The sequence below is a fragment of the Undibacterium sp. FW305-107 genome (assembly GCF_058788535.1).
Genome location: NZ_JBYTAV010000010.1, coordinates 1 through 57,671 on the forward strand (window position 1 = coordinate 1; position 57,671 = coordinate 57,671).

At 52.2% G+C, this 57,671-nt stretch carries 35 protein-coding genes and 1 pseudogene; 23 read left to right on the forward strand and 13 right to left on the reverse strand.

Annotation, left to right across the window (positions count from 1 at the left end):
• Both AC3WQT_RS21235 and AC3WQT_RS21240 read right to left on the reverse strand, forming a co-directional pair.
• Window positions 1-189, reverse strand: a pseudogene (locus AC3WQT_RS21235) (peptidase M20); the annotation flags it as partial.
• A 43-nt stretch (window positions 190-232) separates the two neighbouring features.
• On the reverse strand, window positions 233-1,492 hold the full coding sequence (locus AC3WQT_RS21240; protein ID WP_492706842.1) for an allantoate amidohydrolase: 1,260 nt from the start codon (window positions 1,490-1,492) through the stop codon (window positions 233-235).
• Between the two features lie 322 nt (window positions 1,493-1,814).
• On the opposite strand from AC3WQT_RS21240, the gene AC3WQT_RS21245 reads away from it, so the two are divergent.
• The 4 genes from AC3WQT_RS21245 (at window position 1,815) to AC3WQT_RS21260 (ending at window position 4,976) form a co-directional block, all read left to right on the forward strand.
• Window positions 1,815-3,131 (forward strand): C4-dicarboxylate transporter DctA, encoded by a 1,317-nt coding sequence (locus AC3WQT_RS21245; RefSeq protein ID WP_492706843.1) that lies wholly within the window; start codon window positions 1,815-1,817, stop codon window positions 3,129-3,131.
• 313 nt (window positions 3,132-3,444) lie between these two features.
• Window positions 3,445-4,140 carry a GntR family transcriptional regulator gene (locus AC3WQT_RS21250; RefSeq protein WP_492706845.1) on the forward strand — a complete coding sequence of 232 codons (696 nt, stop codon included), beginning with the start codon at window positions 3,445-3,447 and terminating at the stop codon, window positions 4,138-4,140.
• Between the two features lie 212 nt (window positions 4,141-4,352).
• Entirely contained in the window at window positions 4,353-4,520 is a 168-nt protein-coding gene (locus AC3WQT_RS21255; RefSeq protein WP_492706847.1) for an SMI1/KNR4 family protein, read from the forward strand.
• A gap of 69 nt (window positions 4,521-4,589) precedes the next feature.
• On the forward strand, window positions 4,590-4,976 hold the full coding sequence (locus tag AC3WQT_RS21260) for a hypothetical protein (protein ID WP_492706849.1): 387 nt from the start codon (window positions 4,590-4,592) through the stop codon (window positions 4,974-4,976).
• A gap of 348 nt (window positions 4,977-5,324) precedes the next feature.
• Here AC3WQT_RS21260 and AC3WQT_RS21265 read toward each other — a convergent pair whose 3' ends face one another.
• Complete coding sequence (locus AC3WQT_RS21265; RefSeq protein WP_492706851.1) at window positions 5,325-7,028, reverse strand: tetratricopeptide repeat protein; 1,704 nt, start codon at window positions 7,026-7,028, stop codon at window positions 5,325-5,327.
• Window positions 7,029-7,358: 330 nt separating this feature from the next.
• On the opposite strand from AC3WQT_RS21265, the gene AC3WQT_RS21270 reads away from it, so the two are divergent.
• Window positions 7,359-9,389, forward strand: a complete 2,031-nt coding sequence (locus AC3WQT_RS21270; RefSeq protein WP_492706853.1) for an ATP-binding protein — start codon at window positions 7,359-7,361, stop codon at window positions 9,387-9,389.
• Between the two features lie 90 nt (window positions 9,390-9,479).
• Here AC3WQT_RS21270 and AC3WQT_RS21275 read toward each other — a convergent pair whose 3' ends face one another.
• Window positions 9,480-11,462 (reverse strand): alkyl/aryl-sulfatase, encoded by a 1,983-nt coding sequence (locus AC3WQT_RS21275; RefSeq protein ID WP_492706855.1) that lies wholly within the window; start codon window positions 11,460-11,462, stop codon window positions 9,480-9,482.
• Between the two features lie 178 nt (window positions 11,463-11,640).
• Here AC3WQT_RS21275 and AC3WQT_RS21280 point away from each other — a divergent pair, with 178 nt between their 5' ends.
• The 4 genes from AC3WQT_RS21280 (at window position 11,641) to AC3WQT_RS21295 (ending at window position 16,212) form a co-directional block, all read left to right on the forward strand.
• The gene (locus tag AC3WQT_RS21280; RefSeq protein WP_492706857.1) at window positions 11,641-12,552 is read left to right on the forward strand and encodes a LysR family transcriptional regulator; all 912 of its coding nucleotides are present in this window, start codon (window positions 11,641-11,643) and stop codon (window positions 12,550-12,552) included.
• 87 nt (window positions 12,553-12,639) lie between these two features.
• A complete protein-coding gene (gene pgeF, locus AC3WQT_RS21285) occupies window positions 12,640-13,320 on the forward strand; it encodes a peptidoglycan editing factor PgeF (RefSeq protein ID WP_492706859.1) in 681 nt (226 codons plus the stop codon).
• Between the two features lie 121 nt (window positions 13,321-13,441).
• Window positions 13,442-13,924 (forward strand): (2Fe-2S)-binding protein, encoded by a 483-nt coding sequence (locus AC3WQT_RS21290; RefSeq protein WP_492706861.1) that lies wholly within the window; start codon window positions 13,442-13,444, stop codon window positions 13,922-13,924.
• Window positions 13,921-16,212 (forward strand): xanthine dehydrogenase family protein molybdopterin-binding subunit, encoded by a 2,292-nt coding sequence (locus AC3WQT_RS21295; protein WP_492706863.1) that lies wholly within the window; start codon window positions 13,921-13,923, stop codon window positions 16,210-16,212. The genes AC3WQT_RS21290 and AC3WQT_RS21295 overlap by 4 nt, the downstream gene beginning before the upstream one ends.
• Window positions 16,213-16,369: 157 nt before the next feature.
• Here AC3WQT_RS21295 and AC3WQT_RS21300 read toward each other — a convergent pair whose 3' ends face one another.
• The 6 genes from AC3WQT_RS21300 to AC3WQT_RS21325 form a co-directional block, all read right to left on the reverse strand.
• Entirely contained in the window at window positions 16,370-17,020 is a 651-nt protein-coding gene (locus AC3WQT_RS21300) for a polar amino acid ABC transporter permease (protein WP_492706865.1), read from the reverse strand.
• On the reverse strand, window positions 17,017-18,585 hold the full coding sequence (locus AC3WQT_RS21305; RefSeq protein WP_492706867.1) for a transporter substrate-binding domain-containing protein: 1,569 nt from the start codon (window positions 18,583-18,585) through the stop codon (window positions 17,017-17,019). The genes AC3WQT_RS21300 and AC3WQT_RS21305 overlap by 4 nt, the downstream gene beginning before the upstream one ends.
• Before the next feature lie 87 nt (window positions 18,586-18,672).
• On the reverse strand, window positions 18,673-19,506 hold the full coding sequence (locus AC3WQT_RS21310) for a class I SAM-dependent methyltransferase (protein WP_492706869.1): 834 nt from the start codon (window positions 19,504-19,506) through the stop codon (window positions 18,673-18,675).
• On the reverse strand, window positions 19,497-20,384 hold the full coding sequence (locus tag AC3WQT_RS21315) for a transporter substrate-binding domain-containing protein (RefSeq protein WP_492706871.1): 888 nt from the start codon (window positions 20,382-20,384) through the stop codon (window positions 19,497-19,499). The genes AC3WQT_RS21310 and AC3WQT_RS21315 overlap by 10 nt, the downstream gene beginning before the upstream one ends.
• Window positions 20,381-22,480, reverse strand: a complete 2,100-nt coding sequence (locus AC3WQT_RS21320; RefSeq protein ID WP_492706873.1) for a SpoIIE family protein phosphatase — start codon at window positions 22,478-22,480, stop codon at window positions 20,381-20,383. The genes AC3WQT_RS21315 and AC3WQT_RS21320 overlap by 4 nt, the downstream gene beginning before the upstream one ends.
• Before the next feature lie 48 nt (window positions 22,481-22,528).
• Window positions 22,529-22,972, reverse strand: a complete 444-nt coding sequence (locus tag AC3WQT_RS21325) for an ATP-binding protein (protein ID WP_492706875.1) — start codon at window positions 22,970-22,972, stop codon at window positions 22,529-22,531.
• A gap of 526 nt (window positions 22,973-23,498) precedes the next feature.
• Here AC3WQT_RS21325 and AC3WQT_RS21330 point away from each other — a divergent pair.
• The 11 genes from AC3WQT_RS21330 to AC3WQT_RS21380 all read left to right on the forward strand — a co-directional run bounded on the left by AC3WQT_RS21330 (window position 23,499) and on the right by AC3WQT_RS21380 (window position 50,668).
• Complete coding sequence (locus AC3WQT_RS21330; RefSeq protein WP_492706877.1) at window positions 23,499-24,185, forward strand: hypothetical protein; 687 nt, start codon at window positions 23,499-23,501, stop codon at window positions 24,183-24,185.
• A gap of 102 nt (window positions 24,186-24,287) precedes the next feature.
• Window positions 24,288-33,128, forward strand: a complete 8,841-nt coding sequence (locus AC3WQT_RS21335) for a type I polyketide synthase (RefSeq protein ID WP_492706879.1) — start codon at window positions 24,288-24,290, stop codon at window positions 33,126-33,128.
• Window positions 33,125-34,174 (forward strand): TauD/TfdA family dioxygenase, encoded by a 1,050-nt coding sequence (locus tag AC3WQT_RS21340; protein ID WP_492706881.1) that lies wholly within the window; start codon window positions 33,125-33,127, stop codon window positions 34,172-34,174. Before AC3WQT_RS21335 ends, AC3WQT_RS21340 begins: the two co-directional genes overlap by 4 nt.
• Window positions 34,175-34,202: 28 nt before the next feature.
• Window positions 34,203-38,129: a non-ribosomal peptide synthetase gene (locus AC3WQT_RS21345; RefSeq protein WP_492706883.1), complete on the forward strand. Its 3,927-nt coding sequence runs from the start codon at window positions 34,203-34,205 to the stop codon at window positions 38,127-38,129.
• A gap of 242 nt (window positions 38,130-38,371) precedes the next feature.
• Complete coding sequence (locus tag AC3WQT_RS21350) at window positions 38,372-42,994, forward strand: amino acid adenylation domain-containing protein (RefSeq protein ID WP_492706885.1); 4,623 nt, start codon at window positions 38,372-38,374, stop codon at window positions 42,992-42,994.
• A 26-nt stretch (window positions 42,995-43,020) separates the two neighbouring features.
• Window positions 43,021-44,214 carry a hypothetical protein gene (locus tag AC3WQT_RS21355; RefSeq protein WP_492706887.1) on the forward strand — a complete coding sequence of 398 codons (1,194 nt, stop codon included), beginning with the start codon at window positions 43,021-43,023 and terminating at the stop codon, window positions 44,212-44,214.
• On the forward strand, window positions 44,211-45,233 hold the full coding sequence (locus tag AC3WQT_RS21360; RefSeq protein ID WP_492706889.1) for a 1-aminocyclopropane-1-carboxylate deaminase/D-cysteine desulfhydrase: 1,023 nt from the start codon (window positions 44,211-44,213) through the stop codon (window positions 45,231-45,233). The genes AC3WQT_RS21355 and AC3WQT_RS21360 overlap by 4 nt, the downstream gene beginning before the upstream one ends.
• Complete coding sequence (locus tag AC3WQT_RS21365) at window positions 45,230-46,171, forward strand: MsnO8 family LLM class oxidoreductase (protein ID WP_492706891.1); 942 nt, start codon at window positions 45,230-45,232, stop codon at window positions 46,169-46,171. Before AC3WQT_RS21360 ends, AC3WQT_RS21365 begins: the two co-directional genes overlap by 4 nt.
• Window positions 46,168-47,943 carry a fatty acyl-AMP ligase gene (locus AC3WQT_RS21370; RefSeq protein ID WP_492706893.1) on the forward strand — a complete coding sequence of 592 codons (1,776 nt, stop codon included), beginning with the start codon at window positions 46,168-46,170 and terminating at the stop codon, window positions 47,941-47,943. Before AC3WQT_RS21365 ends, AC3WQT_RS21370 begins: the two co-directional genes overlap by 4 nt.
• 22 nt (window positions 47,944-47,965) lie before the next feature.
• Window positions 47,966-48,235, forward strand: coding sequence for an acyl carrier protein (locus tag AC3WQT_RS21375; RefSeq protein ID WP_492706894.1), 270 nt, complete (start codon window positions 47,966-47,968; stop codon window positions 48,233-48,235).
• A gap of 141 nt (window positions 48,236-48,376) precedes the next feature.
• Window positions 48,377-50,668 (forward strand): ABC transporter transmembrane domain-containing protein, encoded by a 2,292-nt coding sequence (locus AC3WQT_RS21380; RefSeq protein WP_492706895.1) that lies wholly within the window; start codon window positions 48,377-48,379, stop codon window positions 50,666-50,668.
• A 264-nt stretch (window positions 50,669-50,932) separates the two neighbouring features.
• Here AC3WQT_RS21380 and AC3WQT_RS21385 read toward each other — a convergent pair whose 3' ends face one another.
• Window positions 50,933-51,244, reverse strand: coding sequence for an STAS domain-containing protein (locus tag AC3WQT_RS21385; protein WP_492706897.1), 312 nt, complete (start codon window positions 51,242-51,244; stop codon window positions 50,933-50,935).
• A 270-nt stretch (window positions 51,245-51,514) separates the two neighbouring features.
• On the opposite strand from AC3WQT_RS21385, the gene AC3WQT_RS21390 reads away from it, so the two are divergent.
• On the forward strand, window positions 51,515-51,748 hold the full coding sequence (locus AC3WQT_RS21390) for a hypothetical protein (RefSeq protein ID WP_492706899.1): 234 nt from the start codon (window positions 51,515-51,517) through the stop codon (window positions 51,746-51,748).
• 94 nt (window positions 51,749-51,842) lie between these two features.
• Here the strand turns inward: AC3WQT_RS21390 and AC3WQT_RS21395 are convergent, their stop codons facing one another.
• The gene (locus AC3WQT_RS21395) at window positions 51,843-52,616 is read right to left on the reverse strand and encodes a 4'-phosphopantetheinyl transferase family protein (RefSeq protein ID WP_492706901.1); all 774 of its coding nucleotides are present in this window, start codon (window positions 52,614-52,616) and stop codon (window positions 51,843-51,845) included.
• Between the two features lie 141 nt (window positions 52,617-52,757).
• On the opposite strand from AC3WQT_RS21395, the gene AC3WQT_RS21400 reads away from it, so the two are divergent.
• Window positions 52,758-53,423, forward strand: coding sequence for a thioesterase II family protein (locus tag AC3WQT_RS21400; protein WP_492706903.1), 666 nt, complete (start codon window positions 52,758-52,760; stop codon window positions 53,421-53,423).
• A gap of 59 nt (window positions 53,424-53,482) precedes the next feature.
• On the opposite strand, the gene AC3WQT_RS21405 is transcribed toward AC3WQT_RS21400, so the two are convergent.
• Entirely contained in the window at window positions 53,483-55,936 is a 2,454-nt protein-coding gene (locus AC3WQT_RS21405) for a TonB-dependent receptor (RefSeq protein WP_492706905.1), read from the reverse strand.
• Window positions 55,937-56,523: 587 nt separating this feature from the next.
• On the opposite strand from AC3WQT_RS21405, the gene AC3WQT_RS21410 reads away from it, so the two are divergent.
• Complete coding sequence (locus AC3WQT_RS21410; protein ID WP_492706907.1) at window positions 56,524-57,534, forward strand: LacI family DNA-binding transcriptional regulator; 1,011 nt, start codon at window positions 56,524-56,526, stop codon at window positions 57,532-57,534.
• The last annotated feature ends 137 nt before the right edge of the window (window positions 57,535-57,671 follow it).

Sequence of the window (57,671 nt, forward strand, 5' to 3'; positions counted from 1 at the left end):
GCTATCCGGCACTGCATGTTTTTCTGCTGTGATGCCCATGTCCTGCAGCAGATCAGCGGTGCGTTCTGCATGTGGGGCATTATTGCCGGGTGGGGTATCGGTCGGTACGCGTACCAGTTCTTGCAGGAATTTGACCTGCTCGTCAAAGTGGCTGTCTACCCAGGCGTCGAGTTGTTCGTAGTTATTCATGGTGGAGAGCTTTCATGGTGAGTGTTGAGTATGGTTGGGCGTCTTATGCCTGACGCCTCGATTGAAAGTGTTCAACAAAATGGGCAAAGGCTTGCGCGGCGAGTGCGGCATCTTCTGCCGTCATGATTTCATCCGGGTGGTGGCTGATGCCACCATTGCCGCAACGTACAAACAGCATGGCAACGTCGCAGATGGCAGCCATTGCCATCGCATCATGTCCTGCGCCAGAGGGCAGGTGACGCAGCGGTACATCGCAAGCAATGATGGAGTCAGCCAGTTGCTGTTGCAGCCATGGCGCACAAGGCACGCTGGCCGCTTCATGGGTTCTGCGCAAATTGAAATGCACCTTGCGGCGTGCCGCGATGCGCTCGATTTGTGTCAGCACATCGGCCACTGCCTGCTCGCGCACTGCGTCTTGCTCAGCACGTATGTCGATGGAAAATACGGCCTTGCCGGGCACCACATTGGTCGCACCATTCGGTACGTTGAACTGGCCAACCGTGCCAACCAGGCCGGGTACACCCTGGCAGCGCTGTTCTATATACAGGCCGGTTTCTGCTGCGGCCATGGCTGCATCACGGCGCATGCCCATTGGCGCTGTGCCAGCGTGTCCTGCCAAACCTTCCACCTCGACCGTATAACGGGTGGCACCGGAAATAGCAGTCACCACGCCCAGTGCCAGCCCTTCATTGAGCAAGACCGGCCCTTGTTCTATATGGACTTCGACAAAGCCCAGTACGCTGGCCGGGTCATAGGCCGCCTTGGCCAGCCCGGCTGGATGAAAGCCGGAAGCCGTCATCACTTCGCGCATGCTCGCGCCGCTGTCATCCAGATTATCCAGCACGGCCATGTCGAATGTGCCTGCGGCGGCGCGGCTGCCCAGCAGGGTGGCCTTGAAGCGCACGCCTTCTTCTTCCGCAAAGCCGATGATCTCTATCGCGAACGGAAATCGCTGGCCAGCCGCATGCCATTGTTCCACACAGGCCAGCGGCAGCAAGATGCCCAGGTTGCCGTCATATTTACCGGCATTGCGCACCGTATCAAAATGGGAACCGGTCAACAGGACGGGGGTATCGGGTTCCAGGCCTTCATAGCGACCTATGACATTGCCCGCCATATCGCGCCGCACGTTCATGCCGGCAGCGCACATCCATTCAGCCAGTTGGGCGGCGGCACTGTGGTGCTCAGGGGTCAGGTAAGTGCGCGTCAACATGCCCGGTGTTTCGGTATGTTGCGCCAATACGTCAGCCCTGTTCATGATTTGCGAGCCACAACTCGCGTAGGAATGCATCTTGCTCGACATGCTGGTCTCCTCCTTTTGTTAGGTGTAGGTGTCTCATGCAGGCTTCGTAGTGAGCTGTGGCTGTCCCGGCTTGTCTTGTTATGTATGCCGCAATTACCTGGCTTGGGGAACTGCCATTTTTGCCTGTTTTTTTGGATTCTACTATTGAATTCATTTATTGCATACAATAATTGGATGCAGTATATTTGATTTCAGATCGCTTCCTGAAAAGCTGGCTTGACGGTGAGGTCTGCAAGAATTTTCGTATATGTATCAATAAGTTGGAGTGAAGTTTGAGTTAAGTCACATCAAGTAGTGCTAACCAGTCAATCAGGAGGTAATCGTGCAGCGTATCTACAAATCACTTTTTGGTCAGGTGCTTATTGCCCTGGCAGCCGGGATACTGATAGGGGTCTTGTACCCCAGCTTTGGCGTCAGCCTCAAACCCATAGGCGATGGTTTTATCAAACTGATCAAGATGATCATTCCCATGATCGTTTTTTGTGTTGTTGTACATGGCATTTATGGTGCAGGTGAGCTCAAGAAAGTAGGGCGCGTCGGCCTGAAAGCCCTGATTTACTTTGAAGTGGTGACAACGATAGCCCTTGTATTAGGCCTGGCACTGGCTTTCATCTTCCACCCCGGTGAGGGCATGAACATCGTCCCTGCCTCGCTGGATGCCAGCACTCTCAGCACATATGTCGATAATGCCAACAAGGTCAAAAGCGCAGGCTTTGCCGAATTTGTCATGAAGATCATCCCTACCACCGTGGTCAGTGCATTTACCTCGGGTGATGTGCTGCAAGTCTTGCTGTTTTCGCTGATCTTCGGCTGTGCCCTGTCACTGGTAGGTGAAAAAGCCCGCCCCATTGCCGACTCGATCAGCAGCCTGTCAGAAGTATTTTTCAAGTGCATGTCCTTCATCATCAAGCTCGCGCCTCTGGGCGTGTTTGGTGCAATTGCCTTCACCGTGGGCAAATATGGGGTGGGGTCATTAAAGCAACTGGGCTTTTTGGTGATTTTGTTTTACGCCGCCGTCATCATTTTTGTATTTGTCATCCTGGGTGGGATATTGAAAGTCGCTGGCTTCAATATCTTCAAATTCATCAAATACCTGCGTGAAGAATTGCTGGTAGTGCTGGCGACAGCATCCTCTGACTCTGTCTTGCCGCAGGTGATGAAAAAACTTGAATACATGGGCATCAAGGACACCACAGTTGGCCTCGTGATACCCACCGGCTATTCCTTCAACCTCGACGCCTTTTCAATTTACCTGACGCTGGCCGCCGTATTCATCGCCCAGGCCACCAATACCCCGCTGGCATTTTCTGATTTGCTGGCGATACTGGCGATTGCCCTGGTCACCTCCAAAGGCGCGCATGGCGTACCCGGCTCGGCCATAGTCATCCTGGCAGCAACCTTGTCTGCCATACCCGCCATCCCGGTAGTGGGCCTGGTGCTGGTGTTATCGGTAGACTGGTTCATCGGCATCGCCCGCGCCCTGGGTAACCTGATCGGTAACTGCGTCGCTACCGTCGTCGTCGCAGCATGGGAAAAAGACATAGACAGGAGCCGCGCCCATGCAGTCTTGAATGGTGATACTGCAGCAATTGCCAGTTATGATCTGGCGAATAGCAAGGCAGAGCTGGCGGCGGGATGATACAGTTTTTCATTTGCTGACTGCGCCAGGTCAATATAAGTTGAATAAAAATAACGCCCAAGGATGGAAATCTTTGGGCGTTGTGCTTGTAGTGGACTGTAACAGTGAAAGCGAAGTGCCTGCCATGCGCGCGACGACCATGGCGGTGTTGCAAATACTCGCGATAGCCCCGCTATCGCTGTGTTTTGCGCCTTGCCCTGGTTCGTCGGGCGCATGTCCTTCACTTGCGCTTTCACTGTTACAGTCCACTAGAGGTTACAATTTCGCCTTAGCTCATCATGCAGTACGCTTAGCTCTACAGGTAAATAAGAATATGACCGTCACCACGAATACAGACCAGGCAGACAGCTCAGAAGCCATCGCCCTAGACATCACCACGGCCATCGCCGAGCAAAGGCTGCCGCCAGGCACCAAGCTCAGGGAAGAGGCACTGGCGCGCATGTATTCCGTCAGCCGTACCAAAATCCGCGCCGCCCTGGTCATGCTCGCCAAGGACAAGCTCATCGACCTCGTGCCAGAAAAAGGCGCTTTCGTCAGCAAGCCCAGTGAACAGGAAGCGCACGAGATATTTGCTGTCCGCCGCATACTTGAAGCCGCCCTCGTGCGCGAATTCATCGCCAAGGCCACAGCAGAAGATTACGCCAGGATAGAACAACACCTGCTCCAGGAACGCCAGGCCATCATCGACAACAACGTCCAGGAACGCTCAACCCTGCTCAGCGATTTCCACATCCTGCTCGCCAAGACCGTCGGCAACCAGGTACTGACCGACATCCTCATGAAACTGGCAGGTCGCAGCTCCCTCATCACCATGCTCTACCAATCCAGCCGCGACGCCAGCTGCTCTTCAGACGAACACGTAGAATTTATCAAGGCAGCAAAAGCAGGGGATGTAGAAAAAGCCGTAGACCTGATGGCCCATCACTTGCATCATGTTGAATCAGCACTGCAATTCAAGGAAGTGGCGAAGAGCGACAAGAAGGATTTTATTTCGGCGTTGTTGGCTTGAGTTTAAGTTTGAAAAACAGGGGTAATAAAGAGATGCACAGAATTTGGGTTAACATTTTGTGAAAATGCGAGACTAACGATAAGCAAGCCTTGTAGGTACGATTAGCTTTGCGTAATCGTACGCATGTTGACTCACGCATCATGTTTGAGAGACCTATAGTTGTTTCAACGTTTTGCATGCGTACGATTACGTTTCACTAATCGTACCTACTCTTGCTACCGGAAAAATTTATTCCCATAGCGAGAGATGCCGGAGATTATTTGATTTGTTTGAATTTTAATAAAAGCTCGCCTACAGTTGAGATATTCGATCCAGCGTCGGAACAATCATTTTTCGTAGCCCATAGTTTTAGTGAATTCGTGAGCTTGTGGCATGAATAAGAGTATCTAGGCTGGTTAAATCGATCAATTCTATTAGCAGGTTATTTTGAAATCAGACGGCCGGACAAAATGAAATTTTCAAAAAAAACCTATATCGTGATCGGCATCGCATTGCTGTTTCAATTAACAGCAGCAACTTTATGGTATTTAACTACTCCACATTTATCACAAGAATCCAGATATCTTCCATACACTTGGTTTGTTTTGTGTGGTTTTCTTATTGGTTTATTTGAAAATAAGAATTACATATTGAAATCTGTAATACTTGGTTTTTTGATGGCGGTTTTAAGTTCTGTGATTCATTCTATAGCCTTTTATATGGGAGTTTCGGTTGACCTTGGAAATTTATCGTATGCGCCACTTCTTGCATTAATGGTCTTGCCGTTTTGTGTTGCTGGAAGTTTATTAGGGGCTTTTCTTGGAAACCTGATTTTTCGGTTTTTCATCAAAACTTAAATATGACACCAGCGCAGGTACGATTAGCATCGCGCAATCGTACGCATGTTGACTCACTCAAGATACGTCGAAAAAGATGATGTTCGCTATATTAAAGTGAATCCAGCAAGATAAGTCATCAATCCCTAAAGTGCTCATATCACAAAACGACTCTGGTGTTATGTTTGAGAGACCTGCTGTTTCAATGTCTTACATGCGTCCGATTACGTTTCACTAATCGGACCTACTCTTGCTTGTTGGCTTAGATGGCTTAGATTGCTTGAGTGAATCAGGCTTTTCCGCATAAAAAAACAGAGACCATTTGCTACAAATGGTCTCTGTTTTTTAAGTAAATCGCAAGCAGGCAGATCAGCTTGCTACTGCAGGTGCCGCAGACGGTAACGCTGCCATCATCTTCTGCATTTTCTCCAGATAGGTACTCGCCTCTGCAACTACGCTTGCATCCGGATAGCGTTGCAAGATCACCTTCACGATAGAAATTGCTTGCGCATATTTGCGGAAATGGTCGCCGGACAGGCGGGCGGCCAGCATGTATACGGCAGGGATATCTTCATGCTTGGGATTTTTCTTATCAAAGCCCTGTATCAAATTCATCGCGGCCTTGAAATCATTGGTCGCAAAAGCACTACTGGCAACTTGCAGGATATCGTCAGGCTGCACTTCAAAAGCCGGGTCGCGTTTTTTTAGCTCGCTCAGCATGTGCATGGCTTTTTCGTGATAACCAGCTTTACCCAGGACCAGCATGTAACGCCGCGCCTGTTCGCAGATGCGCTTTTCATCGCCTTTGCGCAATAGCAGTTGATACAGTTTTTCATTCAGGCTCAGATTGCCGCGCTCGTAGCGCATTTCATCTTCCAGTATGCGCAAGGCGGCATCGAGCTCACCCCGCATCAAGAGTGCATCAATGCGCTGTATAAATGGGTCGGATGATGCTGGCGCCGCATTGTCCTGCGCTTTTGCCTTGTCCCTGTGCGTATCAAAATCTACCACAACATGCAAACCGAGTTGCTGATGGTATTGATACAGCACATAGCCCATCATCGAGTAGGTTGCCAGGATCAGGTAAAAATTCAGGAAGGTCATCAGCGGCACGCTCACGAGAGGCGACCAGGTGGGCGGTATCAGATGGCGCAAGCCCTCTATAGCCAGCAAGACCGCACCAAAGATCGCCCACACCACGAAATAGGATGCACCCATGCCACGTATGAAGAACAGCGCCGTTGCTGGGTTGAGTGCGCGCCAGGCATTGTCTTCTATCGCCAGCACCATTACGGCAGCAGGTATCGGCAGGGCGAACAGTATGGCGACCAGATAAAACCATTTGGCGAAATGCACGTCCGGCGCCATGAATTTATCCATCCTGCTGCGCGGCTGATTGCTGTGGCCTTCTTCCATACCAGTATTTTGCGTACCGGTTTGTGTGCCGTTTTGCGTACCATAGGTCAGCTCCGCCTCGCGCATGGCGATGCGTCGGGCAACCTCTTCACTGCCATCGCTGACCTTGGGGCCAGTCATATCATATTGACTGATGGTTTTCTGTTCATCGTGCTCAGCGCTGTCGTCGTCCTCATCCGGTGCAGCAGGCTTGCGGGCAGGGTAGGTGTCATTGCCTGGTGTTGCCGGTAGCGATGCTGCAGCAGGCAGATGCGAACTTGCTGCGGCGGCTTTGCTAGCTGCCGCTGAAACGCTTGCATCCGGTTTGATGGCATAAGCAGAGACCACGATCATCAATACAAAATACAGCAAGAACACCAGGTTTTGCTTGTAGGGCCGCTTGTCCTTATTGCCCCAGATAGTGATGTCATCCCATTTGGGCTCCAGCTTGCCCATGGACGCCATTTCCATGACCGCATATGCATAGCGCAAAAAGAATAGCATCAGCAAGCCACGAAACATGCCAAAGGCAAACACCGTGACGATACTCAGGGCCGACAGCCCCGCAATCATGATCAGCGGCGCAGGCTTGAAAGGGAAGAGAAAAAAAGCAGGCAGGCGCTGCAAAAATGGCGTGATATCGTCTTGGTAAATCTTGATCTGGGGTTCTGCGGACATGGCCACTCTGAATAATTGTCATACGCTCAAAAAAGCGCGCTGCCCGGGCAGGCAACCCAGCAATATAAACGTAGTCAGGGTTGTATGCAAGGTGGTTGCTGGAGGGAATGATTTTGTAGGGGAATGTTAGTTGCCTGGGGGAATTTATAGTTTTTAATTAAAAATAATACTGATTGTATATTCAGTATTATTTGTGTACTCTTAGACTGTCTGACGATATTTCAACGTATTGAAATGAGGAAAAATTATTTACATAAACGACGTTTATGTTCCGAATTGCTATAAATGTAATAAGATGCGTGGATAGTGCGCATCTCAAAGGAGAGCGCAATGTCTACTTTGAGCATTGGTGAGTCTCGTATGAGTAATGTCAATATTAAGCGTGCTGTTGAAAATATACGGTCTAACACAACCGTTTACACTCCAATTGTCGAAACTATCGTTAATGGCATTCAGGCGATTGATGCATCGAAAAAGAATGATGGTTCCGTTGTAGTTACAATGATTCGATCTGCTCAAGCCGAAATTGACGAATCTTTGCCAAAAATAATTAGTATTAGAGTTGTTGATAACGGAATTGGGTTTGATCAAAAAAATCGAGATTCTTTTGACACATTTTATAGCGACTACAAAGCTAATGAAGGTGGCAAAGGATTTGGAAGATTTACTTGCCTGAAGTATTTCGGTGGGATGGATGTTAAAAGTATTTATTTTAATAAAGAATTTTTCTGTAGAACATTTTCACTTGGCACGGGCTACGACATTATCGTTAACGAAGATAATGTCGGTGCTCAAAAGACTGAGACCGGAACTGAGGTTCTCATTCGTGATATGAAAACGATGGCGTCGCTTGATAGTAAATTAGAGACGGTCGCGAGAAACATCGTTGAAATGCTGCTTCCATATTTTATAGTTCCTGACTATATATGTCCAAAAATTTCCATTCAAGAGATTGACGGAAAGAACCCAATAGTTTTGAATGATTATTTGGGAAGTTCTAAAGCAGTAATCCGAGAGGTACATTCGCCTGAGCCCCGATTTATTCTTAAATCGAATAATGGCGATAAAGAATTCTCCGTACGTGTTTTTAAGATTTACTCTCCGAGAAACAAAAAAAGTAAGATTAGTCTTGTCGCTCATAGGCGCGCCGTTACTGAGACAGCTATTTACAAATACGTTCCTGAATTTGAAGATGAATTTTGCGATGAAAATCTGAATGGAGCTGGAAGTGCAGATCGGAATTTCATCGTAAAAGTGTATGTTATTAGTGATTTTTTAGATAAGACGGTTTCTCTTGAACGGGGTGATTTTGAATTTCAACGTGAGAACGATTCTACTTTTGGAATTTCGCAGGAAGATATAGAAAAAAAAGCTGCTGAAATTGCGAAGAATGCGGTGCTCAGTGAAGTTAAATCTCGGCAAGAAAAAAAGGTCGAGCGTATTTCCGATTATGTTACTGAGCGGGCGCCCTGGCATAAGAGCATAATTAAAAATCTCGATAGTTCCACTTTCCCGCTTCATTGTTCCGATGCAGAAATTGAAGCATTACTTCAAAGAGAAAAATTCAAAGCAGAAGTACAGATTCGACGTGAAGTGACGGAGATATTGAGTAGAGAAAGTTCAGATGAAACTTTGACTGCAGTATCAGAAATTGTTGGAAAACTTTCCGATCAAAGCAAAAACGATTTGGTTCATTATGTAGCAATGCGGCGGCAAGTTTTGGAAATATTTAGGAAAAGCCTCGAAATAGGGGCAGACGGTAGATATTCTTCAGAGAAGGCTGTGCATGATATTATTTTCCCTACGAAAACTGATTCAAATAATACGTTCTATGACGATCACAATTTATGGCTGATTGACGAGCGATTGAATTTTAGTAGCTTCATATCGTCTGATAGAGCTATAAATGGTGGAGTGACAGACCGTGCAGATATTTTAATTTATAGCAAAAGAATTGCTTTTCGTTCTGAAAATGAAACTAGCAATCCAGTGACAATATTCGAATTTAAAAAACCGAATCGGGATGATTTTGCAAATCCATCGTCTGACGATGATCCAATTCAACAGATCATTCGTTACACAAACGGTATTCGTGATGGTGAATTCAAAACACCTAAAGGCTTAAAGATCAATATTGGTGAGACCACTCCATTTTATGGATATGTTGTTTGCGAGCTTAGCCCAAAAGTTGAAAAATGGTTGAGCCGTGAGAAAGACTTCAAACCTATGGCTGATCGTAAGGGATGGTTTAAATGGGTTGATAATATCAACTTATATATTGAAGTGTTGAGTTGGGAAAAGTTGTTGCAAGACTCTGAAATGAGAAATAGGATTTTTTTCCATAAACTTGGCATCATTTAGCCGTTGGTTAAGAGTCTCAAAAAATGCATAGCAAGTTATAGTGTGAATCGCACTTTCCAATGAGTTGGGCAGTGCGATATTTATATATGTTTACCTTGTCACAATCCCAAACGCCCCCTGTGCCTTGTCGATCAAGCTGAAAAATCGCACCAGATCTATCTTGCTCCCATCCACCTTCAAGTCATCACTGAACAGCGTATCTTTAACACCTGCCGTTCCCGCCATCATCTTGATGAAGATAGGTTTGGTCAGCGTCAGGGTGGCGTTTGCGTCTTTTACCGGTTCAGCTTTTTTGTGATGCAGTACTGCGTTTTCTATCCATAGCACGTAAGACTCTTTGGTGTCGGTCAGTACCAGATTGAGCTTGAAATCCTTGCCTTCGGCATCGGGGCCGTTGAGGCCGGCGGCCATGGCTTCGAGGAAGCGTTCTATCGGGGTTTGGCTCAGCATGTCTATCATGGCGGCGCGGTTGACGCCTTTGGCGGGTGGGCCGTTGCGTAGTTCATTGGCGGCGGTGAGGTAGCTGTTGCGCCAGGTGGATGCTTCTGCTGCATAGCCCATTTGCTCGTAGGTGCGTGCCAGGAGTTCTTTGGCGTTATTGTTTTTGCTGTCGGCAAAGACAACGTGGTTCAGCAGTTCTGCGGTCCATCGGTATTCGCCTTTGTCAAAAGAGGCCTGTGCAGCGGCGATGGCTTTGTCTGCGCCGCCCAGCAACTCTACGTAGTGCTTGGCAGATTCTTGTGGTGGCAGGCGATTCAGGTTGGCGGGGTTGCCGTCATATGCACCTATGTAGAACTGATAGACGGCTTTGACATTGTGGCGCAGGTCGCCGTAGTAGCCGCGTGCGCCGAAATAATTTTCCAGTGATTTGGGCAACTTGATCTTGTCGGCGATTTCGTAGGGCGTGTATCCCGCATTGATGAGGCGCACGGTCTGGTCATGGGTGTATTTGTAAACATCGCGCTGCTTGGTAATGAATTCTGCAATACGTGGCTTGCCCCAGATGGGCCAGTTGTGCTGGCCAAAATAGACATCGGCATCGGCGCTTTGTGCCAGCGCCTGTTCGAGGTAGCTGCTCCAGCGCTGGGCATCGCGTGCCTTGGCACCGCGCACTGGCAAGAGATTGTGCATGGTTTGCGCGAGTATTTCGGCACCGGCATAGGCTTTTTTATCGGGGATGCTGAAGGTCAGTTCTGATGGTGCTTCTGCGCCTGGCACGTTGTGAAAGACAAAATTCACGCCATCCAGCATCAGCTCTTGTGTTTGTTTGGTGATGAGCTGATTGGGTTCGAGCACGCCTATGCTGCCGTAGGCCAGGCCTTTGCCCAGGCCGGTATCGACCAGTCCCTTGGCGGAACGCTCAAGGTCTTTACCAAACTGGTAGCCAGAGCGCCTGGCCATGGCGGTGCCGACGAGGATGTTTTCGCTGGTGGCTTCTTCCATGAAACCGTCTGGCGCGATGACGGGGATGTTTTTGCTTTTGACTTCATCTGGCGTGATGACGCCGAGTGCGCCACCAAAATGATCAGCATGGCTATGGGTGAAGACGATGGCGGTCACTGGCTTGTCACCCAGGTGTTTGCGGGCGAAGGCGAGGGCGGCGGTGGCGCTTTCTTTTGAAGTCAGCGGGTCAACGATGATCCAGCCCGTCTTGCCTTCGATGATGCTCATATTGGCGATATCAAAGCCGCGCAGCTGGTAAATGCCATCAGTAACTTTGAACAGGCCGATTTGTGCATTGAGTTTTGCATGCCGCCACAGGCTGGGGTTGACAGTGGCAGGGGCCGCGCCATCGATGAATTTCCATGCATCGAAATCGATGAGCACTTCACCTGCGGGGCCAAGGATTTTGCCTTCTGGCTTGGCGATCAAACCACGTTTGGCATCTTCAAAGTCTTGCTGGTCGTCCAGCGCCAGGCTTTGTGCCATGTCGGCATTGGCTTTGACGGTGGTGGCCGTGGCGTCGCCCATGGGGGCGTTGCTGGCCTTTTGCCCGCAAGCGCTAAGGATGAGGCTGCTAGTGACGCTGACAACGAGCAGGGCGGCGAGAGGATTTAACTTCAAATGATGCATGACAGTCTCCATTATTTATTTTATGGAAGAGCGTAGGGCAGCTAGTTGTAGTTGTCCAATGCATTCTTGGACTAAAATCAATGCATCACGTGCATGGATATGTTGAAGTAATAACATTGAAAAACACGCACATTGCTGGCTTTTATGTGTCTACTTCAGGTTAGGCTAATGGAACATCATGGAACTAAAGCGCCTCAAACATGTAGTTGCCCTGGCAGATGAAAAGAATTTTGCCCGTGCCGCCGAGCGTGTGCACCTGTCGCAATCTGCCCTCAGCCGTAGCATACAGGCGGCCGAGGCTGAGTTGCAGGTGCAATTGTTTGACCGTGGCACGACCGAGGTGCTGCCTACTCCTGCGGGCAGTTTTTTTATAGACAGGGCGCGCAAGCTGCTGTTTGACAGCAATTGCCTGCAAAGGGATATAGAGCTATACCGCAGCAAGCAGATAGGTGAGCTGGCGATAGGCGTGGGGCCATTTCCGGCGGCGACCTTGCTGCCCATGCTGATGCCGGAATTGCGGCAGAATTTTGCCAGCGTCAGTTTGCGGGTAGAAGTCAATAACTGGGAATACCTGGCCCAGCATCTGCGCAGCGAAGAGCTGGATTTTTTTGTGGCAGATACACGTGACTTGCCGCCGGACCAGGATCTGGACATTGATTTGCTGGCGCGCCAGCGTGGCGGGCTTTTTGTGCGTGCCGGGCACCCGCTATTGAGCAAGTCAGAAAGGCTGCCAGTGGATATTCTCGATTATGGCCTGGCATCGGTGCGTTTGCCGCAAGCGATACGCAAGGCACTGGCGCAATTGCTGGGTTTGCCCGCAGGGGCCGCCTTGCCGATTGCGCTTGAATGTGACGATGTGTTGACATTGAAGCGTGCTGCCCTGGAGTCAGACACCATACTGGCTGCCATCAATGCTGCGGTGGCGGATGAAATCCAGCGTGGCCTGATGTTGCCGCTGGTGATAAAGGGTATCCCGAATATGCATTCCGAGGTGGGCATTGTTTCGCTGCGGGGGCGCAGCCATTCGCCGGTGGCGCAGTTTGTCATAGGCAGGTTTAAGGAATTGGCTGAGTTGCATGCGCGGCAGTAGTGCGTCACTGATATATACGGGCAAGCCGGGCGTTAAAGTCCAAAGTTCGCTAAAATCTTGCTTTCACTCAATTCACCGGAGCCAGCCTTGTATCGCAGTCACCACCACAGCGCCATTCTCGCCAGCATACCCGGCATACAATATGGCTTTGGTAATGCCCGGGACTTTGTGCCAGCCAGCCTCAGCGGGCATTGGGATACCGTGCCCAACAAGCTGCAGGTACATGGCACCCGGGTGGTGGAAGTGACAGAACAATTCCAGCAGTGTGGCGATGCCGATGCTTTTTTCACGCGCATGCCCGGCATACCGGTGACTGTGATTACTGCTGATTGTGTGCCGGTTTTGATGGCCAGACGTGATGGCAAGATGATCGCCGCTGCACACGCAGGCTGGCGCGGTATCGTTGGCGGGGTGGTGCAAACCTTGTGGCAAGAGCTGGCTGCACAAGGTGAGCAGCCGCAAGACTGGGTAGCGGCCATAGGTGCACACATAGGCCCTTGCTGCTTTGAAGTCAGCGAAGAACTGGCTGCGGATTTTGTGCGGCAGTTTCCTGACTTGGATGCCGGCGCCATCAACCCGCGTTACCGTCATGTTGATCTGAATGTGTTGGCCAGACGTGCCTTGCAGCAAATCGGCATTCACGATATTGATCATGCAGTCCCTTGCACCATGTGCAGCAAGACTGTGGAAGGCAAATATGTCTACCGAAGTTATCGTCGTGGTGACCGTAATTCTTTTCAGCATTCAGGACTGGTGATTTTGCCGTAGAATCTTTGCCCGGGCTGAACTGATAGTCAGATTCTTGGTCAAATGCAGGAATCCGTCAGGATAGTTTATGCTGATGGTCTGTAACCAGCACCTTGTTGACCCATCTTGGAGTGGACGCACTATGAGCAAACATACCCTGAACATTAACGGCAAGATGCAGGCGGTGGACGTTGCGCCCGATACTCCCTTGCTATGGGCGCTGCGTGACAGCCTGAACCTGGTCGGCACCAAATATGGTTGTGGTGTAGGGCAATGCGGTTCCTGTACCGTGCAAATCAATGGTGTGCCTACCCGTTCCTGCATGGTGCCGGTATCAGCCTTGGGCAAGCAAAAAGTCACCACCATAGAAGGCCTGGATGCCAAGGCCATGCACCCGCTGCAAACCGCCTGGCAAGAGCTGGACGTGCCGCAATGCGGTTACTGCCAGGCCGGCCAGATCATGACGGCTGCTGCCTTGCTGAAAGACAAACCCCATCCTACTGATGCTGATATCGATGCTGCCATGGGTGGTAACCTGTGCCGCTGTGCTGCCTATATACGCATACGTGCAGGCATACACAGGGCGGCAGAAATCGCTAATGGCAAGAAGAAGGGGGCAAAATGAATAAACTTGAAAATGGCTCAGTGCGGGCTGAAGCAAGCTCCCCGGCACGCCGTGATTTTTTGCGTATGTCAGCGTTTACTGGCGGTGGTCTGGTGCTGGCTTATCTGGGGTCTGGCGACAGTGCGCTGGCGCAGATCAGCAAACCTGCTGCCACGGCAGCTACTGCCGCTACTACATCTACAGATTTTGTACCACATGCCTTGATACGCATAGGCAGTGATGGCACGGTGACCCTGGTTTCCAAGCAGCCAGAGATAGGCCAGGGCATCAAGACTTCACTGCCTATGGTAATTGCCGAAGAGCTGGAAGTGAACTGGAAGGATGTGCGCATCATCCAGGGCGACCTTAATCCTGCCTATGGCAGCCAGGGTGCTGGTGGTTCGACTTCGACACCAACCAATTACAATGAATTCCATAGGCTGGGTGCCACGGCGCGTACCATGCTCGTCAGTGCTGCTGCACAAACCTGGAATGTGCCAGCATCTGAATGCCATGCGGCTGACAGTGCCGTGCACCATGCTGCCAGCCAGCGCAAACTGACGTATGCGGCATTGGCCGCCAAAGCTGCCACATTGCCTGTGCCAGATGCCAAGGATGTCAAGCTCAAGGACCCGGCGCAATTCAAGTTGCTGGGTACGCGCATAGGCGGGGTCGATAATCCATCCATCGTTACCGGCAAGCCACTGTTTGGCATAGACGTGAAATTGCCTGGCATGCTGTATGCAGTCTATGAAAAATGCCCGGTTTTTGGTGGCAAGGTGGTCAGTGCCAATCTCGACCATATCAAGGCCCAGCCTGGCGTCAAGGATGCTTTTGTTATTGAAGGCACAGAAAACCTGCGCGGCCTCATGCCCGGTGTTGCCATCATTGCCGAAACCACCTGGGCCGCTTTCAGTGCCCGTAAGTTACTGGAAGTGAAATGGGATGAGGGCAAGGGCGCGAATGCCAGTTGGGAAGATTTTTCTGCGCAGGCAAAAAAACTGTCTACCCAGCCAGGTGCTAATGTCTTACGCAAGGATGGCGATGTCGCTGCTGCGCTGAGCAAGGCAGCCAAAACGGTGGAGGCAGCGTATAGCTATCCTTTCATTTCGCACGCCAGTATGGAGCCGCAAAATTGCACGGCTGCTTTCAATGCTCAGGATGCCAGCCTTGAAATCTGGGCACCGACCCAGTTGCCAGAATCAGGCCAGAACCTGGTGGCCGATGTCCTGGCCATGCCCAAGGAAAAAATCAAGCTGCATATCACCCGCAGCGGTGGTGGCTTTGGCCGTCGCCTGAGTTCTGACTTTATCGTCGAAGCGGCGGCGATTGCGAAACGTGTCAATGCGCCGGTCAAGCTGACCTGGTCGCGTGAAGATGATATGCGGCATGATCATTATCGTGCGGGTGGCTTCCATTTCCTGCGAGGTGGCGTGGATGACAAGGGCAAGCTCATCGCCTGGCAAAATCATTTCGTCAGCTTTGCCAATAAGGTCATGCGTGATGGCAAGCCAGTTTTACAGCCGGGCAGTGGAGCCAATCTGTCTACCGATGAATTTCCTGGGCGATGGGTAGAGAATTGCCAGCTCGAACAAACCCTGCTGGAAACGCATATCCCTATGGGGCCGTGGCGTGCACCGGGCAGTAATGTGTTTGCCTGGGTCTTCCGCAGCTTCCTGGATGAACTTGCCCATGCCGCAGGGCGTGACCCGCTGGAATTTTTTCTGGAGACCCTGGGTGACAAGGACATCATGCCGGGGACCGGTGAGCGCGGCCAGCCCTACAATGTTGGCCGCATGAAGAGAGTATTACGGGAAGTGGCTGTCAAGTCTGACTGGGGTAAAAAGAAATTCTCCCGTGGCCAGGGGCAAGGCATCGCTTTTTATTTTAGCCATCGCGGCTATATCGCCCAGGTTGCTGAAGTCACGGTCAGCAAAAAGGGTGAAGTCAAGGTGGACCGCGTCGTCGTCGTGACTGACATAGGCTCGCAGATCGTCAATCTGAGCGGCGCAGAAAACCAGGTGCAGGGTTCTGTCCTGGATGGTATCAGCACCCTGATGTTCCCTGAGTTGGACATACAGCGTGGCCGTGTCGTGCAAGGCAATTTTAATGAGTATCCCTTGCTGCGCATCAAGGATAGTTATACCAAGGTAGAGGCGCATTTCCTGAAGACGGATTTTCCTGTGACGGGTTTGGGTGAACCTGCCTTCCCGCCGGTGGCACCGGCGGTGTGCAATGCGATTTTTGCGGCGACCGGCAAGCGGGTCAGGCAGTTGCCGTTGGCGCATACGGATTTGAGTTGGAGTTGATGGGGGCGAAATTCCGTTGGGCGTATTTTATTGTAGGTTGGGCTACGGGTTATCAGCCCAACACTGAGCCTTAACAAACGTATACGTTATTAAAAGCCGAGTGTTGGGCTGGTGAACCGTAGCCCAACCTACGTCGCTTGCCCGGCCTACGCCTATCTCAACTCTCCATCCCATACCGCAGCTTCAGCCGCCTCGAAATCCGCTTCATCAATAAAGTCAGCGGATAACAAAAACAAAAGAAGAACAAGCAGGCATACAAATAAATCGGCAGCATCAAAGCTGTATTACCCGTCGCATTGATGACGGTATTGCAGCGGCTGACCAGTTCGCTGACACCGATGATGGAAGCCGTGCTGGATGCCATGACGATGATCAGCGCATAACTGGTCCAGTTGGGGATGAACAGGAAGGCGGCATGGTGATTGCCTTTCTTCCATTCATCCATGGCAATCGTCAGGTTATCACTGGTGAAGCCGATGACGGCGATTGCCAATGCCAGTGCCGCCTTGATCCACACTGGGAAGCTGATGATGGTCTTGAAATAAGGCAGTAAGATTTCAGATGGTAGCATGAAAGCCAGGTAAAACTGGAATACGATAGTGGGTATGCTGCGTGAAAATTCAGTTGCCACCAGGCTGACTTTAACGCGACGTGGATGAGTGGACAGGCGCAAGGATGCCAGCAACCAGCCTATGCCCGTGCCTATGAGCATGGCGACGATGGAGATCCAGATGTTCATGGCAAAGCCACCGAGCAGATACGGTGTCCAGGTCAGCAGATGCTGGAAGATTTCAGCGGTTTCCATCATGCGACCCTCGCCAGGATTTTTTGTTCAAGCTGGCGTATGACACGCACGACGGCAAAGATAATAAGCAAGAAGGTCAGCAGCAAGGCATTCATCATGACACCGACATTGCCGCGTTCATTGATGATGGAAGTAGTGGCCGACAGCAGTTCTGGCACCGCGACCGCAGACGCCATCATGGTGGCTTTGGAGACGTTGATGAGAGAAGCCGTGACTGAGCCGCTGGCCAGCCTGGCGATTTGTGAAGTGTTGGCAAATCGCAGGCGGAATTCGCCGTGCTGCAAGCGATAAGCCGTTGCAGCATCCAGCAAAGCCGTCATGACACCAGCTCCAGTGTAGACACTGAGGCAAAACACCACGACGCCAAAGGCAGGCAGTGCGATGCCTACAGATTCACTGAGTATCGCACCTACGCCAAACAGCAGCAGATACATGCACAGCAGTGGTGGCGTCATGCGGCCTATCGTGCCCAGCAATCGTGCTGTGGCAGACAAGAGCCATCCCTTTGATTCTGCAAATACTGCACCGGCCCAGCCCAATAAAAGGCTGCAAGTGATGCACAAAACCGTCAGGGCCAGCGTCACCAGCAATCCATAAAAGAACTGGCTGCGGTCAAAGCTGTCATACACCAGGGTCAGGTTGATGCCTGTGGTTTCATTGAGCCACAGACCGAGTTGTGCCAGACCATCTACATCCGTTGATGTCAGAAAAACCTGGTTACGGCATTCTGCACGCCAATTGCCATCTGCCATGCGGTGGCAAAAAGGTATCTTGTCAGCTTCCTCTTTTTGCCACAGTGCGTGGGTATCTGCGAGAAATTTGGATGGCGCTATACCCCAGGCTTTTTCCCGTTCTTGCAAAAAGCCGCTGCGGTGCCAGTCGGCGACGATATCGCCGAGCATTTTTTCAAATTCCGTACCTTTTTCACTCTTGCTGATAGCCATCGCCCAGGGCGTATTCAGGGTAGGCGGCAGGGGTGCTTTATAGCCTTTCCATTCAGGGTTGGCGAGATCATTGATGACGGCGGTATTGTCGAACAGATAGCCTATGCAACGCCCATCCTTGACGGCCAGTTTGGCATCCCTGGCATTGTTATACATCTGCAATTCCATCAGATAGCGCTGTTGCATGACGCGGTTGAAGTAGGAGCCCTGGGTGGCGCATACCGGATGGCCGCGGGTATCTGCCCAGTCCTTGATGTTCGCTGTTGGTGGCATGAACAGAGTGACACCAGACGCATAGTAATTAGGCTCTATCATGGTCACGATCTGGCGGCGTTCTTCCGTGTCTCCCGTCGTGGCGATCACCAGGTCGATTACGCCTTCCTGCAATTTCTGCAGGCGGTTGCTGCCGGTGACGCTGACTTTGCGTAACTGCACGCCGAGGCGTTTGGCGATGTCAGCAGCCAGATCATGCTCGAAACCTTCGGGCACACCATTCGCATCTAGCATGCCAAAAGGCGGGTAATCGGTTTTGACGCCGACAATGATGGCGCCACGCTCGTGTATCAGTGTCAGTCTTTCACTTGCTGCTGGGGGCTTCGTTGTCTGGGCCTGTACTGCAGTCATGAAAAACATCATGAGTAAAAGCAGGCTGCAATAGAATTTTATTTTTTTTGAATACGTGATCATGTTTGAATCATGGCTGAATCATATTTATACAGGTACCGCAACCACACGTATGCCATAACCCAGGGCGGCTGGCAGCAAGGGTAGCAGGGCTTCATCAAGCTTGCCCAAAAGATCGTGCTGGGTAATCATCCATTCAGGCAGCAGGCTTTCAGGTGACAGGGCGGTGATGGTAAAGCCAGCCTCCTGCAATTCTGCACGCAGGCCTGCAACAGAGTACAGGTGATAAAAAAACTGATGTGCCTGCTTGTCTATATTACGGGTGAATAAAATATTACCCGGTTCTTTTTGTGTATCACGCGCTTTGCCCGTCATGCGTTGCCAGTGAGCTGCAAACAATTCAAAGGGACGACGGCGGAAAATGCTGGGCACGCTGAGTACCAGTTTGCCCTCAGGTCGCATCAGGCTGCGTAATTGTTTCAGCGTAGCCAGCCTGGCGGTATGGTCGCCAACATGGCTGAGTACACCAAACATCAGCATGACCATGTCATAGTCGCCTTGCCCATTGAGTATCTGTGCGTCACCGTCGAACAGACGCATGCGTCCTGCATGCGGATTGTTTTGTAAAAAACGCGACAGCTCGGCGATCGCAGCGTGTGAGATATCAAAACCGGTCAGCCTAGCGTTGGTCTGCTGTAACAGGGGCAGGGCATAGCGGCCATTGCCGCAACCAAAATCGAGTATGTCTTTTGCCTCTCTTGCTCCATTGTCAAACAGAAAGTGCAGGGTACCCTGGTTGGGTTTGGGATAACGCTTTTCATATTCGTGGCTGGTGTAATAGCGGTCATACAAATCCGTCATCGCCTCGGTGATTTGATGATTGTCACGGATAGGTGCTGGCAAATCATCTTTCACAGGCATTCTTTCGGTGTGCTTGGACTGATGCTGTCACCGCATAGCCATTTGTCGCCACTTTTCTTGTTCCAGGTCTTGTGCATGTCATCGAGAAAGCGTGACGGTGGTATGGACCAGGATTTTTCTACTTGCTGCAGATAGCCATTCCTGTGCCAGTTGATAATGGTCTTGGAAAGATATTTTTCCAGTTCGCCACCGCGCTCTGCCGGTGAAATCGCAATTGACCATGGCGTGGTGAAGATGGTGGTCATGGGCATGACAAAATCATTGGCCCATTCGGGATCCCGTAGCATGGCGGCGATAGCCGTATCGTCATATACAAGGGCGGCACAGCGGCCATCGCGCAATGCCTGTTTGGACCAGTCATTCGAGTATAGGGCGACCACATCGGCACCATAGGTGACCGTCACACGGCGATTGTAAAAAGCACCACGGCGGCTGCAGACGCGGCGGTTCTTGAGGTCTGTCCATTCCTTGAAATTCTCGCTCTTGCGGGTCAGCAGGTTGACGCCTGAACTGTAGTAATGCGGCAGGATGAGGTTCAGTTCTTTTTGCCTCTCCGGTGTATCGGTCAGTGTGGCAATCAGTATATCGACCTGGCCATTCTTGACTGCGTCTATGCGTTCAGCCGTCAGCACACCCACCAGTTCCAGTTGCACACCCAGGTCAGTGGCTATGCTTTGCGCCAGGTCAGGTTCCATACCTATGATTTTGCCGCTAGTGCTGTCCTGATAGCCCCACAGCAGCACGTCTTTTTTGACCCCGACGACGAGCTTGCCGCGCTGTTTGATTTCTGCCAGGCTGGTGGCATGTGCAGCACAATTCAGCATTAAAAGTGTGCAACACAAGGCGAGGCTAAAGATGGTGGATTTGAATGTCATCATGATGCCAGTTGATCTTCTTGTGGTTTATTATCGGCCACACTGTCTGTAGTACTGTCTTTTGTACTATTTTTCGCAAAATGAAAGTGCAGGGCGACGCAGGTAATGTCGTCCGATTGCGGCGCGCCATTCGCATGCAGGTCAACATCGGCAACGGTGCGGTTGACGGCTTCATTAACATCGCTGATGGGACGGTTTTCAAACAGCGGTGGCAGGCGATCGGGCGTGTACTCTTCATTTTGCGGATTGAAGGCCTCGGTCACGCCATCGGTATACATCAGCACATAGTCACCCGCTTGTAACTGTACGGTTTTTTGTGCGAAGGGTATGCCATCCATGATGCCGAGGGCGCTGCCACCGGTCATGGGTAAAAATTCTGTTGTGCCATCCTGGTGTACCAGCAGTGGTGGCGGGTGACCGCCATTCACATAGGTAAGTATGCCAGTTGCGGGATCAAGCACGGCGTAGAAGGTAGTGACGAAGATGCATTCATCATTATCTTCTGCCAGTATGTCATTGGCGATGGCAATGATTTCGCCAGGCTCGCTGGCATTGCGGGTCGCTGTTGCACGTATCAGGGTTTTCGATACCATGCCAAACAGGGCGGCAGGCACACCCTTGCCGCTAACGTCGGCCACGACTATGCCTATCTTGCCGTTGCCGAGTGAAAAGTGGTCATAGAAATCGCCACCCACTTCCTTGGCTGAGCGCATGATACCCCATAGAGAAAACTCTTTTTCATTGGGCCAGTGGCGCGGCAAGATCGATAGTTGCATGTTGGCAGCAATATCAAGCTCCTGCCTGATGCTGACCAGTTGCAGGCTTTGCTTGAAGGCTTGCGATATGGTTTCAAACCAGGGTTTCCAGGTGCCTGGCACTACCGGTATTGGGGCCGGGGTGAACTGGCTTTCTTTTGCGATATGTGCCACCAGCTTGGATGCAGGTGAAATGAATTCTCGCGTGGTCACATAATAGGTGACAACCATTAACAAGGTCAGCCCCAGTATCACCAGCAGCATGATGGGGCCGCGTTCCCATAGCAGGTTTTTCCAGAGCTGGTTCCTGGGGACGACATACACCAGTTGCCAGGGGGCTGAGATAAAGGGGTGGCGTATCAGCAAATAATCACCCATCTCGACGGCCTGATTTGCAGGAATGTCAGTCAGGCGTTTACCGTCTGTGAGTATGCCTGCAGGCATGATTTTTTCCAGTCTTTGCGTGGCCTGCACTTCCAGCGCATTGGCATAGGCCTCAGGGTGGGCGACGACTTCACCATAGGCATCCACCAGGAAGGCTGTACCTGGCGTATAGGCAAAGTCAGCGTTGATACGGTTAAGGTAATCGAGGCTGGTATCGATGGAGACTACGCCACGGAATCTGTCATCACGGTAGATAGGGGCCGCCGTTGGTACCAGCAAGCCCGTGGCCGTGCCACCGTAATACACAGGTGCCCAGTATTTTTCACCAGTAGGGTTTTTCGCAGGCGTGCCCATGAGCCAGGCCTGGCTTTGATATACCTTGTCGCTATGTGGACGTTTGGCTGAATCCAGCCAGGGATAGGTGTTGGAGAAATTGTCAATGGAGATGAAACGGCTTTCGCTGGCGTTCGGTAAATTGAAGGCAATCGCCTGGAACACCTGATTCAGATTCAGCGCCATTTCCACATCCAAATAAAACTCAGGCGTGCGGCCTTGCAGTTTACCCAGGCCGTTCAGATTGCCTGTCGCATCTTTTTCTGGTGCCTTGTCGAGATCAAAGCTTTGCGCTTCCTGTTCCAGTTTTTTGAACAGGGGCGAATGCCCTGGATGCGTTTCTGTTTCGCTCAATACTGGTGGCGCGCTGTCGTAGAAATTGGCCGCCGAGATACGCATGGCTTCCAGACTATCGAGCGATGAGCGCAAGATGAATTCAACAAATTGCCCATGCCTGTCTACATGGCCTTGTATGACCTTGATTTCTTCCGTGTGTTTTTGCCTTATCTGGAACAGGAAAAATCCCATGGTCAGCACGACGATGGCGATATAGGTGAAACCAACCAGGCGGTTATAGTTGCGGAAGAAGTTGATATTGTTACTGACTGGCGGCGTAGTGCTGGGCATTTTCTGGTCCGGTGTCTGGGTATCTTTGGTCTGTTTGCTGAAAAATGATCAGGACGGGAAGCTCTTGCTAAAACGCACTTCATTGATGTCACCATCACGACGGTAAGCAAAACTGTCAGCCATCTTCCTGACAAAATGCACACCCAGGCCGCCGATATCACGTTCATCCACATCAAGTGTGGTGTCAGGCTCGGCGATAGAAAAAGGGTCAAAGGCGTGTGCACTATCGCGGATGATGACTTCAACACCGTTCGCTACTGCTAGCACGGTGACTTCAATTTCACCACTGTCCTCATCGCCATAACCATGCATGACCACATTGGTCAGCAATTCATCGAGCATGAGGATGATGCTGTTGACAGTGCGTGCCGGTATGCCATGGCGCTCGGCCCAGCCACGCAGGGCTTCGGTCAGACTTTCTATTTCAGAGATCAGGCCGGGAATGATGTGATGGAATCTGGCTCTGCCCGGCGCTGTTTCTTCACTGGTCATCTATGCCTCCTCAAAGATGGTGGGCCTGTCAAGCGGATTGCAAACCGGGAGCAAAGCGATAGCAGATTGTTTTAGCCTGTCACTGCACTCTTATGCTTGCATCGTCCACGATAGTATTGCCTGCGCATCCTTGTTCCCCGGTCCTTAAAGAATTTTTGTTACTTGCGGAAAGGTGCAATACAAGAAGTCGGGTATACGCATGGTTAAAAAATGTTAAATGTTGAACGTTAAGTGCCAGAAGTTAATTGCTGATTGCTGCAAAAAAACTTCTATAAAATCAGTAAGCCCAATTGCCTGAAGAATTTCTGATCTATAGACAGCTTTCCAGGATTGATGCTGTCTGACTGGCCTATTATTCCCGTGCTGGAATTTTTTGTCGATGATTTCTAACGCAAATTAACAGATTTTTCGTGTTTTCTTCACAATTTATTTTATCCATCAATAAGTGTTGTTTGCCTGCATTCATATTGCAGCCCGGCTTGCAGATCGGTTAAACTTTTTACATCGACTCAGCCGGTTAAAAACAATGAATTCTCAATGGTTGTTTCCCACCCCTTACTGTCTTTTCGTACGTTTATCTGTGCGTCGCGAACGCTATGTGCAGTTCAAAGAGTTGGCTGGTAAAGTCGCTTTCGCGTATCAGCAGCACAGCCGTCGCATGCGCTGGATGGCTTATGCCACGGTTGCTGGCCCAGCCAATTATGTGTATATCATGTTGCCGCTGGCTGAGCTGGGTGACATGGACCGCATGCCTTCACTGGACCAGGTCTTGCATGATGTATATGGTGCAGACAGCACACCCCTGCTGGAAAAGTTCCAAGAATGTGTGTTGCAGATGGAAAGCTTTGTGCTGAACCGTGTCAATGACGGCATAGACCCGATAGAACGTGAAACCCCACCCCCTTATCTGTATTACCTGAACCTGCAAGCCCATCCAGGCCGCATGGGGCAACTCATGCAAAACCTGCAGCAGCTTGGCGTGGCCACCGCAGGCAGCCCTTTATTTTGCTTTGCCACCTTTGCCGGACCAGTCAGGCTGCATGCCTTCACCATGGGAAATACCATCGCTGAGCTTGGCGAGGTCGCCACGCTGGAAAGACGTGTCGTGCAGCATTATGGTACAGAAGAGGGGCACAAGGTAATCGCCCAGATACATGACACGCTGGTCGATATCGATGCATCGATATTGCGCTATATAGGCCATCTGGATTGAGGCGGCCATGCATACCAGGGATTTGATAGCTATGTTGGGCTTGGATGCAAAAATAATTTACCAGTGCAATGCCTCAAGGCATGATTTGATTTCTTGCCCATCATGAGTACTGATATGGACAAGGCGGCACCCGAGTCTGGCGCTCAGGTGGCAGAACATGCCATTGCTGTCATCGGCATGTCATGTGTTTTTCCTGGTGCTGCCAATATTGAAGCATTCTGGTCACTGCTTGAGCAGGGGATATGTGCAGTAAAGCGCATACCACCAGAACGTTGGGATACGGCAGATTTGCCCGCATCGGCTGCGCCTTACGCTGGCTTCATAGATGATGCGGCTTGTTTCGATCCTGCCTTTTTTGGCATTTCACCCAAAGAAGCAAGCGCGCTGGACCCGCGCCAGCGCCTGACTCTGCAACTGGCCTGGTGGGCGCTGGAAGATGCGGGCATCGCTGCCGACAGTTTGAAAGAAAGCCGTCTTGGTGTTTTCATAGGCGCAGTCAATGGTGAATTCCTCGGCAGCTTTGCCCACACCGATGATGTAGAAGCCCATATGGGAATAGGCATGTCGAATGCCGTCATCGCCAACCGTATTTCCCATGTGTTGGGTTTGCGCGGCCCCAGCATGACAATAGATACCGCCTGTTCATCTTCGCTGGTTGCTGTACACCAGGCTTGCCGCAGCTTGCAGGCTGGCGATGCCGACATGGTGCTGGCTGGTGGTGTCAGCCTGATGTTGAGGCCAGACAGCAGCGTGGCGCTGGGCAAGGGTAGCATGCTGGCACCAGATGGCTTGTGCAAGACCTTTGATGCCTCGGCCAATGGTTATGGTCGTGGAGAAGGGGCAGGCCTGGTCTTGCTCAAACGCCTGTCAGATGCGCTGGCAGATGGTGACCACATCCACGCCATCATACGTGGTTCTGCCACTAACCATGACGGTGTCTCGAATGGCATCACCGCACCGAATGGGCTGGCGCAAGAGAATTTGATACAGGCGGCGATTGCCGATGCTGGCTTGCGGCCATCAGCAATACAGTATGTAGAAGCACATGGCACTGGTACCTTGCTGGGTGACCCTACCGAGACCCGCGCTTTGGGGCGCACCCTGGGCCAGCAGTCGCGGCAAACGCCTTTGCTGATAGGCTCGGTCAAAACCAATATCGGCCACCTGGAAGCGGCTGCTGGTATTGCTGGCCTGATCAAGCTGATACTGGCGCTCAAGCATAAAAAGATACCCGCCAGCCTGCATTACACGCAGCCAAATCCGCACATCAATTTTGAACAATTGCGCTTGCAGGTGGTGGCGAGGACGACAGACTGGCCAAGCAATCCTGGGGCTGGCGCGAGAGCCGCCTCCATCAGTGCCTTTGGCTTTGGTGGCGCGAATTGCCATGTCGTGCTTGAGGAATTTATTCCTGTATCAGCTGCGGAAAATCCGCAAACCAGTGAGCCAGGAATTTTGCTCTTGTCAGCATCCAGCAATGAAGCCCTTAGTTTGCTGGCGCAGGAGACAGCGCAAAAACTGCAAGCTGATGTTCATCAAGATTTTGCTGCCATCTGTGCTTTATCACAGCATGGCCGCGCACATCTGCGTCACCGATTGGCACTGGTTGCGACAAATGCTGGTGAGGCGGTGACACATCTGCATACATGGTTGGACCAAGCCCATGCTGAGCAAGTCGTCACTGCTGTCGCTGCCAGAAGACCGCCCAAACTGGCTTTCCTCTGCCCCGGTCAGGGATCGCAAAGGCCAGGCATGGCCAGGGGTTTATTTCAAATTGCCAGCTTCCGCGCTACTATCGCAGAAGCTGATGCGGTGTTGCCCTGGTCGCTAAGCGAGTTGCTGCTAGGCTCTGATGAGAATATCGACCAGACTGCTTATACTCAGCCAGCTTTACTGGCGTTGGGCGTAGGGCTGGCGCGCCTGCTGGCTGAATACGGCATCAGGCCCACGATACTGGCCGGACATAGCCTGGGTGAATATACTGCGGCTGTCATCGCCGGTGCTTTGAGTTTTGAGCAAGCTCTGCGCCTGGTTGAAAAGCGCGGCAGGCTCATGGGGGCCTTGACTTCAGATGGCGCAATGGCTGCTGTACGTACTGATGAGCAAACTGCCTTGTCTTATCTGGCTGCTACGGATGTCAGTATCGCTGCCGTGAATGGCCCGCAATCCGTGACGATTTCCGGTGCCAGAGATCAACTGAATATACTCAGCCAGAAGCTGATTGCAGATGGCATACGGTTGCGCATGTTGAGGGTGAAAACTGCTTTCCATTCTGTCTTGCTGGAACCCATGCTGGCAGAGTTTGAACAGGCTTTGCAAGGGATAGAATGGCAGCCACTGCAAGTGCCAGTGACCTCTAATCTGACGGGTGAATTGCTACCCGTCGGCCATGTCTACGATACGGCTTACTGGTTAAAACATACGCGCGAAGCCGTGCGTTTTGCTGACAACATCGCGGCGTTGAGTAAAACCGGTATTGATACTGCATTGGAACTGGGTGCTATGCCCGTACTGTCAGGCATGCTGGATGATATTGCAAGCGCTAGCGCCAGCAACATACGCAGCCTGCCTTGCCTGGATGCGACTCAGGATGACAGGGTCGCATTCCTGAAAACAGTCGCGCACCTGCATGTACTGGGTAGCAAGCTGCAATTCGTTGACAACAAAAATACAGCGGCTGGCAATGCCTTGCCCTTGTACCCATTTGCCAGGGATGTCTTCCCCCTGCGCCTGGGCTTGAACAGTTTTAATGGCGGCAATGCGGTGGCGCTGTCAAGCAAAGCTGTCGAAATCAGCAAGACAGTAGCGGCAAGTACACGCACGGTCGTCAGCGATCCGCTTGCTATCCGCAAGCGCATCATTGCCATCATCGCAGGTTTATTGGCGATTGATGCCAGCAAGGTAGACGCCGCAGCGCCCTTGCTGGAAATTGGTGCTGATTCATTGATACTGATGCAGGCTGTGGGCCGCATAGAAAATGAGTTTGCAGTCAAGATACCGGTACGTGCTTTCTTTGAAAATTTGTCGTCCATTGAAGCAGTGGCTGCGTATTTGGCGGAACAGCAAGGCGGTAAAGTATCGGCTGATGCAGTTGTCGAAAAAGAAGTTGAAACTGATACATCAGCAGCGCAAGTCATTAAACCCAAAAGCAATATCCTGCTCAGCACCAATCTGAGTGAAGTACAGCGCCAGCATCTCGATAAGTTCAGCCTCAGTTATTGCAAGAAAACGGCACTGTCCAAACAACAGGCGCAGCAATACCGTCATGTACTGGCGGACAGCCGCGCCTCGGCGGGCTTCCGTTTTTCCATCAAGGAAATGCTCTACCCCATTGTAGGTCAGCGCGCTGCTGGTTCCAAAATCTGGGACTTGGATGGTAATGAATACATCGATATTTCCATGGGTTTTGGCGTGCAGTTGTTTGGGCATGAACCAGAGTTTTTGAAAGAGGCATTGGCAGAAAGCCTGTCGCGTGGCATACGTATAGGGCCGCAGTCAGACATGGCAGGCGAGGTCGCCAGTCTCATCAGTGATTTGGCGGGAGTAGAGCGCGTTGCTTTTTGCAGCTCTGGCACGGAAGCCATCATGACGGCGCTGCGCCTGGCGCGAGCTTTTACTGGTCGCAATAAGGTCGCGATATTTCGCGACAGTTATCACGGCCATTTTGATGGTGTGCTGGGCGAGGTCAATGATGACCCATGGAAAGCGATACCGCGTGTGGCTGGCATTACGCCCGGTATGGTCAGTGATCTGGCTTTCTTTGAATATGGCTCGGCAGAGGCACTGGAATTATTGCGTGGCCGCCTGCATGAATTTGCCGCTGTGCTGGTCGAACCTGTGCAAAGCCGTAACCCCGGCCTGCAGCCGCAAGACTTCTTGCGCAGCTTGCGTGCCATGACCAGGGTGGCATCGAGCTTACTGATCTTTGATGAAGTGCTGGTTGGTTTTCGCATACACCCTGGCGGTGCCCAGGCGTATTTTGATGTGCAGGCCGACATAATCACCTATGGCAAGATAGTCGGCGGTGGTTTGCCTGTGGGTGTCATTGCTGGCCGTGCCGATATCATGGCTGGCATTGATGGCGGGCACTGGCAATATGGCGATGCATCTTATCCGGCGGCAGATACGACTTTCTTTGCGGGTACTTTCAATAAGCACCCGCTCGTGATGGCGGCAGCAAAAGCAGTGCTCACTGAAATCAAACAAGGTGGCCTGGCTGTCTATCAAAAACTCAATGACAATACCGCCAGGCTGACTGCAGAACTCGATCAGGTGTTTGCTGCAGCCGGCGCGCCTGTACACATGAAGAATTTCGGTTCGCTATTCCGCTTTGTCTTCAGCGAGAACCTTGATCCCTTCTTTTATCATTTGCTGTATCGCGGCCTGTATGTGTGGGAAGGGCGTAATTTATTCCTGTCTACGGCGCACACTGATGACGATATCGCTCAGATAGTCAGCCGTGTCAGTGAGAGTGTGGCTTCCTTGAAATCGGCGGGCTTTATTGTTAATTCTGCCAATGTGGCGCAAGCACCAAAAACAGCAGAAATAATCCTGCCTTTGTCCAAAGCGCAAAAACAACTGGCGACACTGTCAGCCTTGTCTGAACAGGGTTCGGCGGCCTATGTAGTCAGCGTGGCGTTAGAATTACAGGGTGATATCAATCATGCTGATATCACACACGCATTTACAAGACTGGTAGCCAGGCACGATGCCCTGCGGGCATCCATAGACCTGGAAGCAGGGGTACAGAAAATTGCGCCTAACGTAGATGTAAAAGTGCAGCGCCATCAAGTCAATGCCAGTACATTGGACGCAGCCCTGCAAAACAGCGTGGCAGCCAGTTTTGACCTGACGCAGGCTGGTGCCTTCCGTATAGACTTGTTTGAGCTTGATGACCATCATGCTGTCCTGCTGTTTGCTGCCCACCATGTCTTCATCGACGGGCAATCCATGCAGATGTTGTTTGAAGAATTTGCGACGCTCATGAATGGCCAGCAGCCAGGTAGCAAACCAGACTATGCCTTATTAGCGCAGCGCATGGCAGATGCAGGTTCAACGCCAGGAGAACAAGAGCACAAACAATACTGGTTAAGTAAATTGCAGCACGTGCCAGTTGGCATAGAACTGCCATGCGCCCATGCCAGGGCCAGCATGCGTGGTTTTGAAGGTCAGCGCCTTACACATGAACTCGACAAGAACATCTTGCGCCAGCTAGAGCAAAAAACGGGCAAACTGGGCATGTCATCGAGCATGGCCTTGATTGCGACCTTTGCTGCGACGCTGCGGCGTGCCGGGGCAGGGCGGGACATGGTCATTGGCGTCCCTTATTCAGGTCGTGATGAAGCGCTGGCACATACGCCTGGGTATTGCGCACATCTTTTGCCCTTGCGACTGAACATCCCTGCGCAGGCGAATACCAGCACAGTGTTGGCAGAAGTGAAACAGCAATTCCTTGATGCCATCAGCCATGCAAATTATCCGCTGTCGCAACTGGTGGATGATCTGGGCCTCGCTCGTGACCCGGCCAGGCCGCCATTGGTGAATATCACCTTCAATGTCGACAAGCTGGCGACCATGCCCAGTTTGCCGGGCATGACGGTGCAGTCGTATTCCCTGCCTATACGCCATGCACGCTTTGACATAGGTTGTAATCTGGTTGACTGGCAAGATGGTGCGCGGGTAGAGCTGGATTTTGATAGCCAGTTATTTGATGCTGCAGATATGCAGGAATTGCTGGACAGTTTTGTCGCAATGATAGAACGCATGTCAGGCTCTGATCAGGATTTTGACGAGCGTGCTGCTGCCAGGGCCATTTGGTTACCTGCCAGGATTGAATCAACTTCTGTTAAGCCGGGCTTGCTGCAAAGATTCCGTCTGTCAGTTGAGCAAGACCCACAGACCGTGGCCTTGTGTGTTGATGCGACTGAGAGCATGACGCGCAAGCAGCTTGATCGCTTGTCAGACAGGCTGGCGCGGGACATTTTAAAAAGTGAGCAAGATGCAGGCCCTGTACTCTTGCTGCTTGGCCGCAGCCTGGCTTTCCCTATAGCCATGCTGGCGGCATGGAAGGCTGGTAAAGCTTATCTACCGGTAGACAGCAATCTGCCACAAGCACGCGTACTGGAATTGATAAGACAGGCAAAACCTTGCTGTGTCATCTTGCAAGACAATAAGGATGTAGGGGATGCCTTGGCCGCGCTGGATATCCCCTGTCTGCAATTACCAGCCAGTCTCGCAGAGATCAGTGTCCAGGATCATCAGCCATTGCCGTTGCCTGATATAGACCCAGAGTCATGCGCCTATCAGCTATTCACTTCAGGTTCCACAGGCAAGCCCAAGTTGGTTGCTGTGCCGCACAGGTCAGTTCAGCATTATCTCGACGCCATTATCGCCGCCTTTGATTTGCAGCCTGGTTTGCGTTATGCCGTGATATCGACTTTTGCGGCTGACCTGGGGCTGACTACGGTTTTGCCGGCACTATTCCATGGTGGTTACCTCTTTATCATCAGCAATGATCTTGCGCGCGATGCTGACGGTTATGCGGCATTGATGCAGCAAACACCGGTCGATGTATTAAAGATAGTCCCTTCGCATCTCGAAGCCTTGCTGGCAGCGCAGGACAAGGCAGCAGTCTTGCCGCTGACGCATCTGATACTCGGTGGTGAAACCGCCAGTATCAGGCTCTTGCAAGAACTGGCTAAGCTGAAACCAGCTTGCACCATCTTCAATCACTTTGGTCCTACCGAAGCAACCATAGGCGTCATGGTTGGCAAATGGCTGGGCGACTTGAGTGGCATGCGCTTCAGCCAGCCTCTGGGGAGGAACCGCATACATATACTCGATGCTGCAGGACAGCCATGCGCGTATGGCGAGACGGGTGAAATTTATCTAGGCGGCCCTGGCGTGGCACTGGGTTATGTGGGCGCGCCCGAAGATGCTGCCAGCCCTTTCTTGTTTACCGATATCGCTGGGAAACCTGAGCGCCTCTACCGTACTGGCGACCTCGCAGTCATGCACAACGATGGTCGCATACAGATTGTGGGTCGCAAGGATGAGCAACTGAAAATACGTGGCTATCGCATAGAGCCGGCAGAAATCATCGCTGTTCTGATGGCTCAAGAGAATGTGGCGAATGCGACAGTGATCCTGCATAAACCTGAACTTGGCCGTGCCAATGCAGGCCGCCCATATTTACTGGCTTATGTGGTTGCTGCTAATCAGGAGACTTCGCTCAATACGCAAAGTCTGCTGGAAAAACTGCGTCAGCATTTGCCCGATTACATGCTGCCAAAAGCGGTGATCGCCATAGCCAGCATTCCTTATACCTCAAATGGCAAACTGGACAGAGCTGTTTTGCCCAGACTGCATGATGAGCAAAATAATTCAGATACAAAAAACGCCATAAGCTCGGAAACAGAAGCTGTGGTACTGGCAATCTGGCGCGAACTCTTGCAACGCGAAAACCTGGGCGCGCAGGCAGACTTCTTCCAGAGCGGTGGAGATTCCATCCTGGCGATACAAATGATGGCTCGATTGCGTCAGGCAGGCTGGCAAGCCAGGGCCATGGATTTATATGCAGCGCCAGTATTGGCTGACTTTGCAAAGAAACTCTTGCCCGCCGGTGAGATAGCTGCTGCGGATACTTCAGTTGAAGGCGTGTGCGGACTCTTGCCTGCGCAACTGAGGTTGCAAACGCTGATGCATGAGATACCAGCGCATTTCAATTTATCCGTCCTGCTGGAAATGGCAGACTGGGTTAATACTGAAATGCTGGAGCAGGCCCTGCAAGCGCTGATCGCGCAACATGATGCACTGCGCCTGAGCTTCAGTGATGAAGCTGCGCATTTCAATGAACTTTCCAATGCACCAGTTTTACATCTGATGAAAGACTACCAGCAAGCGCAGGCTTCATTGCAACCTGCGCAAAAGAGTTTGCTGACTGCGGCATGGACACCTGCAAGCGAAGGACGCGCATCGCAGCTTTTGCTCGCTGTGCATCATTTCGTCAGTGACGGTATCTCCATGCAGATTTTGCTGGAAGACTTGCGACAGGCACTGCTGGATTTGCAGGCAGGCCGTGTCCCTGTATTGGGTAGAAAGACTGCCTCAGTACAAGCCTGGGCAGAACACCTGAAGCGCCAGGCCAGCCAGGATGCCGTATTGGCAGAGACTGAATATTGGGAAATTTGCACCTCCATTCCTGCGCCGGAATTACCTGGCAGTGACGATGACTATGGCTGTATTGCTGACGAAGCACAAATCAGCGTCATCCTGCCAGCAGAGATCACCAGCCGCTTTTTGCAGGGGCTTCCAGATTCAGCAGCGGAAGATATCCTCATCGCTGCACTGACCCTGAGCCTGGGTGACTGGACGGGCGAGCCCGTCGCCTATCTGGAACTGGAAAGCCATGGCCGTCAACTGGAACAGGCTGAACTGGATGTCAGCCGCAGCGTGGGTTGGTTCACCAGCCGTTACCCGGCCTGGTTTGACCTGACAGATATTAATGCTAATGCTGCTGCCAGTGAAATTGCAGCGCAGCGCAGCGACATACCTGCGCATGGTTTTTCTTATGGGCTGTTGCGCTACCTCGGCCCGGACAAAGTGCGTGCCACACTTGCGCAAGGACAGATGCCCGAGATCAGCCTTAACTACATGGGGCAGATAAATCCACCGCCTGATGATGTCTGCAAGCTCTTGTCATGGTCACCAGACCGGCAGGACAGAGGCGCAGAAAGAGCCGGGCACCTGCCGCGCCTGCACAAGCTGGCGATAGAAGCTTACATCCTCGATGATTGCCTGCACTTACTGTGGCAATACCATGCAGGCAGTTATCAGGAACAGGAAATCCGCAGCCTTGCGCAAAAAATGGCAGGCCATATCGCCACTATCTTGAGCAGCAGCTCTGCGACAGAAGCAAAACATGGGAAGGAAGAAATAGCATGAACACGATGCCCAAACTCGGACTGAACTTGCGCCGCCCGGCTGTGCGTTTGTCTGATGGCAGTCTGGTCGATAAGCAGGGTTTCAGCAGTGCTTCCGGCTTGCCACTGGTCTTGCGGCCACATGCAAAAGGCGTGGATTTGCTGGGCTGGATCAAGGATAACCAGGCGCAGTTGCAGCAGGATTTATTGCAATATGGCGGTTTGCTATTCCGTGATTTTGATATGCGCGGCGTGCAGGACTTCCAGGCTGGCCTGAATGCCTTTGGCGTACAGCTTATGAACTACATAGAAAAAGCGACGCCGCGCAAACAGGTGGATGGGCAGGTATATACCTCGACCATCTTCCCGCCTGAGCATGTGATTGCCCTGCATAATGAATTGTCTTATGTGCGTCAGTGGCCAGGTCGTATCGCCTTCTTTTGTGAAGTAGCTGCTGAGACGGAGGGCGAGACGCCTATCGCCGATGTACGCCGTGTATTGGCTGCAGTAGATACTGAAGTGAAAGAGAAATTTCGCCGCCTGGGCTGGATGCTGGTGCGTAATTTTGGTTCTGGCATAGGACCATCCTGGCAGCATTCATTGGCAGTAGAAACCAGGGAAGAAGCCGAAGCCTATATGAAAAAATCAGACACGCAATGGACCTGGATGGAAGGCGACAGACTGCGAACTACGCAAGTACGCTCGGCGATACGCTGTCACCCGCAGACAGGTGAAGAGCTGTGGTTCAATCACATCGCTTTCTGGCATCCATCCAGCATGACGGATGAAATACGTACTTCATTGACTGGTGACCTGGGTGTGGAGAACCTGCCCTATAACACTTTCTATGGCGATGGCACGGTGATCCCTGACGAGGTGGTGGCGCACCTGCGGGCTGCCTATGATGCAGAAACCGTCAAGTTCCGTTGGCAGCCGGGCGACCTGCTCCTGCTCGACAATATGCTGGTGGCGCATGGCCGTTCCAGATTCACCGGGGAACGCAAGATACTGACGGCCATGGGGGATGAAGTACGCCCGGTCAGCGTCTTGCCAGGATCAACCAACTAAAAAAACAGATAAAACCAGGGATGCGCAAGTGAGCAGCAAATTAAAAAGCGGTTTTTCATTGTCACCAGTCCAGCAAAGGCTGTGGCAACTGGCGCAAAGAGATGGTCAGCAGACTTATCTGGTCAGTGTTGACTTTCGATGCGCTGACGTGGATGAAGCAATATTGTGCCTTGCCTTTGACCATGTATTGGCCAGGCATGAAATCCTGCGCATGCAATTTGGGGCATTGCCCGGCATGCAGTTACCCGTACAGGCACCTACCGAAGCACTGGAACCTGCACAAATAGCGCCACCACAACTGGCCGCGATCCATGAAGACCAGCGCGCCTGTCTGCAAAAACTGAATGACAGTCATTACCGGCTAGGGTTATCTGCCTTGTGCGCTGATGCGCAGACGGCTTTGCTGATATTGACTGAAGTGGAAGAAAAGCTGGTCGATGCAGCATGGTGCGCCACGCCGCATGTTATAAAATTTGCGGAAGAAGACCTGCCCTTCACCAGCCTGGCGCAGTGGCAGCACGATATGCTGGCAGAACCTCAGGATGTGCAATTGCCAGCCTGGGATACGACAAACAGCCTGAAGGCAGGAAGCCTGCCTGACTGGCCTTTCATGCGCAGGCAGCGCCAGGCTACACCCTATGTCAAGCGTCAGCCTCTGGCATTGCCAGTAGACTTGTCCGCCGCTCTCAATGCCCTGGCTGACAAAAGCCAGTTGCCAGTCGCGCATTTGCTTTATCTCGCCTGGGCAGTATTGTTATACAGATTAAATCCGCAGTCACCTGCCGTAGCTTATCAGGCCAATGGTCGTGCGTATGAAGAAATGGCGACAGCCATGGGGCCTATGACACGGTTTATCCCGCTGCATAATGTGATTAATCCGCATGCCAGCTTCATTACATTGCTGAAGACGCATAGCACCGCCATTGATGAAGCCTGCGCGCTGCAAGACTATATCGCACCGCTGGATAGCAAACAGGGTCTGGCGGCAGGTTTTTGCTGGCAGCAGGCGAGCGCAGGCAAACTGATAACCGCAGATGCACCTTTCGCCTGGACAGATGAATGTCTGCTGGTGTTGTCTGCTTATGCAGATGCAACAAGCCAATTGCAACTGTACCTGGATTACGATATGGCAGTCTGCGACTCTGCCTGCATGCACAATCTGGAAGAAGAATTGCTGACTCTGCTGGCATCCATAGTCGAGAGTCCTGAGGCGCAGATAGATCAATTGACACTGCTGGGCCCCAATGAGCGGCAGCAGATCATGCATGATTTTGCCGGGCAATCAGTGCCACCAACAGAACCATGGCAGGCACCAGTGCAAGATATTCTTGCTTGCCTTGCAAAGCATCCCGAACAGATATTCATACAAAGCCCGCTGACCCAATTGAGTGGCCAGGCTTGTTTGCACCGCATAGCAGAACTGGCGCAACATGTGCTGCTGGCCAGGCAGCAGGATGAAGCCAGGGCCAGGGTGGTGGCAGTATTGCTGGATCGCAGTGTAGACATGATAGCCAGCCTGCTGGCGATACAGGTGGCCGGGGCAGCTTACCTGCCGCTCGATACTGTATATCCTGAAGAGCGCATTGCTTTCATGTTGCAAGACAGTGGTGTCAGTGTATTGCTGACCAGCGCGGCTATTGCGACACAATTCAAACAGCAGGCTGCTTTCTCGTGTTTGCTGGAAAAGATAAAGCTGATCACGGTTGATACCTTGCCCGCACTTGAAGATGCAGCAGAGCCGCAATTCCCAACTTTACGAAGCAGTGACCTGGCTTACCTGATTTACACCTCGGGTTCTACCGGCCAGCCCAAGGCTGTCGCCGTAACACATGGCGCACTCGCCAATCACATGCAATGGATGCTCAGGGATTTGCCACTGGATGCAGACGATGCAGTGCTACAAAAAACTGCCATCAGTTTCGATGCCTCGGTGTGGGAAGTATTTGCTCCCTTGATGGCAGGTGCAAGGTTGGTACTGGCCGCCCCTGGCGTCGAAAGAGACCCTGAAGCCTTGTTGCAAACCCTGCAGGATTTTGATATCAGCGTGCTGCAACTTGTGCCCAGCATGTTGCGCATGATGGTAGGGCAGCCGGAGTTCGCCAAATGCCTGCGCCTGCGTCGCCTCTGTTGTGGCGGTGAGGTGCTGGATGCCGAGCTGGCACGCCAGGTGCTGACGGCTTTGCCAAGCGCGGCAGAATGTATCAACCTGTATGGCCCTACTGAGGCGACGGTGCAGGTCGTTTACGAAAAAGTCTGTATGGATGATGTGGTGGTTGCCATCGGCAAGCCCATAGACAATACCCGCATCTATGTGCTCGATGAATACCTGCAGCCGCAAGCCATAGGGGTACGTGGGGAAATGTATGTGGCAGGTGCCAGCCTGGCGCAAGGCTATTATCAGCGTGATGCCTTGACGGAAGAACGTTTTGTCAGCGATCCATTCGTGCATGGCGAACGCATGTATCGCACTGGCGACCTCGGTGCCTGGCGTTTAGATGGCAGACTCGATTGCTTTGGTCGCGCAGACCGGCAAGTCAAGCTGCGCGGTTATCGCATAGAGCTGGGTGAGATAGAAGCCATTGTTGCCGCACAGTCTGAGGTGCTGATGGCTGCCGTGGTAGTGGACAGGGATGCCGCAAACATAGACCAGTTATTGTGCTTCTATACCCTCAAGGCAGGGGGGAGCCTGACCGTCGCCAGTATCAAGGAGAAATTAAGCGCTGCCTTGCCAGACTATATGCTGCCAAACTGGCTGATACCGATTGATGCCTTCCCCTTCATGCCCAATGGCAAGGTCGATAACAAGGCTTTGCTGAAGCTGCGGCCATCAAATACAGCAATGTCGCAGGCACCGCGCGATACATTGGAAATGCGCCTGGAACGTATCTGGGAAAGTGTGCTGCATGTATCCCAGGTCGGCATCACCAGTAATTTCTTTGACCTCGGTGGACATTCGCTGCTGGCCGTACGCCTGATGGCGGAGATAGAAAAAGAGTTTTCCCACAGGTTGCCACTGACTTCGCTATTCTCTGCCCCCACCATTGCAGCTCAGGCAGAGCTCTTGCGCAATGAGAGCCTGCAACTTGATCCTGTCGTGATACCCATACGTGCAGGCAATCCCCAGCACACGCCCATCGTACTGGTGCACCCTACCGGCGGCAGTGTCTTGTGTTATCGCGACCTCGCCAGCGGTTTGACGACAGACAGGCCAGTGATAGCCCTGCAAGACCCCGGCCTCATGGGGGTAGCAATCTATGAAAGCGTGGAAGAACTGGCCAGTCTGTATCTGGACAAGATCGCCCCACTGATCAAGGACCAGCGTTATCTACTGGCGGGTTGGTCGTCGGGTGGCATCATTGCCTATGAAATGGCAAGGCAGGCCCTGGCACGCGGTTATGAAATTGCTTTCCTGTGCCTGATAGACAGCCAAGTTGCACCACTGGCTGAATCTGCGCCGCCGCGTGAACGTTTATTGCGCTCCATCTCGCGCCTGATCGCCCACAAGGCAGACATCGCCTGTCCTGATTTATCTGGCTTGCCATTTGATATCGCATTGCAGCGCCTGCTGGAACTGGCACGGGAAGCTGATTATGTACCACCACATGCCGATGAAAAAGAAATCGCTAGACTATTTCATGTGTTTGAAAAAAATGTGACAGTGATAGGCCGCTATGCCGCTGGCCCTCTGCCGCGCCGCACCCTGCTCATGAAAGCCACACAGGCTTTGCCGGAAGCGATACGTGAGGCGGCAGTACACTACAACTCGGAAGAAAAACACCTGGGCTGGGACAAACTATGCTTTGTCAAAGTACGCGATATCGTCGGCGACCATATGTCGATGATGGAAGCACCAAGAGTCAATGCGGTAGTAGTAGCCCTGGACCAGGAATTGAAGGAAGTCGAGCGCCTGCACGGTCTTGGGCGGCAGATACTCTTGCCCATGCTGGGCCTGTAGTTAGGACTTAAGCAAAACCGCCCCAACTGCGTTGCAGCTCCTAGCCGTACTAAAGTACTGTCTTCGTCGCTACGGTGCAGTCGGGGTTTCAGACAATATATTGTCTGCCGACGAAGCGAACATTCCTTTCAAGGGATGTTTCCGAAAAGCGATAGCCTTGTTGGGACAATTTTGCGTAAGTCCTATTAGTAATGAAAAACTTGTTTTTGCTATTCTAAACATTGATGAGGGCTGGAACAAATATGGAAATGGTTTTTCCCCTGACGGCCATGCAACAAGGCATGCTGTTTCACCACTTACGTGAACCGGCCAGCGCTGCTTATTTCCAGCAATTGCAAGTACGCCTGCAAGGCGAACTCGATACAGCAAAACTGCAGCAAGCCTGGGAAACCGTCATCGCCCATCATTGCGCCTTGCGCATGCGCTTCCTGTGGACGGGGGACCAGCCACGCCAGCAATTACAGACTATAGTCGTCCTGCCATTCAAAATCGTCGATTACAGCGATTCACCAAAGCGAGAGCATGAAGCCTTGCGCCAGCAATTCTTGCAGGCTGACAGCCAGCAAGGCTTTGCACTGGATAGCGCCCCACTGATGCGTGTCAGCATAGTGCGTTGGGCAGAACATGAATGGGAGATGGTCTGGAGCCATCATCACCTGATACTCGATGGCTGGGCATCCGGTCTGGTGCTGGCTACGGTGGCGCAACAGTATGCCGATTTATTGCAGGGCAAGGCAGTCAGCCTGCCAGCAGAGCGCCCCTATACCGATTTTTTACTCTGGCTGGGCAAGCGCGATAATCTGGCGGCAGAAGATTACTGGCGTCATGCCCTGCGCGGCTTTGAGCAAGCGACCAGTTTGCCAGTGTTGAAACGCAATACGGGAGCCGCTGCAAAAGTCCTGGCTTTTGAAAGCTTGCTGGCTGCTGATGACTTTAGTGCATTATCAGCCCTGTCACAAAAAACGGGTGTCACCACCGTCAGCGCCATCATGGCTTGCTGGGGTTTGCTCTTGTCAAGATATGCAGACAGCAAGGATGTGCTGTTTGGTGTCACCACTTCTGGTCGTCCTGCCGAGTTGGATGGGGTAGAGCAGATGGTAGGCCTGTTCATCAATACCATACCGCTGCGCATCAAACATGGCGCAGGCCACAGCATTGCCAGCCTGCTGACTGATGTACACAGACACCTTGCGGCATCGCGTGAACATGAACACAGCAGCCTGAGTCGCATAGCAGAATGGAGTGAGCTGCCGTCGGGCCAGGCGCTGTTTGACACTATCGTCGTCTATGAAAATTACCCGCTGGCAGTGCAGGGTAATCAACTAGGTGATGCCAGCATCATCGATTACCATCTCCAGGAAGAATCGAATTACCCGCTGACCTTGATTGTCGAACCCAAAGACGATGGCTTGCATTTACGCCTGCTGGCAGACACCACGCGTATAGAGCCTGCAACAGCGCAAGCCATGCTGGAGCAATATCGTTTTTTGCTGGAACAACTGGCTCATGCCACTGGTGAGCAACTGGTCAGGGATTTGCATTTGCTGACAGCAGAGCAGCGTGAGTTGCAATTGCAGCAATGGAATGACACTGCCTGCGCTTATGACACTACAGCCACGCTGGCAAGCATCTTCATAGATCAGGCAGCGCGCACGCCGGATGCGATAGCCCTTATCGATGCGCAAGGCAGCATGAGCTATGCCAGTTTGCAAGACAGGGTCAGCCAGGTGGTGCATGCCATTAATGCCCTGGGATTGAGCGCAAATTCACCAGTCGCCGTCAGGCTCACGCGTGACCGCGAAATGCTGATTGCCCTGCTGGCCGTCGTCGCCAGCGGCCATCACTATGTGCCTATAGAACCGCAACTGCCTGCTGCCCGTGTCATGGCGATTTTTGATAGCCTGCCAGTGTGCAGCATATTGACGGTCAGCAGTTTGATGGAGAGCACGCTGGCTCTGGCAAATGAGCGACAATTGCAAATCGTCTGCGTAGATCTGACGACAGCCTTGCCAGTCGCAGCCTTGCAAAACCAGGCACGCCCGCAAGACCCGGCTTATGTGATCTTCACATCCGGTTCCACCGGCAAGCCCAAAGGTGTATTGGTCTTGCATCAAAAAGCCATCAACCTCATAGAGTGGGTGAACAACACATTTGACATAGGCGCGCAGGACAAGCTTTTGTTCGTCACTTCACCGGCATTTGATTTGTCGGTGTATGACATCTTTGGCATATTGGCCGCAGGCGGCGTCGTCAGGATAGCCAGTGAGGCCGAGATTGCAGACCCTGAGCGTTTGTTGAAAATAATAGAAACAGAAGATATCAGCTTCTGGGATTCTGCACCGGCAGCCCTGTGGCAACTGGAATCATTATTACCGCAAGGTTCTGCGACTTCCAGGCTGCGCCTGATCTTCCTCAGTGGTGACTGGATACCACTGGCCCTGCCAGACCGCATGAAAGCGGTTTTCCCTGGTGTCTGCGTCGTTGCACTGGGTGGTGCGACTGAAGCGACCATCTGGTCGAATTACCATATCGTTGGAGAGCTACAGCCAGACTGGGTCAGCGTCCCCTACGGCAGGCCGATACAGAATGCCCGCTATTACATACTTGATGCAGACCTGCAGCCATTGCCTGTGGGTTTGCCTGGCGACTTATATATAGGCGGTGATTGCCTGGCAGAGGGCTATGTGGGTCAGCCAGAGCTGACAGCCGAACGCTTCCTGCACGACCCACACGCCAAGGCAGATACTCAGGCTGGGCGCATGTACAAGACCGGCGACCGCGCCAGGTTTTATCCTGATGGCGTGATGGAATTTCTTGGTCGTCTCGACAGCCAGGTCAAGATACGTGGCTTTCGCATAGAGCTGGGTGAGATAGAAATCGCCATGGGCAGGTATGCAGCGATACGCGATGCAATCTGCATAGTGCATGACCACAATGATGGAGGCCCGGCCTCGGGCAAATCCGACAAGGAATTGATCGCCTATTACGTGCTACATCCCGGCCAGAACCTGGGGGCGGAAGAATTGCGCCTGTATCTGCAAGCACAACTGCCTGCCAGCATGTTGCCCTCGCATTTCTTGCAGCTTGATAGTTTGCCAGTGTCAGTCAATGGCAAGGTAGATAGGAAAAACCTGCCACTGCCTGAGCGCAAGGGTAATGCTCATGCAGCGCAGCAGGCTGGTGCTGATGCCGTACAGGACATCATTGCAGCGGCTTGGTCAGAAGTATTGTCCGTGCCGGGCGTGCATGGCACGGATGATTTCTTTGCTCTGGGCGGGCATTCATTGCGGGCAACCGCCGTCATGGCAAGGTTACGCGCAGCCTTCGCAGTAGATTTACCTTTGCGCCTGATATTTGAATACACTACACTGCAAACTCTGGCAGCAGCAGTGCGCGAATTATTGAGTGGCCATGCGCAAGTAGAGGCGGTGACTTTACCCGTATTGAATCGCGCTGAGGCTTTGCCTTTGTCACGTGCGCAATCGCGTCTATGGTTCCTGCACCAGATGGAACCAGCCAGTGCCAACTACAATGTCGCACTGGCGGCGCGGCTGGATGGCAATCTTGACCAGGCTGCTTTCCAGCATGCTGTACAGCAAGTGGTGGCGCGTCATGAGATACTCAACCTGCGCATACAAAAGCAAGGGCAGGGTGCTGTCATGCAGGTCGTGGCTGACGACGCTAAGCTGGCAATTCATGTTGAAGATATCGCTAAAGAAAACCTGGATGAAACACAGATCAATGCCAGGCTCAAACAACTGGCCAGCCAGGCCTTTGATCTGGAAAATGAAAGACCGGTGCGCCTGAGTCTCTTGCTCAACGGTGACCAGCAAGCCTATGTGCTGATACTGATACACCACATCGCCACCGATGGCTGGGCGATTGCCCTGTTTGCACAAGAACTTTTGCAAGCCTATGCCGCTGAAGTAAACCACATCCAGGCATTTGCAGAACCCGCATTGCAATATGCCGACTTCAGCCACTGGTGGGAACAGCAGGTGCAGGAGCAATATATCAACAAGGAAATGCAATACTGGAAGCAGCAACTGGCTGCCTTGCCACGCCTGAATTTACCCACAGATTTTCCGCGTCCGGCAAACAGCAGCCATGCTGGCGCACGCACCAGCTTCGGGCTTGATACCAAGCTATCTGATGATTTGCGCCGTGTATCGCGTCAGCATTCAGTTACCCTGTTCATGCTCTTGCTGACGGCTTTTCATGTCGTCCTGCGCTACAGGGCTGGGCAGGATGATATCGTCGTTGGTAGCGATATCGCAGGCAGGGATCATCCGTTCGCAGAAAAAATCCAGGGCTTCTTCGTTAATCAACTGGTCTTGCGCAGCAATTTTGCTGATTGCAACAGCTTTGCCGATATGCTGGGCAAAGTCAGGCAAACCAGCTTGCAAGCCTATTTCAACCAGCATCTGCCCTTTGACTTGCTGGTGCAGGAACTGAACCCACCACGCGATGCCGGTGGCATGCCGCTGTTCCAGCACAAGTTCGTCCTGCAAAATGCACCACTGGCGGAACTGGATAATAAGCACTTCCAGATACAGGCAGTCGACTTGCATACCGATACCGCAAAATACGATTTGCTGCTGACTGTCATTGATGAGCCACAATTGCGTGCCACACTGGAATTCAGTACAGAATTATTTACTGCAGCAACTGCACAAAGCGTACAACGAGAATTTATCGCTGTGCTGTGCCAGGTCGCCGCCGATACCAGCATCAGCTATGCCAGCCTGGCCGCCATGTTGTCACTCGATGGTGCAGAACGTCAGGAAGCGGCAAAACGTGATTTGCGTAAGAGTGGTTTGCAAAGACTGAAAGAATTGCGCAAGCCAGGGGCAACACCATCATGAAAGATACGATGACGGAGCAAGCAAACATGACTGCCCATAAAGTAGAACGGGTTTTATGGGATGTGACAACAGAAGCGGCTGAGCTGCATACAGCCCTGTCAGCGATTTTGCCCGATCTTGATACGCGACTGGCGGCTTTGCGCCAGGAACTGCCTTGTGCCCATGGCATCAATCCCTTTCAGTCTGGCGAGTACCAAAGGCCCTATCGCCACTTGCGGGCTTTTTACCAGGATACTGGCGCGGGTGTGCTGGCGCATAAAGGGACGGAAGTGTATGCGCATGACCGTGACCCGCATCTGGCTGTCTTGTCGCAATTCCGCATTGATTACCCCGTACGCGGTAAATCGCTATTTTCTGCGGCTGAACATTTTGCTCTGGTTGAGCAAAAAATCCCGCTGGCCATCAGCGCGTTTGAAGCAGTGGAAGATGCGAAAGCTGCTTGCATGTTGCAGCAAGCGCATTTAAAACGTTTTGGAAATCTTGCCTGCATACCTACACCCTTGCTGGTAATACAGTGGCCCACATCCGTACGCGACAGTCATCTCACTGCCTTGCGTAGCCTGTTGTCAGAAAGGGCCATGCGCATCGTTGAGACTTCATCAGCAGATGGCCTGGCGGCGATCATCTATCACTACCCCAGCCTGCCTTTGCGGGTTGCCCACTTGCCTGTGGAATTGAAAAAGCTCGGCACCACACCGTGGCTGCAAAGACTGAACAGCCTGACTGCGGGATATGGCCTGACGCCAGAGCAAGTAGTAGACCGCTGGATAGACCTGGTCGCCCGCATGCTGGCACTGGGTTTCTTGCCTGGCCGCACAGAACACATCGGTATAGGTCATTGCCTGGAAATGCAAAATGCCGTCATTGATGGCGGTTTTGTCGATCTTGGCTCCATCATCCCTATGGCTGAAGTCAGGAGCGATGCTGCTTTCATGGAAATGCTGATGGCTGCCTTTGCTGATCTCAGTAAAACCGTGCGCCACTTCATGCTGGGGCCGGTGGCCGATGTAGAGGCTGAATACCGCAATCCTTCTCTGCTGATGCTGGCCTGCTTGCAAAGAGTCGTGCCTGCACTCTTGCAAAGGCTACGCACCTATCCTGAACTAGAGCCACGCCTGCAAGCCTATCTGGACCGCAGTGAGGTCAGCTGCTTCAGCGCACTGGCTGAAGAATTCCGGCACCTGAGTCCAGTCACACTCAACCCGGCGGAGCATGCATGATGACAGCGCGACTGCTTACCGAAATGGTGCCCGGCCTGGATGCGATGTATAAACCTGTAGACCTGGTAGAGAGACCAACACCCATCAGCCATGAAGCCAGCCTGGCAGCACGCTGGAATTTGCAAGCACTATGGGTGAAACGCGATGACTTCAGCTCTCCCATCTATGGTGGCAGCAAGGTCAGGAATCTCGAATATTTCTTTGGCGATGCGATAGCCAAGGGTGCGACCAGTGTCGCCACCATGGGGCCACTCGGCAGCCATCAGGTATTAGCGACAGCGACCTTTGCCCGTATCCACGGCCTGCATGCGCGCGCCTTGCTGACACCGCAGCCGAATGTGCACGAGGCAGGCCTGAACAAGCGCCTGCTGCCAGCATTGGGCATGGAATTCCTGCGCTGTGAACGTTTCCTCGATGTGCCCATGGCTTTCCTGCGCATACGTTATTCCCGCCATCAGGGGCAGCGCCCTTACTGGATACCACCAGGCTCGCATCATCCCATAGGCGTGCTGGGCGTCATCGAAGGTGCTCTGGAAATTGCGGCTGCCATCAAAAGTGGCGAACTGCCGATGATAGATGACATCGTTATCCCTACCGGTACTTGCGCTACTGCATCCGGCGTCTGGCTGGGCCTGGCGATGGCGGGTTTGCCGATACGTGTGGTGGCGGTGCGCATGGTACCCATGATGATCACTGGCCCAGGCAAGATGAAAAAACTGGCGATGAAAACCCTGGCCCTGTTGCGCCAGGCTGGTTATACCAAAGAACCGCAGTTCGGCGAAATACTCTGGGTCGATGACTTTGCCGCACCAGGTTACGGGCAAAGCAATGCCGATGCCGACGAAGCCGCCAAGGAAGTGGCGGAGGCCAGTAACTTCCGTACTGAGACCACCTATATCTCCAAGACACTGGCGATGTTCCGCAAGTCCACCTTGCAAGGGCGGCGCGTGCTGTTCTGGAATACCTATAGCGCGGTTGATCCTGATCCATCCACCATTTGTGCAAAGGCGGCAGCATGAGTAGCTTGAGCTTATCCCTGCTGGATCTGGGCATCATTGCCCCCGGCCAGAATGGCGCAGATGTGCTGGCGCAAACCTTCAGGATGGCGAAGCTGGCTGACCAACTGGGTTATGAGCGCCTATGGCTGGCCGAACACCACGAAGCCCATTTCTCCTGGGCTGCGCCGGAAATGATGCTGGCTGCGCTGGCGCAAGCCACGCGACGTATAGGGCTGGGATCAGCAGCAGTATTGCTGCCCCTGTATAGCCCGCTGGCTGTGGCAGAAAATTATCGTGGCTTATCTGCATTATCAGGTGGTCGTGTCGTGCTGGGAGTTTGCGGCGGCGTGCCTGCTGATCCTGTTGCACTGGCCGCATTGACAGGTACGGATGAGCCGCCCGCTGTCATTACCAAACAGTTTGCCAGCAAACTGGCGGATCTGAAGCGCTATCTCGATGGTGATTTCCCCGAAGGGCACCGCTTTGCCCACGCAGCCACACCATGCTTTGCTGAAAGACCACCGCTGTGGATCATGGGTTCAGGCTTTGGCACGGCAGAACTGGCAGCAAAGTCAGCAGCCAGTTATGCCTACTCGCTATTTCACAGAGCCAGTACGCAGGATGCTGCCATCACCGCTGCCTATAAACGTCAGTATGGCGAATACCAGGGCAGTACAGACAAAGCAAAAATCGCCATTGCACTGAGTTGTGTCTGTGCTGATACCGAAGAGATTGCCCAGACTCAAAAACAGCAGGTAGAAAGCTGGATAGGCAGCACCATGCGCGTCAATATCTATGGCACGCCAGCATCCTGCCGCGACCAGATACTCGCGATGCAGGAACGCTACGATGCCGACAGCATCATCATCTATCACATGTGGCATCTGGAAGAACGCAAGCGTGCAGCCATAGTTGCACTGGCTGAATTATTTCAATTGCCAACGGAATTTCAGACATGAAGACCAGTCCTCTGACTTTACTGGATCAATACCGTGCATACATGGAGGTAGATGCTGATGCCGCTGCCATGTCCTGGGTGCCAGAGCGCTCGCAAGACCTGGCAGAACATTTGAGCCGCCAGGAACTGTATGCTGCCAGTGAAGGCATCGCCTGTGGCCTGTTGCAATTAAGCTGGCCTGATGATCATCCGCGCATGATCATCCTGGCGTTTTCACCAGGTCTGGATTTCATACTGGCTTTCCTGGCTTGTCAGATTGCGGGCGTTATTGCCATCCCCATCGCCATGCCCAGACGCGGACGTGAGGCGCATATTCTCGAAGCCATCATCAGTAATTGCGGCGCGACAATGACGCTGACCAGCGAGCCTGAAGTGCTGCGATTACAGGATGTATTTGCCTCCAGCCCGGCTTTGGAAGGCATGCATGTACTCAGTACCATACAGTTGAAGGTATTAGGTGAAGGCAGGGACATGGCCGGACGCAAAGCCCAGGACTATGCCTTCATCCAATACACGTCTGGTTCCAGCAGCTTGCCAAAAGGCGTACTGGTCAGCCACAGCAATCTGGCAGCTAATCTCGCGCTAATACAAAAAGACTTCAGAGTTGATCCCGAGTTTGTCATGGTCAACTGGCTGCCGCATTATCATGACATGGGTCTGATAGGTGGTTTGCTGACACCACTGTATGGCGGCATACCCGGTGTCAGCATGGCACCATCAGCCTTTATCAAACGTCCGGTGCGCTGGTTACAACTGATATCGGCACAAGATGATGGCCGTAAAGTCATGTCCGGCGGTCCCAATTTTGCTTATCAGCTTTGTGCTGACCGGGTGGCCGATGCCGATATAACAGACTTGCGCTTGCACGCCTGGAAGACTGCTTATAACGGTGCCGAACCGATACGCGCAATCACTCTGCAAAAATTTGAACAACGCTTTGCTTCGGCAGGCTATTCGAACATGAATATGCTGACCTGCTATGGCCTGGCAGAAACCACGCTGTTCGCTACGGGTAACCATGATCCTGTCATACGCCCCGTTTCAATACTGGGTTTGGAGCAGGGTAATATAGGTGCGCCGCTGAATGAAGAAGATAGCCGTCAACTCGTTGCCAGTGGTCATGCCGACCCTGAGCGCATAGCCATTGCCGACCCGACGAGCAAACTCAGGCTGGCTGAGGGCAAGATAGGTGAAATCTGGATCACCGGCCCCAGCGTGCCTGAGACTTACTTCAATAATCCTGAGCAAAGCCAGCTGACTTTTCATGCGCAACTTGCTGGCCAGCCTCTGTCGCGTTATCTGGTGACTGGGGATATAGGTGCCATTGTCGATGGGCAATTGTATGTGACCGGACGCAGCAAAGAGTTAATGATTGTGAATGGCCGCAATATATATCCTCATGATGTGGAAGCATTGATACAGAATGCAGTCGCCGGGATTGAGGATGTCGCCGTTTTTTCTTATGATGATGCGAGCGCAAAAAATGAAAGCATTATCGTCATCTGCGAGTTGGCACGCACGGCGCGCAGTTGGTTTGCAGACACGGCTGAGCAGACACTGAGTGCAGAACTCGAAAAACTCGCCAACCAGATCCGGCTGGCAGTGGCGCCGGCAGAAATTGCGATTACCCATCTGCGCTTCGTTGGTCCCATGGGCATTAGCAAGACTACCAGTGGCAAGACCAGCTATGGTCAGAACCGCAGGACATTTTCTGAATTGTCAGACAGTATCAGATCACGTTCCGCATCGGCAGAATTCCGCAACAAAGACTAATCAGTTAATCCGGGAACAGATAATGGCAGAAAAGCTGGCAGCAAAAAACTGGGATGCAGAACAGCTGGAAGACTGGCTCATCAGCAGAGTCGCGCAACTACTGAAGCAAGCAGTCGATGATATCGATCCCGACATGCCGTTCAACAGCCTGGGCCTGGATTCCATCAATGTCATGGACCTGATTGTTGAACTTGATGATTTGCTCGGTATAGAGATTGAGTCCACCATCGTCTGGGATTATCCGACGGTACGTCTCTTGAGTGAATACGTAGCAACACTGGCTAAAGAGTAAAAAATACTAAGAGGTTGTTGCGAGATTAAGATGGCTAGGCGCGCTGCCGCAGACAGTACTTTAGTACGGCAAGGAGGCGCAACAACGCCAAGTTAATTTCGCGATAACCTCTAAGCAAGAGCAGCACTGAATGAATGCATCATGGAAACCCATGATCCTATCTCTACCGGAGCAAGCATGAGCGATCAAAAGTCAGTACCCAAAAACGAAGCCGCCAAGGCAGCAGATGGCGAGCATAAAACCAGTTTCTGGGGCTTCATCGGCCAGGCACTGGGTCTGGCCTTTACCTACCGCCTGCTGGCTAGCCTGGTGGCGCTGGCCTTGCTGGTGCAGATAGGCTTTAATCTGCTCATGCCCTTAAGCTACCGCTATATCTTCGACAAGGCCATCGTCAACAAGGACATGCCGCTGCTGGCAATGTTGCTGGGCATACTGGCTGTGGGTTTCCTGCTCAATGCTGGTGCTGGGCTGATGCAGGATTTTGGTACGGCGACCATAGGTTCACGTATCTCCAAGAGTTTGCAGGAAAGGATGTTCGCCAACCTGCAAAAGCAATCCACCGATTTTTTCAGCAAGACACCGCAAGGCGATATCGTTGCCTGTTTTGGTCCTGATGTGATGGCGATAGAAACCGCACTGGTGCGTGGCTTGCCCAGCTTTTGCATGCGCCTGGTCACCATCGTCACCAGTCTGGTCTTGTTATTCGTCATTGAGTGGCGGCTGGCGATGGTGGCGTTGATACTCATGCCCATGATCGCCTTTGCTCCCAAGCCATTTGGCCCGCGTGCGCGCAAGTTTGGCCGTTCACGTGATGACCTGCAATCCGGTAATGCAGGTCTGGTACAAGAGAACTTGCTGAACCACCTGACCATACGCACCTTTAATCTCAGCAAATACCGTGAACAACAATTTGGTGACAGGTTGACGCGCTTGCAGGAAGATGATTTCAGGGCGAATTTTTTCACCTCCATGATAGGCCGCTCCACCAATGTGGCAGCTGGTTTCCTGCAGATAGGTGTACTCGGTGTTGGTGCCATTCTGGCTGTCATGGGTTTTCTGACCACGGGTTTGCTGATTGCCTTCATAGGCTTGTTGCTCAATATCGGTGGCGCTACCGACAACCTGACCCAGGCCATCCCTCTGCTGGTGCAGGGCATGAACAGTTATTCGCGCATACAAAAACTGCTGGGTGCGCAGCCAGCATTGCCTGATAGCCCCACAGCCACGGCACTGCCAGCGATACAGGAAAACCTGAAACTGCAAGGTGTGGAATTTGCCTATCAGGCGGATCATCCCATCTTGCGCGGCGTCGATATAGAAATCCCGGCGGGCAAAACTGTTGCCATCGTCGGTGGTTCCGGCTCCGGCAAATCGACGGTACTGTCTTTGCTGATGCGTCTGTATGACCCGAACAAGGGCAAGATACTGTTAGATAATGTGGATCTGCGTGATGGCACCGAGGCATCGCTGCGCGCACAGACCAGCGTGGTCTTGCAAAACACGGCTTTGTTCGATACCAGCATCGCAGAAAACATACGCATGGGCAGGCTGGATGCAACAGATGAAGAAATTGTCGCTGCCGCCAAGGATGCGGGCATCCATGATTTGATCGAGACTTTCCCGAACGGCTATCAAAGCGTAGTCGGCAGCCAGGGTGGCAGCCTGTCGGGCGGCCAGCGCCAGCGTATTGCGATTGCCCGAGCACTGTTGCGTAATCCACGCATACTCTTTCTTGATGAAGCAACTTCGGCACTTGATGCCCATACAGAGGCCGAGATAGGTGCAACTCTTGATGCCATCTCTGCTGACTGGACCGTGGTATCTGTCACCCATCGCTTTACCCATATCACCAATTACGACCTCATTATCGTCATGGAAAAAGGCCAGGTGGTGGAGTCGGGTACGCATGAAGAACTGCTGGCCAAGGATGGCCGCTATGCCATGCTGTGGCGCAAGCAAAGCGGCTTTACGATTACTGATGACGGCAAGGCCAGTGTTTCCGTCGAAAGACTCAGGGGCATCCCTTTCCTGTCAGAATGCTCGGACGAAGTCTTGCAAAAACTCTCGAAGTCGCTGGTGTCAGAATCCTTTGCTGCTGGCAAACCTGTGTTTGAAGAAGGTGAGCCAGGCAGCAAATTCTACATCGTCGCCCGTGGCAAGCTTGAAAACTATGTGAAGCTCGAAGGCGATAAAGAAACACCGCTGGGTATGTTGGATGATGGCGACTACTTTGGTGAGATGGCCTTGATACGCCCGGTACCGCGTACCTGGTCTGTACGTGCGGTGGTAGATAGTACCTGTATCAGCCTCGATCGCCAGCAATTCATGGAACTGATGGATGCTGATCCCAAACTCAAGGAAGCAGTGACGACAACTGCCTATGAGCGCGCAGCAGAGTGGACGCAGGCCATCATGGAAGCGGCAGATGCCTGAGCCTGAAGTTGCGCAAAACCGCCCCAGCTGTGTTGCAGCTCTCGCATTTTTGCAAGACTTTGTACCAGAGTACTACCTTCGTCGCTGCGATGTAGCCGAGGTTTCGGACAACATGTTGTCCGCCGATGAAACGAATCGCCCTTGCAAGGGCGGCTTCCTAAAGTGCAAACCTTGCAGGACAATTTTGCGCGCGTCCTGGCAACGGAAATTAAAAAAGCCCTCGCAAAAAAATTGCGAGAGCCTTTTTATGACGGTTTGATGAATTCAGAAGCGCGCCAGCGCTGCATCCTTGTTCGCCTGTATATCCAGGATGGCATTAAAACCACTGACCAAAAATACTTCATTGATCGATTCATTCAGGCTGCACAAGACCAGCTTGCCGCTGGCTGCCTTGGTTTTCTTGGCTGTCAGCAAGATGACACGCAGACCGGCGCTGCTGATATAGGCGAGATCAGAAAAATCGATCAGTATGTGCACTTCACCAGCTTCGATGGCAGCGAGAATTTCTTTCTCAAACGCAGCAGAGTTATTGCTATCGAGGCGGCCAGCAGGAGTAAAGGTTTTTATATTCGGCATAATGATCCTGACAGGAAAGTTTGTGGACTAAATGCTGCATATTCTAGACGTAATTTCGACTCAAATCGTATTTTTAACAACGCAAAAATAATAATATTTTTTTGAATTTTGTTAAACACTAGACATCATTTCTGTGCGCGTGTACTATTGCCTTCGCTGCCTAAAATTTGGGCTTAAATTTTGATTTCAAGTTTTGATTTTCGGGCAGCATAGAGTTTCGTTTCATTCCGATATATCTTCGTTGAACCACGTAAACTAGGGGTAAAAAAAATGGCACATTTATATGACCAACTGGCATCTGCAATCGCAAAATCCGCACAAGATCCTGCATACCGTACCAAACTGCTGTCTGACCCAAACGGCACTCTGAAATCTGACGGCGTTGACATCGGCGGCGCAAAAATTTCCATGGAATGGACAGAGATCACCAATGTATTGAGCATCCTCGTTGAAAACGGCGGTGCAAACTGGAACGGTTCTATCGTTCTCAGCATCAAGAAGTAAATCCCCACTCGCGAGTAGAGTAGAGCACATGGCTCATCCGGGCTGTGTGCCTGATGTCTGTAGCAAGCTCATGTAACAGATATCATGTAGCACATCAATCGAATGTTTTTCCTGAACAATATTCCCTGAACAAAGACCATGCATCGATGAATGTGGGCCTGCGGTGTACCAGTTCGCGTCCGCAGTCAACAGCGTTGCCGGATTGATCTCTCCTGCTTGCCAATGCAATGACATGCAGTTCATCATACTGTTTGAGTAGAAAATCCCAATCCCCGGCATTGCCACTGTCAAGGCTCTTTATCAAGCTGACCTTTGATGTTGCATCCACACTGAACACCAGCCGCCGCGCATCGGCAGACAGACCTTCACCTGTGGCTTTCAGATAAGCCTCTTTTAGTACCCAGAATTCATAAAATTTTTGCGCCCGGTTCTGGCTGTCTGAATCATTGACTTCAGCAATTTCTTCGCTGCTGCAAACCACGCCCATCAACTCATCCAGATTGACATCATGGTTAAATAACTCCACATCCACACCAATTTCCACATCATATTGCAATGCCACCACAACCAGGTTACCGGCATGAGAAATGCTGATGGCCGGAGCCACAATATCTTCCCTGGCTAAGCTGACAGACGGTTTGCCTGTAGCGGCTATAACGATCGATATTTCTTGAGGCGGGATACCACACATTTTTGCAGCAGCCAGTTTGACCAGCGCACGGCCACCCAGATACCTGTCTCGGTCATCCTGCTGCAGATAGCGCTGACCACGCACTTGTTCAGCGTTCGTTAACAGGGTTTGCAAACCACTTCTGTATGCGCGCAGATAGTCCAGCCTGGCTACCCATATTTCTGGCTCAGGGCTCAAAGTTATATTTTTTGTGTTGACTGACATCGCTAGGTTATATTTATCGTTTCCGCATTATATTTTTAAATCTGCAAAATTCGCATTTAGCAATGCAATACAAAGCAATGCAATACAAAGCAATGCAATAAAAAGGAATCCATATTGAAAATCATCGCCTACCCATTTGCCGGTGGCAGCAGCTACAGCTATGCCAGGCTATCGCGTGAGCATCAGCATGAATGGCTGGTGCTGGATCCACCCGGCCATGGCAGCAATATGCGCCAGCCTTTGATGCATAGCATACCCGAGATGGTATCGGCTCTGCTCGAACCCACTCTGCGCACAACAGCGGGCAGTCCTTATGTTTTGTTTGGGCACAGCATGGGCGCCTATATCGCGCTTGTCATGCTGGACAGGTTGGTGGAGCTTGGGGCCAGCCTGCCACAGAGACTGGTATTGTCCGGTGCTGCCGCACCGCATAGCCGGGTATTGCAGCATCACGCAGAATTACCGCACAAGGAATTTCTGGAGTGGGTGGCAAACATGGGTGGCATCTCGGCAGAAGTGCTGGCAGAACCCCAATTGATGGAATTGTTTGAGCCTATCCTGCGCGCTGACATAGGCGCAGCAGAAGCCTATGTCGATGGCAGCCTGCGTCAGTACGATGTTCCAGTGAGAGTGCTGCTGGGGCAGGATGACAGGATAGCGCTGGCCGATGGCATGGCCTGGGCAGAATGTTTTGTGAATGCACCTGAAGTGCATACCTTTGCAGGCGGGCATTTCTTCTTGTTTGATGAAGTCGAAAAAGTGCAAAGCCTGATCGCCTGAAATGAAAATGCGTGACTCCGAACAGCAGAGCCACGCTTGCAGAACAAGACAAATAAGTTTTAGAACCTGTACAGCACCGACGCCTCAATTGCACGGCCAAAGATAGGGCGGGCAAAGACTACGCTGCTGCCACTGCCGATGACGCGGGAATTACCTTCGGTCAGACCCAGTTGATTGGTCAGGTTAGTGCCTGCCAGACGGAATTCCAGATTCTCACCCAGACCCACCAGGATGCCTGCATCCAGGGTGTAATACTTGGGCAGGGATTGCTGGTTTTCCGCATCGGCAAAGCGCGCATCGACATGGGTGTAAGTGCCATACAGCTTGATATCACCATTGTCGAGCGGGATGCGGTAGCTGGGCGACAGGCGGAACTGCAATTTAGGCTGACGCTTCACTTCATTGCCGGTATTGGCACCATAGTTTTCATACTTCGATTGCTGGTAGGCACCACTGAGTGAAATCTGGAAATTCTTGACAGGGCGTGCAGCCACTTCAAATTCCAGACCAGAACCGCTGGAGCCACCAATCGCAGTCACATTGCTACCGTTAGCCAAAAACTGCTGGAAGGGCAGGCCAGTGAAAGTATTATGGAAGAAGGTCAGGTAAGCACTGACGTATTCCGACACGCTCTTCAAACCTATCTCATACTGCTTGACCTTGGTCACAGGCGCATTCACACCGTTGTCACGTATGGTGTCGAACTGTGGCAGCGCAAAGCCAGAGTTCAGGCGGGCAAATACGCTGAAGTTTTCTGACACCTTGTAATTGCCGCCCAGTGTGTAAGACACTTCACTGTCGCTGCGATTGACGGGCGTATTCGAGCCACTCAATACGGATGCATTGTTGTTGTACAAGGTCAGCGGATTATTATCCAGATCCACTGATTTTGGATTGGAGATAACACCATTCAAGCGGCGGTTTTCGGTACGTACACCGGCATCAACACGGATGCGGTCATTGATCTTCCATTCATCAGCCAGGTAAAAAGCGGTATTCTGTGCCGAGAAATTCTCGTTCAAGGTATAGAAGGATGCGCCGTCATGGCCATTGCCACTGACTACCACACCATTATTCAATTGCACATTGATAGGGCGGGCATTCGGTGTCGCTGTCATCAGGACACCGTTACCCAGATACCACATGTCCTTGGATGAATAATCTGCATAGTACAGGCCAGCCGTCATGGTGTGGTCCTTGACGATTTCTTTGCTGATGCGCAGTTCATCGGTGAAGGAACTCAGTTTCTTTTCTACCGACCAGATGCCGGCAGACATCACTTGCTGGTCACCCGCAACTGCACCGCCACCATTCAGATAAGTTGCCGTGCCTGAGATAGCCTGCTTGCCACCTGCCGCAGCTACCACATTGGCCTGGCCATTGGCTGACTGGATTGCACTATTGATATAGCTGGACATGCTCACAGGGCTATTGCCGGTGAAGATCGCCAGGGTAGGTGCATCACCAGAAAAATGATTGAGTTTGTTGCTGATATTCCAGCCATTGATGTTTTGCGAAAAGTCCACGCCAAACAGATTGGCTTGCAAGCCACGGCCATTTGCCAGGTCTTTATTCAATACTTGACCCGGGCCCACTTCCAGAGCGACATTGCGCAATTCATTGCTATACAGCGAACCCGTCAGAGGATCAAAACCAGGGAAGCCCGTAGGTTTGCCGCCAGCAGAGCTGGCCGAGATCAGCGGTACGCCAGTATAGAAAGTGTTTTTGTCATTGACAGTGCGCGCATAGAAAGTCAGCTCACCCTGATCCAGTTTTCTGGTGACGCTGGCAGTGATCTGGCCGCCTTCATCTGCCGGGTATTGCCCGTCACGCACGCCCTGTGCAACACGATAAAAACCACCTATGGTACCGTACCAGCCATCGGCAATTTTGCCACCGTAGTAGCCGTCAATACGACGCAGATTGCCAGTTCCCACCGTAGCCCGCAAGCTGCCTTCTGCAAGATCACGGCCTTTCTTGAGCAAAAAGTTCATGGTTGCGCCAGGCTGGCCATTCGAGAAGATAGGGCTGGGACCACCACGCAAGACTTCGACCCGTTCTACTGTGTCATCAATACGGAACAGCGATGAACCTTCAAGAAAAGACAGGGTAGGCGGCGGGAACAAAGGCGAGCCATTCATTTGTATCGTCACAAACGGCGCATCACCATCGATAGGGAAGCCGCGTACACCAATGTTGGCACCGGCATTGCCGCCACTGGATTCGGCATAAATACCTGGCACGATTTTCAGTAAATCAGCAGTGCTGCTGGGGGCAGCCTGTTTCAGTTGTTCTTCATTGGCGGTGGTGATGGAGTAAGACGCGTCAATCTTGCGCTGACCGCCACTGCGGGCATTACCTGTCACCACGATTTGCTGGACTTCATCTGCCTTGGCTGGCGCAGCGGTGGTGCTCGTCTCTGGGGTGCTGGCGACCTGGGCTTGGGCCTGGCTCAATAATGTCATCATGGCGATAGTGATCGCCGACAAGCGGAAGGGCTTGTTGCAGTTCATGTTGTGCTCCTGAATATTATTAAAGTTTGTCGTCCTTAACATCCGATCAAGGGCAATGCACCAACTCATCATACGCATTGTTGCCTCTTGCCACTTCCTAAATGAGTCTGGCCTGATTTTTTTGGCCTGTATCCCTGGAACTCAAGTGACGAGATGTAAAAACAAGCTCATTGAAACAATAAATGTTATCGATGTCAATTGAAATGTTATCGATGTCATTTATTCGACACAAATTATTTTAATTGTAAAAAACTCAAATTTCTTTATGGAAATGGATGTCCGGTGAGCGCGTTCAAGCAGGATATTCGCATGGCACAGACAAAATATTCGACGTGTTTTCTGGTGACTTGCCTATGCCTTATTGACCGCAGGTTGCCAGGTCGGGCGCATAACTGTTGACAGTCGGGGCGCGAGATATATCGCGCCCAAACAAGCTCTGTCATAATGCGCGGGAATTAATTGAAATGAACTTCAGGGGTGGCGAGGCCAGTGATAGCTCTGGTATCTGCCGGAACATGAAATCATTGCATCTTGAGCCGGATTTGGCACACATTTGATACACATTTAGCACTCAATAAGGTCTTTGCATGTCAGCAAAAAAGCGTAGCACACCCAATCCCGAATCCGGGGTAACGATGGAACACCTGGCAGCCATTGCCGGAGTATCCACCATTACGGTGTCGCGAGCCTTGCGCAATAGCCCTCTGGTGACGGTGGATACACGCGAAAAAATCCGCAAGATTGCAGAAGAGCAGGGCTACCGCTTCAATGTCAGCGCCCGCAATTTGCGCCTGGGCCGCAGCCATTCTGTGGCTGTGGTCGTGGAGATGACGCCCGCCAATGACAGGCCCATGTCTGACCCTTATCCGCTGGAATTATTGGGCGGCATCACCCAGGAACTGACGACGGCAGGCTATAGCGTGGTGTTGACTTCCATGCAACTCATCGATACCCCGCCTGTGCAGGGGGCGGACGGCATGATCCTGCTGGGGCAGGGGTCGCACGGTGAAGCAGTGCGCCGTTTGCAACGTTCGGGCCTGCCACTGGTGATCTGGGGTGCACCGGATGCCAACCAACCTGGCATCGTGGTCGGTAGTGACAATCGCAAGGGCGGTGCCAGCGTGGCGGAACGCTTTATCCAGCAAGGGCGGCGTAAGCTCCTGTTCATCGGCGATATCGACCATGCAGAAGTGCAGGAACGCTGCGCCGGTTTCATGGAAGCCCTGGGCGAGCAGCAGCACGCAGTGACTATACTGCGCCCCAAGGCATTTACCTTTGAAGCCGGGTTTGACTGCATGTCTGCCTATTTGGATAAAAAAGACAAAGCCTTCGACGCCGTCTTCGCCGCCAGTGACTTGCTGGCCATGGGCGCGATACGTGCAATCACTGAAAACAACCTGTCAGTCCCTGGTCAGGTATCCGTCATCGGCTACGACGACACCCCTGGTGCCGCCAGCTTCATCCCTGCACTGACCAGTGTCCACCAATACCTGCGCGACGGCGGCATCCTGCTCGCCAAGAAAATCCTTGGCCTTATCAATGAAGAGACGGTGGAGTCCGAGGTCTTGCAGACCATGCTGGTGGTCAGGCAGACTTGAGATAGCCATTTCGCTAAGGGTGGCCAAGCCAATTGCTGCTGATCCATTACGGCGAATTAATTGCAACTGACCCAGTTAGGCCAGCGCATACTCGTACGTCCCACATAGGTAACAAGCCTCCCAATCGTCGCTTTTGC

Bases quoted from the DNA above. Each gene is read 5' to 3' on its own strand.
- AC3WQT_RS21380 (WP_492706895.1), top strand. From the start codon at position 48,377: ATGGAAACCCATGATCCTATCTCTACCGGAGCAAGCATGAGCGATCAA.
- AC3WQT_RS21320 (WP_492706873.1), bottom strand. From the start codon at position 22,480: ATGCCCAGCACTACGCCGCCAGTCAGTAACAATATCAACTTCTTCCGC.
- AC3WQT_RS21265 (WP_492706851.1), bottom strand. From the start codon at position 7,028: ATGTCCGCAGAACCCCAGATCAAGATTTACCAAGACGATATCACGCCA.
- AC3WQT_RS21365 (WP_492706891.1), top strand. From the start codon at position 45,230: ATGAGTAGCTTGAGCTTATCCCTGCTGGATCTGGGCATCATTGCCCCC.
- AC3WQT_RS21240 (WP_492706842.1), bottom strand. From the start codon at position 1,492: ATGTCGAGCAAGATGCATTCCTACGCGAGTTGTGGCTCGCAAATCATG.
- AC3WQT_RS21270 (WP_492706853.1), top strand. From the start codon at position 7,359: ATGTCTACTTTGAGCATTGGTGAGTCTCGTATGAGTAATGTCAATATT.
- AC3WQT_RS21360 (WP_492706889.1), top strand. From the start codon at position 44,211: ATGATGACAGCGCGACTGCTTACCGAAATGGTGCCCGGCCTGGATGCG.
- AC3WQT_RS21355 (WP_492706887.1), top strand. From the start codon at position 43,021: ATGACTGCCCATAAAGTAGAACGGGTTTTATGGGATGTGACAACAGAA.
- AC3WQT_RS21305 (WP_492706867.1), bottom strand. From the start codon at position 18,585: ATGACTGCAGTACAGGCCCAGACAACGAAGCCCCCAGCAGCAAGTGAA.
- AC3WQT_RS21300 (WP_492706865.1), bottom strand. From the start codon at position 17,020: ATGATGGAAACCGCTGAAATCTTCCAGCATCTGCTGACCTGGACACCG.
- AC3WQT_RS21295 (WP_492706863.1), top strand. From the start codon at position 13,921: ATGAATAAACTTGAAAATGGCTCAGTGCGGGCTGAAGCAAGCTCCCCG.
- AC3WQT_RS21390 (WP_492706899.1), top strand. From the start codon at position 51,515: ATGGCACATTTATATGACCAACTGGCATCTGCAATCGCAAAATCCGCA.
- AC3WQT_RS21330 (WP_492706877.1), top strand. From the start codon at position 23,499: ATGAATTCTCAATGGTTGTTTCCCACCCCTTACTGTCTTTTCGTACGT.
- AC3WQT_RS21410 (WP_492706907.1), top strand. From the start codon at position 56,524: ATGTCAGCAAAAAAGCGTAGCACACCCAATCCCGAATCCGGGGTAACG.
- AC3WQT_RS21405 (WP_492706905.1), bottom strand. From the start codon at position 55,936: ATGAACTGCAACAAGCCCTTCCGCTTGTCGGCGATCACTATCGCCATG.
- AC3WQT_RS21275 (WP_492706855.1), bottom strand. From the start codon at position 11,462: ATGCATCATTTGAAGTTAAATCCTCTCGCCGCCCTGCTCGTTGTCAGC.
- AC3WQT_RS21335 (WP_492706879.1), top strand. From the start codon at position 24,288: ATGAGTACTGATATGGACAAGGCGGCACCCGAGTCTGGCGCTCAGGTG.
- AC3WQT_RS21350 (WP_492706885.1), top strand. From the start codon at position 38,372: ATGGAAATGGTTTTTCCCCTGACGGCCATGCAACAAGGCATGCTGTTT.
- AC3WQT_RS21325 (WP_492706875.1), bottom strand. From the start codon at position 22,972: ATGACCAGTGAAGAAACAGCGCCGGGCAGAGCCAGATTCCATCACATC.
- AC3WQT_RS21290 (WP_492706861.1), top strand. From the start codon at position 13,442: ATGAGCAAACATACCCTGAACATTAACGGCAAGATGCAGGCGGTGGAC.
- AC3WQT_RS21340 (WP_492706881.1), top strand. From the start codon at position 33,125: ATGAACACGATGCCCAAACTCGGACTGAACTTGCGCCGCCCGGCTGTG.
- AC3WQT_RS21260 (WP_492706849.1), top strand. From the start codon at position 4,590: ATGAAATTTTCAAAAAAAACCTATATCGTGATCGGCATCGCATTGCTG.
- AC3WQT_RS21315 (WP_492706871.1), bottom strand. From the start codon at position 20,384: ATGATGACATTCAAATCCACCATCTTTAGCCTCGCCTTGTGTTGCACA.
- AC3WQT_RS21310 (WP_492706869.1), bottom strand. From the start codon at position 19,506: ATGCCTGTGAAAGATGATTTGCCAGCACCTATCCGTGACAATCATCAA.
- AC3WQT_RS21385 (WP_492706897.1), bottom strand. From the start codon at position 51,244: ATGCCGAATATAAAAACCTTTACTCCTGCTGGCCGCCTCGATAGCAAT.
- AC3WQT_RS21375 (WP_492706894.1), top strand. From the start codon at position 47,966: ATGGCAGAAAAGCTGGCAGCAAAAAACTGGGATGCAGAACAGCTGGAA.
- AC3WQT_RS21250 (WP_492706845.1), top strand. From the start codon at position 3,445: ATGACCGTCACCACGAATACAGACCAGGCAGACAGCTCAGAAGCCATC.
- AC3WQT_RS21370 (WP_492706893.1), top strand. From the start codon at position 46,168: ATGAAGACCAGTCCTCTGACTTTACTGGATCAATACCGTGCATACATG.
- AC3WQT_RS21280 (WP_492706857.1), top strand. From the start codon at position 11,641: ATGGAACTAAAGCGCCTCAAACATGTAGTTGCCCTGGCAGATGAAAAG.